At 70.9% G+C, this 56,879-nt stretch carries 50 protein-coding genes and 4 pseudogenes (1 of these 54 running past the window's edge); 28 read left to right on the forward strand and 26 right to left on the reverse strand.

The features are described from left to right. The first annotated feature begins 276 nt into the window (after window positions 1-276). The 4 genes from ACFWV8_RS26160 to ACFWV8_RS26175 all read left to right on the forward strand — a co-directional run bounded on the left by ACFWV8_RS26160 (window position 277) and on the right by ACFWV8_RS26175 (window position 4,545). Window positions 277-1,053 carry a (5-formylfuran-3-yl)methyl phosphate synthase gene (locus ACFWV8_RS26160; protein ID WP_384208295.1) on the forward strand — a complete coding sequence of 259 codons (777 nt, stop codon included), beginning with the start codon at window positions 277-279 and terminating at the stop codon, window positions 1,051-1,053. 8 nt (window positions 1,054-1,061) lie between these two features. Beyond that, window positions 1,062-2,465, forward strand: a complete 1,404-nt coding sequence (locus ACFWV8_RS26165; protein WP_384208306.1) for an aldehyde dehydrogenase family protein — start codon at window positions 1,062-1,064, stop codon at window positions 2,463-2,465. Then, window positions 2,462-3,556: an NAD(P)-dependent alcohol dehydrogenase gene (locus ACFWV8_RS26170; RefSeq protein ID WP_384208313.1), complete on the forward strand. Its 1,095-nt coding sequence runs from the start codon at window positions 2,462-2,464 to the stop codon at window positions 3,554-3,556. The genes ACFWV8_RS26165 and ACFWV8_RS26170 overlap by 4 nt, the downstream gene beginning before the upstream one ends. An 80-nt stretch (window positions 3,557-3,636) precedes the next feature. Continuing rightward, a complete protein-coding gene (locus ACFWV8_RS26175) occupies window positions 3,637-4,545 on the forward strand; it encodes a class I SAM-dependent methyltransferase (RefSeq protein ID WP_384208320.1) in 909 nt (302 codons plus the stop codon). A 40-nt stretch (window positions 4,546-4,585) separates the two neighbouring features. Here the strand turns inward: ACFWV8_RS26175 and ACFWV8_RS26180 are convergent, their stop codons facing one another. Genes ACFWV8_RS26180 through ACFWV8_RS26195 form a run of 4 tightly spaced genes read right to left on the reverse strand, consistent with a single transcriptional unit; the run spans window position 4,586 to window position 10,761 of the window. Beyond that, window positions 4,586-5,665, reverse strand: coding sequence for an enoyl-CoA hydratase/isomerase family protein (locus ACFWV8_RS26180; protein ID WP_384208325.1), 1,080 nt, complete (start codon window positions 5,663-5,665; stop codon window positions 4,586-4,588). Beyond that, on the reverse strand, window positions 5,662-6,678 hold the full coding sequence (gene meaB, locus ACFWV8_RS26185) for a methylmalonyl Co-A mutase-associated GTPase MeaB (protein WP_384208331.1): 1,017 nt from the start codon (window positions 6,676-6,678) through the stop codon (window positions 5,662-5,664). The genes ACFWV8_RS26180 and meaB overlap by 4 nt, the downstream gene beginning before the upstream one ends. A gap of 4 nt (window positions 6,679-6,682) precedes the next feature. Continuing rightward, window positions 6,683-8,884: a methylmalonyl-CoA mutase gene (gene scpA, locus ACFWV8_RS26190; protein ID WP_384208337.1), complete on the reverse strand. Its 2,202-nt coding sequence runs from the start codon at window positions 8,882-8,884 to the stop codon at window positions 6,683-6,685. Further along, window positions 8,881-10,761: a methylmalonyl-CoA mutase family protein gene (locus tag ACFWV8_RS26195; RefSeq protein ID WP_384208343.1), complete on the reverse strand. Its 1,881-nt coding sequence runs from the start codon at window positions 10,759-10,761 to the stop codon at window positions 8,881-8,883. The genes scpA and ACFWV8_RS26195 overlap by 4 nt, the downstream gene beginning before the upstream one ends. Before the next feature lie 382 nt (window positions 10,762-11,143). Between ACFWV8_RS26195 and ACFWV8_RS26200 the strand changes: the two genes are divergently transcribed. From ACFWV8_RS26200 to lnt, 4 genes are all read left to right on the forward strand, one after another. Next, window positions 11,144-12,016 (forward strand): undecaprenyl-diphosphate phosphatase, encoded by an 873-nt coding sequence (locus ACFWV8_RS26200; RefSeq protein ID WP_384208347.1) that lies wholly within the window; start codon window positions 11,144-11,146, stop codon window positions 12,014-12,016. Window positions 12,017-12,236: 220 nt separating this feature from the next. Continuing rightward, window positions 12,237-12,407, forward strand: coding sequence for a hypothetical protein (locus tag ACFWV8_RS26205; protein ID WP_384208349.1), 171 nt, complete (start codon window positions 12,237-12,239; stop codon window positions 12,405-12,407). Window positions 12,408-12,550: 143 nt separating this feature from the next. Then, window positions 12,551-13,012, forward strand: a complete 462-nt coding sequence (locus ACFWV8_RS26210) for a nuclear transport factor 2 family protein (RefSeq protein ID WP_384208351.1) — start codon at window positions 12,551-12,553, stop codon at window positions 13,010-13,012. 204 nt (window positions 13,013-13,216) lie between these two features. Beyond that, the gene (lnt, locus tag ACFWV8_RS26215) at window positions 13,217-14,818 is read left to right on the forward strand and encodes an apolipoprotein N-acyltransferase (RefSeq protein ID WP_384208354.1); all 1,602 of its coding nucleotides are present in this window, start codon (window positions 13,217-13,219) and stop codon (window positions 14,816-14,818) included. Here the strand turns inward: lnt and ACFWV8_RS26220 are convergent. Then, window positions 14,742-15,647 (reverse strand): Gfo/Idh/MocA family protein, encoded by a 906-nt coding sequence (locus tag ACFWV8_RS26220; RefSeq protein ID WP_384208356.1) that lies wholly within the window; start codon window positions 15,645-15,647, stop codon window positions 14,742-14,744. The genes lnt and ACFWV8_RS26220 overlap by 77 nt on opposite strands. Window positions 15,648-15,836: 189 nt before the next feature. On the opposite strand from ACFWV8_RS26220, the gene ACFWV8_RS26225 reads away from it, so the two are divergent. After that, on the forward strand, window positions 15,837-16,277 hold the full coding sequence (locus ACFWV8_RS26225; protein WP_384208359.1) for a hypothetical protein: 441 nt from the start codon (window positions 15,837-15,839) through the stop codon (window positions 16,275-16,277). Between the two features lie 26 nt (window positions 16,278-16,303). Here the strand turns inward: ACFWV8_RS26225 and ACFWV8_RS26230 are convergent, their stop codons facing one another. From ACFWV8_RS26230 to ACFWV8_RS26265, 8 genes are all read right to left on the reverse strand, one after another. Beyond that, window positions 16,304-16,762 carry a hypothetical protein gene (locus tag ACFWV8_RS26230; RefSeq protein WP_384208361.1) on the reverse strand — a complete coding sequence of 153 codons (459 nt, stop codon included), beginning with the start codon at window positions 16,760-16,762 and terminating at the stop codon, window positions 16,304-16,306. A 146-nt stretch (window positions 16,763-16,908) separates the two neighbouring features. Further along, window positions 16,909-17,592 carry a uracil-DNA glycosylase gene (locus ACFWV8_RS26235; protein WP_329390662.1) on the reverse strand — a complete coding sequence of 228 codons (684 nt, stop codon included), beginning with the start codon at window positions 17,590-17,592 and terminating at the stop codon, window positions 16,909-16,911. Window positions 17,593-17,661: 69 nt separating this feature from the next. Then, a complete protein-coding gene (locus tag ACFWV8_RS26240) occupies window positions 17,662-19,242 on the reverse strand; it encodes an ABC transporter substrate-binding protein (RefSeq protein ID WP_384208365.1) in 1,581 nt (526 codons plus the stop codon). A gap of 108 nt (window positions 19,243-19,350) precedes the next feature. Then, entirely contained in the window at window positions 19,351-20,127 is a 777-nt protein-coding gene (locus ACFWV8_RS26245) for an SDR family oxidoreductase (protein ID WP_329390658.1), read from the reverse strand. A 17-nt stretch (window positions 20,128-20,144) separates the two neighbouring features. Further along, window positions 20,145-20,906 carry a 3-oxoacyl-ACP reductase FabG gene (gene fabG, locus ACFWV8_RS26250; protein WP_384208369.1) on the reverse strand — a complete coding sequence of 254 codons (762 nt, stop codon included), beginning with the start codon at window positions 20,904-20,906 and terminating at the stop codon, window positions 20,145-20,147. Window positions 20,907-21,074: 168 nt separating this feature from the next. Beyond that, entirely contained in the window at window positions 21,075-21,458 is a 384-nt protein-coding gene (locus ACFWV8_RS26255) for a DUF3037 domain-containing protein (RefSeq protein ID WP_329390653.1), read from the reverse strand. After that, window positions 21,455-22,306, reverse strand: a complete 852-nt coding sequence (locus ACFWV8_RS26260) for a HipA family kinase (protein ID WP_384208373.1) — start codon at window positions 22,304-22,306, stop codon at window positions 21,455-21,457. The genes ACFWV8_RS26255 and ACFWV8_RS26260 overlap by 4 nt, the downstream gene beginning before the upstream one ends. A 300-nt stretch (window positions 22,307-22,606) precedes the next feature. Beyond that, a complete protein-coding gene (locus tag ACFWV8_RS26265; protein WP_384208376.1) occupies window positions 22,607-22,819 on the reverse strand; it encodes a hypothetical protein in 213 nt (70 codons plus the stop codon). Window positions 22,820-23,230: 411 nt separating this feature from the next. On the opposite strand from ACFWV8_RS26265, the gene ACFWV8_RS26270 reads away from it, so the two are divergent. From ACFWV8_RS26270 to ACFWV8_RS26290, 5 genes are all read left to right on the forward strand, one after another. Next, on the forward strand, window positions 23,231-24,451 hold the full coding sequence (locus tag ACFWV8_RS26270) for a metallophosphoesterase (RefSeq protein WP_384208383.1): 1,221 nt from the start codon (window positions 23,231-23,233) through the stop codon (window positions 24,449-24,451). 576 nt (window positions 24,452-25,027) lie between these two features. Further along, on the forward strand, window positions 25,028-26,035 hold the full coding sequence (locus ACFWV8_RS26275) for an ABC transporter substrate-binding protein (protein WP_384208388.1): 1,008 nt from the start codon (window positions 25,028-25,030) through the stop codon (window positions 26,033-26,035). Between the two features lie 63 nt (window positions 26,036-26,098). Further along, a complete protein-coding gene (locus ACFWV8_RS26280) occupies window positions 26,099-26,866 on the forward strand; it encodes a class I SAM-dependent methyltransferase (RefSeq protein WP_384208391.1) in 768 nt (255 codons plus the stop codon). Continuing rightward, entirely contained in the window at window positions 26,863-27,954 is a 1,092-nt protein-coding gene (locus ACFWV8_RS26285) for a FecCD family ABC transporter permease (protein ID WP_384208394.1), read from the forward strand. Before ACFWV8_RS26280 ends, ACFWV8_RS26285 begins: the two co-directional genes overlap by 4 nt. After that, window positions 27,951-28,751: an ABC transporter ATP-binding protein gene (locus tag ACFWV8_RS26290; protein ID WP_384208397.1), complete on the forward strand. Its 801-nt coding sequence runs from the start codon at window positions 27,951-27,953 to the stop codon at window positions 28,749-28,751. Before ACFWV8_RS26285 ends, ACFWV8_RS26290 begins: the two co-directional genes overlap by 4 nt. On the opposite strand, the gene ACFWV8_RS26295 is transcribed toward ACFWV8_RS26290, so the two are convergent. Continuing rightward, entirely contained in the window at window positions 28,744-29,370 is a 627-nt protein-coding gene (locus ACFWV8_RS26295; RefSeq protein ID WP_384208502.1) for a TetR/AcrR family transcriptional regulator, read from the reverse strand. The genes ACFWV8_RS26290 and ACFWV8_RS26295 overlap by 8 nt on opposite strands. Window positions 29,371-29,508: 138 nt before the next feature. Here ACFWV8_RS26295 and ACFWV8_RS26300 point away from each other — a divergent pair, with 138 nt between their 5' ends. Continuing rightward, window positions 29,509-30,270, forward strand: coding sequence for an SDR family NAD(P)-dependent oxidoreductase (locus tag ACFWV8_RS26300; RefSeq protein WP_384208402.1), 762 nt, complete (start codon window positions 29,509-29,511; stop codon window positions 30,268-30,270). A gap of 64 nt (window positions 30,271-30,334) precedes the next feature. On the opposite strand, the pseudogene ACFWV8_RS26305 reads toward ACFWV8_RS26300, so the two are convergent. The 3 genes and pseudogenes from ACFWV8_RS26305 to ACFWV8_RS26315 all read right to left on the reverse strand — a co-directional run. Then, window positions 30,335-30,955, reverse strand: a pseudogene (locus ACFWV8_RS26305) (transposase); the annotation flags it as partial. Window positions 30,956-31,159: 204 nt separating this feature from the next. Further along, the gene (locus ACFWV8_RS26310; RefSeq protein ID WP_384208405.1) at window positions 31,160-32,260 is read right to left on the reverse strand and encodes a hypothetical protein; all 1,101 of its coding nucleotides are present in this window, start codon (window positions 32,258-32,260) and stop codon (window positions 31,160-31,162) included. Further along, a complete protein-coding gene (locus ACFWV8_RS26315; protein WP_384208408.1) occupies window positions 32,261-32,704 on the reverse strand; it encodes a hypothetical protein in 444 nt (147 codons plus the stop codon). A 131-nt stretch (window positions 32,705-32,835) separates the two neighbouring features. Between ACFWV8_RS26315 and ACFWV8_RS26320 the strand changes: the two genes are divergently transcribed. Next, complete coding sequence (locus ACFWV8_RS26320; RefSeq protein ID WP_384208411.1) at window positions 32,836-33,495, forward strand: hypothetical protein; 660 nt, start codon at window positions 32,836-32,838, stop codon at window positions 33,493-33,495. 86 nt (window positions 33,496-33,581) lie between these two features. Here the strand turns inward: ACFWV8_RS26320 and ACFWV8_RS26325 are convergent, their stop codons facing one another. The 7 genes from ACFWV8_RS26325 to ACFWV8_RS26355 form a co-directional block, all read right to left on the reverse strand. Then, a complete protein-coding gene (locus tag ACFWV8_RS26325) occupies window positions 33,582-34,412 on the reverse strand; it encodes an MBL fold metallo-hydrolase (RefSeq protein ID WP_384208414.1) in 831 nt (276 codons plus the stop codon). Then, entirely contained in the window at window positions 34,409-35,623 is a 1,215-nt protein-coding gene (locus ACFWV8_RS26330) for an NAD(P)/FAD-dependent oxidoreductase (protein WP_384208417.1), read from the reverse strand. Before ACFWV8_RS26330 ends, ACFWV8_RS26325 begins: the two co-directional genes overlap by 4 nt. 4 nt (window positions 35,624-35,627) lie before the next feature. After that, a complete protein-coding gene (locus ACFWV8_RS26335; protein ID WP_384208420.1) occupies window positions 35,628-36,647 on the reverse strand; it encodes an ornithine cyclodeaminase family protein in 1,020 nt (339 codons plus the stop codon). Further along, complete coding sequence (locus tag ACFWV8_RS26340; protein WP_384208423.1) at window positions 36,644-37,324, reverse strand: GntR family transcriptional regulator; 681 nt, start codon at window positions 37,322-37,324, stop codon at window positions 36,644-36,646. Before ACFWV8_RS26340 ends, ACFWV8_RS26335 begins: the two co-directional genes overlap by 4 nt. A gap of 161 nt (window positions 37,325-37,485) precedes the next feature. Then, window positions 37,486-38,289, reverse strand: coding sequence for an SDR family NAD(P)-dependent oxidoreductase (locus ACFWV8_RS26345; RefSeq protein ID WP_384208426.1), 804 nt, complete (start codon window positions 38,287-38,289; stop codon window positions 37,486-37,488). Window positions 38,290-38,365: 76 nt separating this feature from the next. Further along, complete coding sequence (locus ACFWV8_RS26350) at window positions 38,366-39,190, reverse strand: M55 family metallopeptidase (RefSeq protein ID WP_384208428.1); 825 nt, start codon at window positions 39,188-39,190, stop codon at window positions 38,366-38,368. Beyond that, a complete protein-coding gene (locus ACFWV8_RS26355) occupies window positions 39,187-40,152 on the reverse strand; it encodes a N(4)-(beta-N-acetylglucosaminyl)-L-asparaginase (protein WP_384208431.1) in 966 nt (321 codons plus the stop codon). Before ACFWV8_RS26355 ends, ACFWV8_RS26350 begins: the two co-directional genes overlap by 4 nt. Window positions 40,153-40,236: 84 nt before the next feature. On the opposite strand from ACFWV8_RS26355, the gene ACFWV8_RS26360 reads away from it, so the two are divergent. The 7 genes from ACFWV8_RS26360 to ACFWV8_RS26390 all read left to right on the forward strand — a co-directional run bounded on the left by ACFWV8_RS26360 (window position 40,237) and on the right by ACFWV8_RS26390 (window position 49,815). Beyond that, window positions 40,237-41,214 carry a dipeptidase gene (locus tag ACFWV8_RS26360; protein WP_384208434.1) on the forward strand — a complete coding sequence of 326 codons (978 nt, stop codon included), beginning with the start codon at window positions 40,237-40,239 and terminating at the stop codon, window positions 41,212-41,214. Continuing rightward, window positions 41,211-42,566, forward strand: a complete 1,356-nt coding sequence (locus ACFWV8_RS26365) for a serine hydrolase domain-containing protein (RefSeq protein WP_384208437.1) — start codon at window positions 41,211-41,213, stop codon at window positions 42,564-42,566. Before ACFWV8_RS26360 ends, ACFWV8_RS26365 begins: the two co-directional genes overlap by 4 nt. 63 nt (window positions 42,567-42,629) lie before the next feature. After that, window positions 42,630-44,216, forward strand: coding sequence for an ABC transporter substrate-binding protein (locus ACFWV8_RS26370; protein ID WP_384208439.1), 1,587 nt, complete (start codon window positions 42,630-42,632; stop codon window positions 44,214-44,216). A gap of 95 nt (window positions 44,217-44,311) precedes the next feature. Then, the gene (locus ACFWV8_RS26375; RefSeq protein ID WP_384208442.1) at window positions 44,312-45,250 is read left to right on the forward strand and encodes an ABC transporter permease; all 939 of its coding nucleotides are present in this window, start codon (window positions 44,312-44,314) and stop codon (window positions 45,248-45,250) included. Beyond that, the gene (locus ACFWV8_RS26380; RefSeq protein WP_384208446.1) at window positions 45,247-46,137 is read left to right on the forward strand and encodes an ABC transporter permease; all 891 of its coding nucleotides are present in this window, start codon (window positions 45,247-45,249) and stop codon (window positions 46,135-46,137) included. The genes ACFWV8_RS26375 and ACFWV8_RS26380 overlap by 4 nt, the downstream gene beginning before the upstream one ends. 35 nt (window positions 46,138-46,172) lie before the next feature. After that, complete coding sequence (locus tag ACFWV8_RS26385; protein ID WP_384208450.1) at window positions 46,173-48,044, forward strand: dipeptide ABC transporter ATP-binding protein; 1,872 nt, start codon at window positions 46,173-46,175, stop codon at window positions 48,042-48,044. Continuing rightward, window positions 48,037-49,815 (forward strand): DUF885 domain-containing protein, encoded by a 1,779-nt coding sequence (locus tag ACFWV8_RS26390; protein WP_384208454.1) that lies wholly within the window; start codon window positions 48,037-48,039, stop codon window positions 49,813-49,815. Before ACFWV8_RS26385 ends, ACFWV8_RS26390 begins: the two co-directional genes overlap by 8 nt. A 51-nt stretch (window positions 49,816-49,866) precedes the next feature. Here the strand turns inward: ACFWV8_RS26390 and ACFWV8_RS26395 are convergent, their stop codons facing one another. Both ACFWV8_RS26395 and ACFWV8_RS26400 read right to left on the reverse strand, forming a co-directional pair. Continuing rightward, window positions 49,867-51,012: a Glu/Leu/Phe/Val dehydrogenase gene (locus tag ACFWV8_RS26395; protein ID WP_384208457.1), complete on the reverse strand. Its 1,146-nt coding sequence runs from the start codon at window positions 51,010-51,012 to the stop codon at window positions 49,867-49,869. Window positions 51,013-51,109: 97 nt separating this feature from the next. Continuing rightward, a complete protein-coding gene (locus tag ACFWV8_RS26400) occupies window positions 51,110-52,036 on the reverse strand; it encodes a LysR substrate-binding domain-containing protein (protein ID WP_384208460.1) in 927 nt (308 codons plus the stop codon). Window positions 52,037-52,199: 163 nt separating this feature from the next. Between ACFWV8_RS26400 and ACFWV8_RS26405 the strand changes: the two genes are divergently transcribed. The 5 genes and pseudogenes from ACFWV8_RS26405 to ACFWV8_RS26425 all read left to right on the forward strand — a co-directional run. After that, window positions 52,200-54,419: a thiamine pyrophosphate-dependent enzyme gene (locus tag ACFWV8_RS26405; protein ID WP_384208463.1), complete on the forward strand. Its 2,220-nt coding sequence runs from the start codon at window positions 52,200-52,202 to the stop codon at window positions 54,417-54,419. Next, window positions 54,416-55,603 (forward strand): acyl-CoA dehydrogenase family protein, encoded by a 1,188-nt coding sequence (locus ACFWV8_RS26410; protein WP_384208466.1) that lies wholly within the window; start codon window positions 54,416-54,418, stop codon window positions 55,601-55,603. Before ACFWV8_RS26405 ends, ACFWV8_RS26410 begins: the two co-directional genes overlap by 4 nt. 160 nt (window positions 55,604-55,763) lie before the next feature. Continuing rightward, window positions 55,764-56,015, forward strand: a pseudogene (locus ACFWV8_RS26415) (acyl-CoA dehydrogenase family protein); the annotation flags it as partial. Window positions 56,016-56,122: 107 nt separating this feature from the next. After that, window positions 56,123-56,740, forward strand: a pseudogene (locus ACFWV8_RS26420) (DNA cytosine methyltransferase); the annotation flags it as partial. Window positions 56,741-56,783: 43 nt separating this feature from the next. After that, window positions 56,784-56,879: pseudogene (locus ACFWV8_RS26425) on the forward strand (DnaB-like helicase N-terminal domain-containing protein); its annotated part runs 162 nt beyond the window's last position; the annotation flags it as partial.

Here is a 56,879-nt window from a genome sequence, read left to right on the forward strand (position 1 = left end):
TCACGAACCACCGCCACCCTGACACGGCGTCAGCAAACTAGACTCCGGAAAGGCCCTGTGACCAGGACAAATGGAGAAGTGCAACTGGAGTACTAGGTCCTGTCCGGCGGATCTTCGTGGCCCGCGGTCCTGCGCACGCTGGGGGCGTGAGCGGGTGAGGGCAGTGACCCGTTCGGTACTCCGCGCGCCCTGCCGGGAATCATGGGCACCCGGAAATGATGAGCGAACCGCACGTGATCCAGACGACTCCGCATACCTGCCCCTCGGCAGGTGGACATGCGGTGGAAGGAATCCACGTTGTTGCTTCTCATCTCTCCTGACGGTGTCGAAGAGGCCATCGACTGCGCGAAGGCGGCGCGGCACCTCGACATCGTCGACGTCAAGAGACCCGCCGAGGGCTCGCTCGGCGCGAACTTCCCCTGGGTCATCAGGGAGATCCGGGACGCCGTCCCGGCGGACAAGCCGCTGTCCGCCACCGTGGGGGACGTGCCGTACAAGCCCGGCACGGTCGCCCAGGCGGCGCTCGGCGCGGTCGTCTCCGGCGCCACGTACATCAAGGTCGGCCTCTACGGATGCACGACGCCCGAACAGGCCACCGATGTGATGCGCGGGGTCGTCCGGGCCGTGAAGGACTACCGGCCGGACGCGTTCGTCGTCGCGTCCGGCTACGCCGACGCCCACCGGATCGGCTGCGTCAACCCGCTCTCGCTGCCCGACATCGCCCGCCGGTCCGGCTCCGACGCGGCCATGCTCGACACCGCCGTCAAGGACGGGACACGGTTGTTCGACCACGTACCGCCCGACGTCTGCGCGGAGTTCGTCGGGCTGTCCCACGAGGCCGGTCTGCTCGCCGCCCTCGCGGGCAGCGTCAAGGCGGCCGACCTCGCCACGCTGACGCGCATCGGCACGGACATCGTGGGGGTGCGCGGTGCGGTCTGCGAGGGAGGTGACCGCACCACCGGAAGGATCCAGCCGCGTCTGGTGGCCGCCTTCCGGGCGGAGATGGACCGGCACGCCCAGGAACACGCGGCCACCGTCGCAGCCGCGAGCTGACCGCCGGTATGCCGACCAGCCGGCCCGGTCACGCGAAGGCGGCCGGGGTCACGCACTTCGCCGTCCTCGATCCGGCGACGGGCGAGATCTTCGACGAGGCTCCCGCCCAACGGCCGGAGGAGTTGGACGCCGTCGTCGAGCGGGCTCACGAGGCCTGGCGCGGCTGGCGGTCCGACCCCGTCGCCCGTTCCCGGGCGTTGCTCACGGCCGCCGATGCCGTGGAGGCGGCCGGGGCCGACCTCGCTCCGCTACTCACCCGGGAACAGGGCAAACCCCTGGCCGAGTCGTACGCGGAGATCGCCCGCACGGCGGCGCGCCTGCGCTTCTTCGCCGAGTTGGTCCCCGCGCCCCAGAAGATCACGGACGGCCGGCCGGTACGCAGCGAGATCCGCTGGCGACCGCTGGGGCCGACCGCCGCGATCGTTCCGTGGAACTTCCCCCTCCAGCTCGCGTCGGCGAAGTTCGCGCCCGCGCTCGCCGCGGGCAACACGATGGTGCTCAAGCCCTCCCCGTACACACCCCTCGCCACCCGGCTGCTGGGGTCCGTCGTCTCCCGCGCCCTGCCCGAGGACGTACTGACGGTCGTCACCGGTCATGAGCCTCTCGGCGCCCGCCTCGCGTCGCACCCGGGGATCCGGCATGTGACCTTCACCGGTTCGGTCGGCACCGGGCGGGCCGTCGCGGAGGGCGCGGCGGCCTCGCTCGCGCGGGTCACCCTGGAACTGGGCGGCAACGACGCCGCCGTCCTGCTCGACGACGTCGATGTGGAGGGGATCGCGGAGCGGCTGTTCTGGGCGGCGTTCCGCAACTGCGGGCAGGTCTGCATGGCGGTCAAGCGGGTCTACGCCCCGGCCCGGCTCTACTCGCGGGTGGTGGACGCCCTCGCGCAGCAGGCCGACGCGGTCGTCGTGGGAGCCGGGCTCGATCCGGGCTCGCGGCTGGGGCCGGTCAACAACGCGGCCCAACTGGCCAGGGTGGAAGGGTGCGTGGATCAGGCCGTGGCTGCGGGCGCCCGAGCCGTGGCCGGTGGCCACCGGCTGGACAGGCCCGGCTACTTCTTCGCCCCGACGATCCTGGCCGATGTCCCGCCCGACAGCCCTGTGGTGACGGAGGAGCAGTTCGGCCCGGTCCTGCCGGTGCTGCCGTACGGGGACATCGACGAAGCCGTCGAGGCGGCCAACGGCACCGGCTTCGGTCTTGGCGGCTCCGTCTGGGGGACCGACCTCGACCGCGCCGAGGCGGTGGCCGACCGGCTGGAGTGCGGGACCGCCTGGATCAACCACCACGCGGAACTCTCCCTCGCCCAGCCCTTCGCGGGCATCAAGGACAGCGGTGTCGGCGTCGCGGGCGGGCCGTGGGGGCTCTACGGAAATCTCAGCCCGTTCGTCGTGCACCGCCCGGGGGCGGCGTGAGGAGGAGATTCGGCGCGGCCGTCCTGCGCTCGTACGAAGACCCGTTCGCCCTTGAGGAGGTGATCCTGCGCTCGGGACCGGCCGACGGCGAGATCCTGGTCAGGATCGCGGGCTGCGGGATGTGCCGGACCGATCTCGCGGTCCGTCGCTCGGCCGGCCGCTCACCGCTGCCCGCCGTGCTCGGCCACGAGGGGGCAGGGGTGGTGGTGGAGACGGGCGGCCCGGCCACCGGTCTGAGCGTCGGCGACCATGTCGTGCTGAGCTTCGACTCCTGTGGGCACTGCCGGAGTTGTGCGGGCGCGGCCCCCGCCTACTGCGACTCCTTCGCCGCGCTCAACCTCTTCGGAGGGCGCACCGAGAACGCGGCACGGTTCACCGACGGGGCCGGGGGCGCACTGGCCCCCCGCTGGTTCGGCCAGTCCTCCTTCGCCGAGTACGCGATGGTCCCGGCCCGCAACGCGGTGCGGGTCGATCCGTCGCTGCCCGTCGAACTCCTCGGGCCGCTCGGCTGCGGCTTCCTCACCGGCGCCGGAGCGGTCATCAACTCCTTCGGCGCCGGCCCCGGCGACACGGTCGCGGTCTTCGGGGCGGGCGCGGTGGGGCTGGCGGCGGTGATGGCGGCCACCGCCGCCGGGGCGGTGACCGTGGCCGTCGACCGGCAGCCGGAACGGCTGGCCGTCGCCGAGCGGTTGGGCGCGGTCCCGCTGGACGCCGCGTCGGCCGGTCTGCCCGACCGTGTCCGGCGGCTGACCGACGGCGGCGCGCGGTACGCGCTGGACACGACCGGCTCCGCCCCGTTGATCAACGACGCGCTCAGGGCGTTGCGCCCGAGGGGCCAACTCGGCCTGGTGGCACGGCTTCGCACCGCGCTGCCGCTGGAGCCGGGGACGCTGGACCGGGGCCGGGGAATCTCCCACATCTGCGAGGGGGACGCGGTGCCAGGACTGCTGATCCCGCGGCTGACCGGGCTGTGGCTGGCCGGGCTGTTCCCCTTCGACCAGTTGATCCGTACGTACCCGCTCGCCGACATCAACGAGGCCGAACGCGACTGCGAAGCGGGCCGCGTGGTCAAACCCGTCCTCATTCCGTAGGACGCGTGGCGATGTCCCTCGCCACCGCTCGCTTCTCGTGGGTCCCAACTCTTATCCGTACCCGTTCCAACGGAGGACGCATGACCGGCACCGTGCATCAGAACACCAGCACCGAAGGCGTGGACGGGGGTGTCGGTCTGACCGCTCTGCTGGTCGCCGCCGCGCGGGCGATCGAGACCCACCGCCCCGACAGCCTGGCGCAGGACGTCTATGCCGAGCACTTCGTGCGCGCCGCACCCGCGTCCGCGGGCTGGCCCGTCCGCATCCGGCACGTGCCGGACGGGGACGCGAACCCGCTGTGGGGACGCTTCGCGCGCTACTTCGGCCTGCGGACGCGGGTCCTGGACGATTTCCTGCTCCGGTCGGCGCACGCGGGAGGCGCCCGCCAAGTCGTCCTGCTCGGGGCCGGGTTGGACACGCGGGCCTTCCGGCTCGACTGGCCTGCCGACTGCGTGGTCTACGAGATCGACAGGGAAGGCGTGCTGGCGTTCAAGCACCAGGTGCTCGGCGCGCTGTCGGCCACCCCGAGGGCGGCGCGCGTGCCGATCCCGATGGACCTGCGCGCCGACTGGGTCGGCGCGCTGACCGCCGCCGGCTTCGACCCGGCCGCACCGAGCGTCTGGCTGGCCGAGGGGCTGCTGTTCTATCTGCCCCTCACCGCCGAGACCTATCTCATCGACACGGTGGACCGGCTGAGCGCCGGGGGAAGCGCTCTGGCGTACGAGGTCAAGCTGGAGAAGGACTTGGGGGCGTACCGCGACAGCCCGCTCTACACCGCCACGAGAGACCAGATCGGTATCGACCTGCTCAGCCTCTTCGACGGGGAGCCGCGGCCCGATTCCGCGGCGGATCTGGTGGGCAAGGGCTGGTCCACGGCGGTCCACACCCCGTTCCACTTCACCCGTCGCCATGGCCGCGGCCCGCTGCCCGAGCCGAACGACGCGCTGGAGGGCAATCGTTGGGTGTTCGCGGACAAACCCCGGTCATGAGGCCGGGCCTCATCCCCTCACCGGGGCCGAAAGCCTGGGGCTAGAGTCGCGGCCCCGCCAGTCCCAGGTCCCCGCCCTCCGGCACCGCCGAGAAGGCGGCCACGTCCGCGTCGGTGACCAGTGCCAGCTCGCCGGGCACCCACCGCGGCGTCCGGTCCTTGTCGATCACCTGCGCCCTGATCCCCTCCACCAGGTCCGGCGTCCGCAGCGCGGCGCAGGAGGCCCGGTACTCCACGTCCAGCACCTCTTCCAGCGTCCCGAGTTCCCGCGCCGCCCGCAGGGCCGCCAGCGTCGCCTTCAGGGCGGTGGGGGACCTCGTCAGGATGGTCTCCGCCGCCTGCTTAGCAGCGTGGTGGCCGCTGCCGAAGAGCCGGTCCACGATCTCCTCCACCGAGTCCGCCGCGTAACACGCGTCGATCCACTCGCGGTCGGCGGCCAGTTCGCCCTCGGGCGGTGTCGCCGCATGGCGCCGTACGGCCACCGGCACGTCCGTGGAGGCGAGTTCGGCGGCCAGGGCGGGCAGCAGGCCGGAGGGGACGAAGTGGTCAGCGAGCCCGCACAGGACGGCGTCGGCCGCGCCCACCGCCTCGCCGGTGAGGGCGAGATGGGTGCCCAGTTCGCCGGGCGCGCGGGAGAGCAGATACGTACCCCCGACGTCCGGCACCAGGCCGATGCCTGTCTCGGGCATGGCGACCTGGGAGCGTTCGGTGACGACGCGGACGTTCCCGTGCGCCGAGACGCCGACGCCGCCGCCCATCACGAAGCCGTCCATGAACGCGACGTACGGCCCCACATGGCGCGCGATCCGGGCGTTGAGGCGGTATTCGTCGCGCCAGAAGGCGGGCGACTCCGTGCCGCCCGTACGCGCGTCCTCGTGGATCGCCCGGATGTCACCGCCCGCGCACAGCCCGCGTTCCCCTGCGCCGTCGATGAGCACCGCGTGTACGGACGGGTCGCCCTCCCACGCGGTGAGCGCGGCGTCGATGCGCGACACCATGGCGTGGGTGAGGGCGTTGAGCGCGCGCGGCCGGTTGAGGGTGAGCCGCCCGACGCGCCCTTCGCTCCGTACGAGAACGGTCTCGTCCTCCTTGGGAGGGCCTGCGGAAGGTCCGGCCGTCATCGTGCGACTCCCCCGGCGTCCGCCGGCAGCTCCAGCGCCGCCACGATTTGCTCGGCGGCCAGCGTGGCGGTCAACGTGCCCTCCCGTACGGCCTGTTCGAGCGCCGGAGTCAGGGATCGTACGCCCGGATGGCTCCGCAGCCGGTCCAGCAGATGGTCACGGACCATCGACCATGTCCAGTCGACCTGCTGGTCGCTCCGCTTGCCCTGGAGGCGTCCGCTGGTGTCGAGGACCTTCCTGTGCTGTTCCAGGCGCTCCCAGACGGTGTCGAGCCCCGTGCCCTCGCGGGCGCTGCAACTCAGCACCGGCGGCGTCCAGGCCGCGTCGACCGGGTGCATCAGGCGCAGCGCGCCCGCGAGTTCGCGCGCGGCGGACTTGGCGTCCCGCTCGTGCGGCCCGTCCGCCTTGTTGACGGCGATGAGGTCGGCGAGCTCCAGCACGCCCTTCTTGATGCCCTGGAGCTGGTCGCCGGTGCGGGCGAGGCTCAGCAACAGGAAGGAGTCCACCATGTTCGCGACGGCGGTCTCCGACTGGCCGACGCCGACGGTCTCGACGAGCACCACGTCGTAGCCCGCCGCCTCCATCACGATGATCGTCTCGCGGGTCGCCTTCGCGACACCCCCGAGGGTGCCCGCCGTGGGTGACGGCCGGACGAAGGCCGCCGGGTCGACGGCCAGGCGCTCCATACGGGTCTTGTCGCCGAGGATGGAGCCGCCCGTCCTGGTGGACGACGGGTCGACGGCGAGGACGGCGACCCGGTGCCCGAGGCCGGTGAGCAGGGTGCCGAGGGCGTCGATGAAGGTGGACTTGCCGACGCCGGGCACCCCGCTGATGCCGATCCTGCGCGCGGTGCCCGAGTACGGCAGCAGCGCGGTCAGGAGCCGCTGGGCGAGCTCCCGGTGGTCGGCCCTGGTGGACTCCACGAGGGTGATGGCGCGCGCGACGGCGGAACGGGAGCCGTCGAGCACGCCCTTGGCGTAGGCGTCGATGTCGATGGAGTTCCTAGGAGCCACCGGCTCACCGCTCGTGGCCGAGAGCGGCGGCCAGGGTCGTGAGCAGATCCTGCGCGGCGTCGGGGATGACCGTGCCGGGCGGGAAGACGGCCGCGGCGCCCGCGCGGTGCAGTTCGTCGATGTCGCCGGGCGGGATCACACCGCCCACGACGATCATGATGTCCTCGCGGCCCTCCTTGGCGAGTTCCTCGCGCAGGGCGGGCACCAGCGTGAGGTGTCCGGCGGCCAGCGACGACACCCCCACGATGTGCACGTCGGCCTCGACGGCCTGCCGCGCGACCTCGCCGGGCGTCTGGAACAGCGGGCCGACGTCGACGTCGAAGCCCAGGTCGGCGAAGGCGGTGGCGATGACCTTCTGGCCCCGGTCGTGGCCGTCCTGGCCCATCTTGGCGACCAGGATGCGCGGGCGGCGCCCCTCGGCCTCCTCGAACTCCTCGACGGCGACCCGGGTCCGCTCGACCGCCGGTGACGTGCCGGCCTCGTTCCTGTACACACCGGAGATGGTACGGATCTGCCCGGAGTGGCGCCCGTACGCCTTCTCCAGGGCGTCCGAGATCTCGCCGACGGTGGCCTTGGCGCGTGCCGCGTTCACGGCGAGTGCCAGCAGATTGCCGTCGAGACCCGGGGTCGACCCCGCCTCGGCCGCGCCGGTGAGGGCGCGCAGCGCGTCCTGGCAGACGGCCTCGTCGCGCTCGTCGCGGAGCCGGCGCAGCTTGGCGATCTGCTGCGTCCGTACGGAGGAGTTGTCGACCTTGAGGACATCGATCTGCTCGTCGGTCTCGACGAGGTACTTGTTGACGCCGATGACCGGCTGGCGGCCGGAGTCGATCCTGGCCTGGGTGCGGGCCGCGGCCTCCTCGACGCGCAGCTTGGGGATGCCGGCCGCGATGGCCTGTGCCATGCCGCCGGCCTCCTCGACCTCCTCGATGTGCTGCCAGGCGCGGCGCGCGAGGTCGTAGGTCAGCTTCTCGACGTACGCGCTGCCGCCCCACGGGTCGATGACACGGCAGGTGCCCGACTCCTGCTGGAGCAGCAGTTGGGTGTTGCGGGCGATGCGCGCCGAGAAGTCGGTGGGCAGGGCGAGCGCCTCGTCGAGCGCGTTGGTGTGGAGCGACTGGGTGTGGCCCTGGGTGGCCGCCATGGCCTCGACACAGGTGCGGGAGACGTTGTTGAAGACGTCCTGCGCGGTGAGCGACCAGCCGGAGGTCTGCGAATGGGTGCGCAGCGACAGGGACTTGGCGTTCTTCGGGTCGAACTTCTTGACGAGCCTGGCCCAGAGGAGCCGGGCCGCGCGCAGTTTGGCGATCTCCATGAAGAAGTTCATGCCGATGGCCCAGAAGAAGGAGAGCCGGGGCGCGAACGCGTCGACGTCGAGGCCCACGTCGAGTCCGGCGCGCAGATACTCGACGCCGTCGGCGAGGGTGTAGGCGAGCTCCAGGTCGGCCGTCGCGCCGGCTTCCTGGATGTGGTAACCGGAGATGGAGATGGAGTTGTAGCGCGGCATCTTCTGCGAGGTGTACGCGAAGATGTCGGAGATGATCCGCATCGAGGGCGCGGGCGGATAGATGTAGGTGTTGCGGACCATGAACTCTTTGAGGATGTCGTTCTGGATGGTCCCCGCCAGCTTCTCCGGCGGTACGCCCTGTTCCTCGGCCGCGACGATGTAGAGCGCGAGTACGGGCAGGACGGCGCCGTTCATCGTCATCGAGACGGTCATCCTGTCGAGCGGGATGCCGTCGAAGAGCTGGCGCATGTCGTAGATGGAGTCGATGGCGACGCCCGCCATGCCGACGTCCCCGGTCACGCGCGGGTGGTCGCTGTCGTAACCGCGGTGCGTGGGCAGGTCGAAGGCGACGGAGAGGCCTTTCTGCCCGGCGGCGAGGTTGCGCCGGTAGAAGGCGTTGGACTCCTCGGCGGTGGAGAATCCGGCGTACTGGCGGATCGTCCACGGCTGGTTGACGTACATCGTCGGGTAGGGGCCGCGGAGATACGGCGCGATACCGGGGTACGTCCCGAGGAAGTCGAGACTCGCGAGGTCCTGCGGGGTGTACAGCGGTTTGACGTCGATGCCCTCGGGGGTGTTCCAGACGAGGTCGGCGTCGCTCCTGCCGGTGCTCTCCTTGACGGCGGCGCGCCAGCGGTCCTCGTGTCCGCCGGTGGCCGCGGCGGGCCCCAGGTCGATGCCGGTGAAGTCGGGGACGGTCATCGCGCCACTCCAAGGTGGTCGAGGGCGGCGGAGAGTACGGCGACGGCGTCGTCGCCGGCGGCGACGAACTCGTCGACTCCGGCCCGGGTGAAGGTCTCTCGCTGTTCGCCGGGGCGGCCCGCGAGGTACACGCGGGTGGCGCCGGCCGATTTCAGTGCCGCGGCGGTCTCTTCGGCCTGCTCGGCGTAGAGCGGGTCGCTGGAGCAGAGGCAGGCGATGGTCGCGCCTGCGGCGGTGAGGGCGTCGGCCGCGGTGGTGGCTTCGACGGTGACCGGGTCGTGGACGGGCTCGATGCCGCCGGACTGGAAGAGATTCGACGCGAAGGTCACGCGCGCCGTGTGCGCGGCGGCGGGGCCGAGCGCGGCCAGCAGGACGCGCGGACGGGCACCGGTCGCCGCGAGGTGCGCGTCGGAGCGGGCGCGCAGCGCCTCGAAGGCGTCGTCGCGGTGGACGGTGGGGAGCCCGCCGGCCGGGGCGGGGGGCGGTGCGTCGCGTACGACGGGAACCTCGGCGAGCTGCGGGAACTCGCTGACGCCGGTGACCGGTTCGCGGCGGCGGGCCAGCTTCTCGGAGCGGGCCGCCCATGTCGTGGCGAGGCGTTCGGCGACCAGTCCTTCGCGCAGCGCGGCGCGCTGGCCGCCGGCCCTCTCGATCTCCTGGAACCAGGCCCAGGCGGCGTGCGCGAGGTCGTCGGTGAGCCGCTCGACGTACCAGGAGCCGCCCGCCGGGTCGATGACGCGGCCGAGGTGGGACTCCTCGATGAGGATGGTCGAGGTGTTGCGGGCGATCCGCCGGGCGAAGCTGTCCGGCAGTCCGAGTGCGTGGTCGAAGGGCAGCACGGTCACGGCGTCGGCGCCGCCGACCCCGGCGGCCAGCGAGGCGACCGTGGTGCGGAGCATGTTCACCCACGGGTCGCGGCGGGTCATCATCACCGAGGAGGTGACGGCGTGCTGGCGCTGTGCGGCGCCGGCCGGGCCCGCTCCGCCGACCTCGGCGACCCGGGCCCACAGCCTGCGCGCGGCGCGCAGCTTGGCGATGGTGAGGAACTGGTCGGCGGTGGCCGCGTACCTGAACTCCAGCTGGCCGCAGGCCGCTTCGAAGGAGAGTCCGGCGGCGTCGAGGTCGCGCAGCGCGGCGACGCCGGCGGCGAGCGAGCAGCCGAGTTCCTGGGCGGCCGAGCCGCCGGCCTCGTGGTAGGGCAGGGCGTCGACGACGAGGGCGCGCAGTCCCGGGTACTCCCGGTGGCACAGCTGGGCGAGTTCCGCGGCGGCGTCCTGGAGGCCGGGGGTCTCGTCGCCGGTGCGGGCGAGGCGGCCGAGCGGGTCGGCGCCGAGGGTGCCGCGCGCCTCGTCCCGGGGGACGTCGCGTTCGTCGTAGAGACGCAGCAACTCGGCGGCGGCGCCGGGGAATTCGTCCCCCGCGTCGAGCGCGACGGGGGCGAGGTCGAGATAGACGCCGTCGAGGGCGTCGCCGAGCGCGGAGACGGGGACGCCCGTCTCTCCCACGGCCAGCCACAGCGAGGTGGTGCCGTTGGCGAGGTCTTCCAGCACGGCTTCGTTGGTGCGCGCCGCGTCGGTCCGCGCGTGGCGCTGGCGTACGTCCCAGCCGCTCGGCACCGCTCCGCCGGGGGTGCCGCCCCGGGTGAAGGGCGCGAAGCCCGGCAGGCCGCCGTCACCGGGGTCGTCCGCGGCGGTGTAGAGGGGCCGGGTGGTCAGCCCGTCCTCGATGGTTGTCGAGAGTGCGTCCTCGGCGTCGGTCCCCGAGACGTTCCGACCGGTTTTCCGGAGTACCCCCTCCACCAGACCCTGCCATTGCTCATGGGTCGGCTCGGGGAACTCAGCTGCCAGCGATAGCCCGCTGTCGGGCAGGAGCGTCATGGCCGAGATGTTAGGGCAGGGCGTATCCAAGCCATCAGGTTGGACCCGTGTGACCTTGCCCTCTCTGCTTTACGCCCCCTGACTGCCCCCCTATGCGCCCCCTAGCGACCCCCTCAAAGCCCTCTCCTCGGCTCTCGTTTTCACGCCAGGTGTCGCCCTCGGTGCATCACTCGTCGCCGTGCGTCCCGCGCCTGGGCAGGGGGTTGCCGCCGTCTCATAATCATCAACGGCTACGCTGCCCCAGACCGGCGCGTGAGTGGCACCTGACATACACCCGCGCAGACGAGCGATTCCGCGCGCCCACTGTTCAGTCCGCAACCCGCCACTGCCCCGTGTTCACACCGGCCGGTGCACGAACTTTTCTTGGATGGCGTAGCACCCAATGTCATGGTTCGAATCACTCATCCTCGGGCTCGTCCAGGGGCTGACCGAGTTCCTGCCCATCTCCTCCAGCGCTCATCTGCGGCTGACCGCCGCGTTCGCGGGCTGGCACGATCCTGGTGCCGCGTTCACCGCGATCACGCAGATCGGTACGGAGGCGGCGGTCCTCATCTACTTCCGCAAGGACATCGCCCGGATCGTTTCGGCCTGGTTCCGCTCGCTGACGAACAAGGCGATGCGCTCCGACCACGACGCGCAGATGGGGTGGCTGGTGATCGTGGGATCGATCCCCATCGGTGTACTCGGGGTGACGTTCAAGGACCAGATCGAGGGCCCGTTCCGTGATCTGCGGCTGATCGCGACGACGTTGATCGTGATGGGTGTCGTCCTCGGTATCGCGGACCGGCTGGCGGCGCGCGACGAGACAGGCGGCAAGCACCGCGCCGCCAAGGAGCGCAAGACCCTGAAGGAACTGAACGTCCGGGACGGTCTGATCTTCGGGTTCTGCCAGGCCCTGGCGCTGATTCCGGGCGTCTCACGGTCGGGCGCGACGATCAGTGGTGGTCTGCTGATGGGCTACACCCGCGAGGCGGCGGCGCGTTACTCGTTCCTGCTCGCCATCCCGGCCGTACTGGCCTCGGGCGCATTCGAGTTGAAGGACGCCGGCGAGGGGCACGTGTCGTGGGGGCCGACGATCTTCGCGACGATCATCGCTTTCGTCGTTGGATATGCCGTTATCGCATGGTTCATGAAGTTCATCACCACCAAGAGCTTCATGCCGTTCGTGATCTACCGGATCGCGCTCGGCCTGGTGCTGTTCGTTCTCGTCGGCACGGACACCCTGAGCCCCCACGCGGGCGAATCCGCCGGCTGACCGGACGACGCCTGCTCCCCCTGCCGGCCCCACGTCGGCACCCGGTGTGCTCAAGGACACGTCCCGCTGTCGCCCGGCCACCGCTCCCCGGGCGACGGCCGGAAACCCTTGGCGCGTCAGGGTTCGAAGCTGACGCACCGTGGGGTTGCCCTGTCTGCGTGTGAGCTATCCCGCTCCCGGAACGGCGCGGGAACCGGGCGGCAGCCCGTACGGTTGCCGTATGTCCACATCTTCCTCCACCGCTTCCGCGGCGTCCGGCGCCGTCGCGGCCAATGAGCGCATCCGCGCCCTGGTCGACGCGGCAGACGGCACGTGGCCGGCCGAGGAGTACGAAGTCCTGCTGCTGGAATGGGCGGCGGCCCTGCACGACGCGGTCGACGAGGCCGCGTAGGGCGCACGCCCAGGGGCGCGTTTCGACAGTCGGGCGTCGGGCCCGGCCTCGCTGTGACACCGCGGGGCCGGGCCTTTCCCCTGTCTCCCGGTCGGATCCGCTCACCTCTTGGCCTGCGGCCGTAACTGCCGGAGACTGATCCGATGACGCAGCGTGTGGATCTCGCGACCGTGATGGACCGGCTGGCCGTCGACGAGGTGATCAGCGGCTACGCGACGGCCCTGGACGACGCCGACTGGCCGGGCTTTCTCGCGCTCTTCACCCCCGGCGGACGCGCCGACCACCGCGGCGCCGGCGGGATCGAGGGGTCGGCCGCCGAGGTGGCCGACTGGCTCGCCGGCGTCCTGGGCGGATTCCCCGTACGCCAGCATCTGATCGGCAATCGCCGGACGGCCTTCGAGAACGTCGACGGCTATCCGGGCGGCGACCGCGCGGAGGTACGGGCCGACTGTCTGAGCACGATGTTCCCGGAGTCCGGCGAGGCGGCCCTCGCCATCAGCCGTTACACCTTCGGACTCACCCGCACGGAGGACGGCTGGCGGCTGCACACCGTCACGGCCGTGGAGAAGGCACGGCGCGGCGCCGGTGGCACCGCCGAGGGCTGACGCCAATGGCGCCCGCGGCCGGCCCGGCGAGAGCGGACACACCCGGGGGCCCTCTGTCGTCCCGCGCCTTCTCTCCCCCACACTGATCCGGAAGACACTGCCCACCGGCACGTTCAGTGACGTCGATCAGCCGCACCGCTGATCGGCGCCGTTGACCCGTACCGCTGATCTGCACCGCTCACGAGCGGGACGAGGGGGCGCGGTATGCGGGTTGAGGCCGCCCGGCGTGAGACCTGGGTCCGTCGTTCCGCCTCGCCTGTCTGGCGGGGGTTCGGGGCCCTGGTGGCCGGTGCGCTGCCCGCGTTCGCCTTCCCGGAGTCGGACGTCGCGTGGTTCGCGTACATCGCTCTCGTCCCGTGGATGATGCTGCTGCGTACGGCTCCGACGGGCCGGCGTGCCTTCCTGGAAGGCTGGATCGGCGGGCTGGGCTTCATGCTCGCCGTGCATCAGTGGCTGATCCCCAGCCTGCATGTGTTCATCCTGGTGCTGGGCGGGTTTCTGGGCCTGCTGTGGGGGCCGTGGGGCTGGCTGGTCCGTGTGATGCTCCGCGGGCGTCCGTCGGTCCTGCGTACGGTCGCCGCGATGGGGGTGCTGCCGGCGGGCTGGCTGATCATCGAGACCGTGCGGTCGTTCGACGGCCTGGGCGGTCCCTGGGGGCTGCTGGGGGCCAGTCAGTGGGACGTGCCTCCCGCGCTGCGGCTCGCCTCGGTGGGCGGTGTGTGGCTGGTGAGCCTTCTGGTGGTCGCCGTCAACACGGGCCTGACCGTGCTGCTGACGGTCTCCACGGCCCGTACGGCCGCCGTCTCGGGCCTCGCGGCGTGCGCCGTCGCCGTGTCCGCCGCATGGATCTGGGCACCGAGCCTGGAGAACGCCGGGCACGCGCGTGTCGCCGTCGTCCAGCCCGGGGTCATCGGCGGCGTCGAGCGGCGCTTCGACCGCAGCGAGGAGCTGACGCGCTCACTGGCCGGACAGGATCTCGATCTCGTGGTCTGGGGCGAGAGCAGCGTCGGCCGCGATCTCACCAACCGGCGCGATCTGGCGAATCGTATCGCCGCGCTGTCACGCCAGGTCGGCGTCCCGCTCCTGGTCAACATGGACGCTCCCGGCTCGGACCAGGCGGGGCGCACCGGGATCTTCAAGAGCGCCGTACTGGTGGGGCCCGAGGGACTGACGGGCGACCGCTACGACAAGATGCGGCTGGTGCCGTTCGGCGAGTACATCCCGATGCGCGACGCGCTCGGCTGGGCGACGTCCGTGGGCAAAGCGGCGTCCCAGGACCGCAGACGCGGCACGCGCCAGGCGGTCATGGTGCTGCCCGGACCCTTTCTGGACAGACTGCGGATCGGGCCGCTGATCTGCTTCGAGTCGGCGTTCCCCGACATGAGCCGGCAGCTCGTGAGGGACGGCGCGCAGCTGCTCGTCACGCAGTCGTCGACCTCGACCTTCCAGCAGAGCTGGGCGCCCGAGCAGCACGCGTCGCTGGCCGCGCTGCGAGCGGCCGAGACGGGCCGCCCGACGGTGCACGCCACCCTCACCGGCGTCAGCGCGGTGTACGGCCCGGAGGGTGAACGGATCGGCACCCCGCTCGGCACGGAGCGCAGCGCGAGCGCCGTCTACGAGGTTCCGCTGGCGCGCGGCACCACCGCGTTCGTCGACCTCGGCGCCTGGCCGCTGTACGGCGCGCTCGGCGTTCTCGCGGCGCTCGGCGCCTTCGAGGGGGTCCGGTACCTCAGACGGCCTGGGCGCGAGCGGCGAGCACCACGCGCTCGCACAGTTCGTGCGTCGCAAGAGCGTCCCGGGCGCTGAGCGTCTTCCCCGCGCGTACGGCGTCGAGGAACGCCAGCACGCACTGCTCGATACCGCGCTGCCTCGGCACCGGCACCCAGTCGCCGCGCCTGCGGACGCTGGGCTGCCCCTTGTGGTCGACGATCTCGGCGATGTGGTGGACGGCCCGCTTGGTGTCCTGGCCGGAGACTTCGAGGATCTCCTCGGTGGAGCCGTTCATCCGGTTCATCATGCCGATCGCGGTGAAGCCGTCGCCGGAGAGCTGGAGCACGACGTGGTGCGTCAGGCCCTCGCGGATCCGGGCGCGGACGTCGACGTGCTCGACGGGGCCCGGGAGCAGGAAGCGCAGGGTGTCCACGACATGGATGAAGTCGTCCAGGACGAGGGTGCGGGCGTCCTCGGGCAGACCGATGCGGTTCTTCTGCATGAGGATCAGATCGCGTGGAAGCTCCAGGCACTGGGTGTAGGCGGGCGCGAAGCGCCGGTTGAAGCCGACGGCCAGGCTCGTTCCGCGCTCCTCGGCGAGGGCCACCAGGCGCTCGGATTCGCTGAGTTCGTACGCGAGGGGCTTGTCGACGAAGGTCGGTACACCGGCCTCCAGCAGGCGGGTGACGATCTCGGCGTGCGCGGAGGTCGGCGCGTGGACGAACGCGGCGTCCAGGCCCTGGGCGACAAGCGATTCGAGGTCGGTGTGGCGCCGCTCGCCGGGGATGTGGTGGGCCTCGCCGACCCGCGTGAGCGTGGCCGGGGTGCGGGTGTGCAGATGAAGCTCGATCCCGGGCAGCGTGGTGAGCACCGGCAGATACGCCTTCTGGGCGATGTCGCCGAGCCCTATGCAGCCGACCTTCACGTGGGTCTCCCTGTCGCCGTGCCGGGGTCCTGTCTCACGCGCCGGTGCGCGGGGGTCCGCCGTGCGGACCCTGATCCGCAGCATACGGGCGGCCCGGGGGCGGCAACACGCGGGCGGGCCGGTCACCCGTGCGGGTAACACCGCGCCGTTATGTCCCCGACACGGGCCGCGACCAGCAGAGTTGGCCGGGTGAAGCGGCGAAAGAGAACGACAGCGGTACTTCTGCTCGGTGTGGCGGTCGGCGGGATCTCGGCCTGCGTGGCCGTGGAGCCCGAGGCGGGGACGGGGAGCGGGGCGGGCGGCGGAGCCGTACGGGATGCCTCGCCTCAGGGCACGGCGGAGCCGCGAATCGCGCGACCGTCGGCGCGCGAGGCGCTGGAGGCCGCGACCCCGCTCGCGCGCACGCCGTCTCCGAAGCGGGGGGCCGCGTCGGAATCCGTACAGCAGCCGCCCGAGCCGCCCCACCGCAGGGCGCCCGACCAGCGTCCGGCAGCGCCCTCCGCGGCGCCGGCGCCCCCGACGGCGCTGCCGGACGCGGCCGCGCAACTGTGCGCGCTCGGCGAGCGGTACGGGGGGTGGGCGCCGGACAGCCCGGAGAGCCGTATCTGCGACAGGACGTACGGCGAGTGAGGACGGCCAGTGACGACGGTAAGGCCTTAGGGACGGTCCAGCAGTTGCCGCTCCAGGCGGCCGATCGCGGTCCTGACCCCGTTCCCGTACCCGTCGTCCCCGAGCGCGTTCACGGCGGCGCGGGCCCGGGAGAGGTGCAGTCGCGCCGCGTCGGGGCGCTGGAGTTTCACATAGTCGGCGGCCAGGTTGAGATGGAGCGAGGGATAGAAGGCCCGCATCGCCGGTGAGGCGCGGAACAGGGCCGGGCCCTCCGCCGCGGTCAGGGCGCGCAGGTCCCAGGCCAGTTCGTCGCCGGGATCGTCCTGCGTGTCGGCCATGTAGTGGGCGAGCGTGCAGCGGTGGAGCGGGTCTCCGGACTCGCCGATCTCGGTCCACAGCTCACCGAACCGGTTGCGCGCCTCCTCGCGGTCACCGCCGTGGAGCAGTATGACCGCCTGCCCGATCCTGGTCAGGACGGGGTCCTCCGACACCTCGCGCCGCTCCATCGCCTGCCGCCTCCCGCGCCCGTCCGGTCGATCCCGTCCGGCCCGACGCTAACCGCAGCGACCGGCATTCCCGCACAGGCTCACCCGCCCGGCGCGGACCGCCGGGCGGGGCCCGTGACGAAGGCGCCGGGCGGGGCGGGAGCCGGTCAGCCCAGGTCGGGGATGCGCCAGTCGATGGCCTTGTGCCCCTGCGCGGCGATCGCCTCGTTGATCTGGGTGAACGGGCGCGAGCCGAAGAACTTCTTCGCCGACAGCGGCGAGGGATGCGCGCCCTTCACCACCACGTGCCGTGACTCGTCGATCAGCGGCAGCTTCTTCTGCGCGTACGCGCCCCAGAGCACGAAGACAGCGGGGTCGGGCCGGGCGTCCACCGCGCGGATCACCGCGTCGGTCACCTTCTCCCAGCCCTTGCCCTTGTGCGAGTTGGCCTCGCCGGCCCGCACCGTCAGCACGGCGTTGAGCAGCAGCACGCCCTGCTCGGCCCACGGCATCAGATAGCCGTTGTCCGGCACCGGGTGGCCCAGCTCCTCCTTCATCTCCTTGTAGATGTTCCGCAAGGAGGGAGGCGTGCGCACCCCGGGCCGCACCGAGAAGCAGAGACCGTGGCCCTGGCCCTCGCCGTGGTACGGATCCTGGCCGAGGACCAGGACCTTCACCTGGTCGTACGGTGTGGCGTCGAGCGCGGCGAACACCTCTTCGCGCGGGGGGTAGACCGGCCCCTTCGCCCGCTCTTCCTCGACGAACTCGGTGAGCTCCTTGAAGTAGGGCTTCTGCAGTTCCTCGCCGAGGACGCCACGCCAGGACTCGGGCAGCATGTCGGTGTCGGTCACGTCAACAACCTCCGGTAAACGATCAGTTGGGCCACTCCTGAACCTACCGGTGGGCACTGACAATCGCCGCTACCAGCTGGCCTTCCGGCTGAACTCCCAGAGCTGCATGACCGTCTGCGGGTCGAGCGCGCGCTCGCCGCCGCTGATCTCCTGCGACGCGGCGACGTAGAGCTTGCCCTGCCAGAGCGGCAGCAGCCGCACATCGTCGACGAAGATCTCCTGGGCACGCTCGAACTGCTTGATCACCGCGCCCCGGTCGCTCTCGCGCCGCGACTGCGGCAGCAGTTCCGTGGTGATCTCGGGGCTCTCGTAGGGGGTGCTGAGCGCGTTGTTCTTGCCGACGAAGGGGGCCACGAAGTTGTCGGGGTCCGGGAAGTCGGGGAACCAGCCGCGACCGAAGACCGGGTACTCGCCCTTCTGGAAGCCCGCCTGGAAGTCCTTCCAGGGTTTGCTCTTCAGCGTGATCTCGAAGAGGCCGGACGCCTCCAGCTGGCGCTTGAGCTCCGCGAACTCGGCCACCGTGCCGGAGCCGTAACGGTCGGTCGTGAACCAGAAGGTCAGCGGCACCGGCGTCTCGACGCCCGCGTCCTCAAGGATGCCGCGCGCCTTGTCGATGTCGGGGTCACCGTATTTGTCGAAGAAGCTCGTGGCGTGCCCGGAGATGCCCTTGGGGACCATCGAGTACAGCGGCTCGGCCGTGCCCTGGTAGACCTTGGCCACCAGCGCGTCGCGGTCGACCACCTGGGCCACCGCCTGGCGTACGGGCAGCTTCGCGGCCGACTCGTCCTTGGGGTTGAACACCAGATAGCGGATGTCGGCGCCGACGGTCTCGATCAGCTGAAGGTGATTGTTCTCTTCCTTCTTCTGTTCGAGCTCGACGACTTCCTCCGAGGTGAGGCCCCGGTAGATGACGTCGATCTCCTTCTTCTTCAGGGCGCCGAACATTTTGTCGGAGTCCTGGAAGTACTGGATCTTGACGGCTGAATTCTTGCGGTCGGCGAAACCCTTGTAGCTGCTGTTTTCGGCCAACTCGGCGTCACTGCCCGCGGTGTACGACTCAAGGGTGTACGGACCGGAACCGGTCAGCTTGCCGTCCTCCCTCAGCTTGTCGGCCGGGTACTCCTCCGGGTCGACGATGGACATCGCGGGGGCGGCGAGGACGAAGGGGAACGTGGCGTCGGGCTTGTTCAGATTGAACGTGACGGTCAGGTCGCCGTCCGTGGTGACGCCGTCGAGGGACGCGAGGAGTCCGTTGGGACCGCCGTTCACGTCGATCTTCACAATGCGGTCGAACGAGTGCTTGACGGCGGCGGCGTCGAGCTTGTGACCGTTGGAAAAGGTCAGCCCCTCGCGGAGTTCGCAGCGGTAGACCTTGTTCGTGGAGTCCGTGAATTTGCAGTTGTCCGCCGCGTCGGGCTGAGGGGTCGTACTGCCGGTGGGGAACGCCACCAGGGTCTGGAAGACGTTCCGGTACAACTCCCAGGAGTTGTCCCACGCGGCGGCCGGGTCGAGCGTGCTCGGCTCACTGGTGGTACCGATGATGATCTTCTTGTCCTCGGCCGCGTCGTCCGCCGAGAACAGGCCACATCCGGCCAGCAGGGATATGGACGCGAGGGCTGCAGCCGCCTGCAGACTGGTCCGGTTGAACACGTGCACGCTCCTTGTTCAGCCACGAGTCGGGCGACCATACCGCAGTGCCCCATCGGTTCAATATGCAGGTCCGATGGGGCACTTGGGAGCATTCACCGACAAAATATGTCAGTGCACACCAGCGTTCAGAAAAATTCCCCCGTCGACGACCAGCGTCTGCCCGGTAATCCAGTCCGACTGGTCCGATGTGAGGAACGCGGCGGCGCCGCCGACGTCCTCCGGCACCCCCAGGCGCCCCAGCGGATAGGCGGCCACGGCCTCCGCCTCCCGGCCCTCGTAGATCGCCTGCGCGAACCGCGTCTTGATCACGGCCGGCGCGATGGCGTTGACCCGCACGCCGGGCGCGAACTCATGAGCCAGCTGGAGGGTCAGATTGACCATCGCCGCCTTGCTCATCCCGTACGCGCCGATGAACGGCGACGCGGACACCCCCGCGACCGAGGCGATGTTCACGATCGCACCGCCGTTGTCCTTCTGCCAGGCGCGCCAGGTCAGCTGGGCGAAGCCCAGGGCCGAGACGACGTTGGTCTCGAACACCTTGCGTGCCACGTTGAGATCGAGATCGGCCATCGGACCGAACACCGGGTTGGTGCCCGCGTTGTTCACCAGAAAGTCGACACGGCCGAACGCCTCCATGACGCGGTCGACCGCGGCCACTTGGTGTGCCTCGTCGTGGGCCTTGCCGGGGAAGCCGATGACCCGGTCGGGTCCCAGACGCTCGACGGCCTCCTTGAGCGCTTCCTCGTTCCGTCCGGTGATGCACACCCGGTCGCCGCGGGCGACGAGCGCCTCGGCGATGCCGTAACCGATACCGCGGCTGGCGCCCGTGATCAGTGCGACCCGGCCGCTGTCGGGCCGGTCCGCTTCCTTCGGCTGTTCCGTCATGTCCGCCGCCTTCCGTTTCAGTTGAGGGGTCCGCCGGCGACGTACAGGACCTGGCCCGAGACGAATCCGGCGTTCTCCCCCGTGAAGAAGGCGATCGCGTTGGCGATGTCGTCGGGGACGCCGACCCGCTGGACCGGGATCTGGGTGGCCGCCGCCGCCTGGAACTCCTCGAAGCCCATACCCACGCGGGCGGCGGTCTGGGCGGTCATCTCGGTGACGATGAACCCGGGGGCCACGGCGTTGGCCGTGACGCCGAACTTGCCGAGCTCCTTGGCCAGGGTCTTGGTGAACCCCTGGAGACCGGCCTTGACCGCGGCGTAGTTCGCCTGGCCGCGGTTGCCGAGCGCCGAGCTGGAGGACAGATTGACGATACGGCCGAACTTGGCTTCCACCATGTGCTGCTGGCAGGCGCGGGCCATCAGGAAGGCGCCCTTGAGGTGCACGTTCATGACGGTGTCCCAGTCGGACTCGCTCATCTTGAACAGGAGGTTGTCCCGGAGCACGCCCGCGTTGTTGACGAGGACGGTGGGCGCGCCCAGTTCGGCGGCGACGCGCGCGACGGCGGCGTCGACCTGGGCGGAGTCGGAGACGTCGGCGCCGACGGCGAGTGCCTTGCCGCCCGCGGCGGTGATGGCGCCGACGGTCTCCTCGCAGGCCTTCTCGTCCAGGTCGAGTACGGCGACGGCCCGGCCCTCGGCCGCGAGACGCACCGCGGTCGCGGCGCCGATCCCCCGCGCCGCGCCGGTCACGACGGCGACACGCTGCTCGGTGGTGGACATGCTGCTCTCCTCGTCCGTTGGATCGCGGCGTCGGCACGAGTGCACTGAGCGACCGCTTAGTATTCCGCTGCCGTGACGCTAGAAGCCCTGGCACCCGGTGTCAACGGCACACGGGGGCGGCGAACGTATGTCACACCGGGTACGCGGGTGGGCCTGCCCCCCGGGGTCCTACCGGACCAGCAGGTCCAGCAGTCGCTCGGCCTCCGCCGCCGGGTCGAGCGTCAGCCCCGTGTGTACGGGACCGGGCTGGACGACCGTCGAACGGGGCGCGATCAGCCAGCGGAACCGCCGCCCCGCGTCGTCGCGCGCGGCCTGCCCTGCGGGGTCACCGCCCGCGCAGACGTCCTCGACGGCGCGCAGCGCGGCGCGTACTCCCGCCACATCGGTGTCCGGCGCGAGCGCCTTGAGCCGGGACTCGTCCAGGTGCGTGCGGGCGGCCACGAACGATCTGGCCCGGCAGTAGACCAGGACACCCGCGTTGATGAACTCCCCGCGCTCGACCCTCGGTACGACGCGCAGCGGCGCGTACTCGAACACATCGCGTCCGTTCATCGGCCCTCGCCTCCGGCCTTCTTGGTGGGATGGGGCCAGGGCGCGAGGTGATCGGTCAGCCAGCCGGGGGCCCGCGAGGGGCGCGTCTTGGGGGGTGTGTCGAGCGTGAGACGTTCATGGATGGTCGCCGCGCGCGGCAGCAACGCCGCGACGTAGGCACGCCGTACCGCGTCGGTGGTCTCGAACCCGGGCTCGTCCACGAGCCATTCGTCCGGCACGTCGGCGGTGACCTCGGTGAGCAGCTCCTCGGTGACGAGCGGCGCGAGTTCGGCCGCGGCGGAGGCGATGTCGGGCCCGAACCGGGCGAGGACATGGTCGGACGCGTCGTACGGCTTCGCGGCGGACGCCTGGGCACCGGGCCAGTTGTGGTGCCAGATCATGGTGGCGCCGTGGTCGATGAGCCACAGATCGCCGTGCCAGACAAGCATGTTGGGGTTGCGCCAGGACCGGTCGACGTTGTTGATGAGCGCGTCGAACCACACGATCCGGCCCGCCTCGGCCGGCCCCACCTCGTACGCGAGCGGATCGAATCCCAGCGAACCGGGCAGGAAGTCCATCCCGAGGTTCAGCCCACCGCTCGCCTTCAACAGGTCCTGCACCTCTTCGTCGGGCTCCCCGAGACCGATCACGGGGTCGAGCTGGATGGTCACCAACTCCGGCACACGCAGCCCGAGCCGCCGCCCCAACTCCCCACAGATGATCTCGGCGACCAGCGTCTTGCGCCCCTGCCCCGCGCCGGTGAACTTCATGACATAGGTCCCGAGATCGTCGGCCTCGACGATCCCGGGCAGCGAACCGCCTTCACGCAAGGGCGTGACGTAACGGGTCGCGACGACCTCATTCAACATTTCCCAGGCCACCCAACGCTTCCACTTGCTGCCGGCCCCCGGCACGAAGTGAGCATAGTAACCGAGGGTGATCGCGGGCGGGGCTATCCAAGGACGTCTCCAGTTGAAGTCCGCTTACGCTCCGGCTCGTGCGCGGGCCTGTCCTCAGGCCCCTCCCCCACTGGGATTGAGGTCCCGCGTACCGCGTCAGCCGCATGAGGCTCGAGCACGGGCTGCTGAAGTCGCCGGCCCGCCGGCGCGAGCCGGCTGGTGACGCGGCTCCACGCATCGCCTACGAAGACGTCGTTTCATTTGGATCGGTCACGCCGTCGGCGTCGAGGGTCTGACGAGCTGGATGTATCTCTGGAAACGGTTCATCGCGCTGATCAGAGTGCCGACTGTCCGGGTCTGTGCGATGAGTTCGGTATACGCCTGGCTGCGCGATTCACGCCGTTCACGGGTGTGCTCGAAGCGACGCTGATGATCTGCCTGGATGTGCTGCGCGATGATCTGCTGTCGCACGTTGCGGGCCACGTGTCCAACCCACAGCACGCCTCCCCCGGCTGGCCCGGCGCTGGCCCTGGCCTGGAGTGAGCGCCGCTATTCCGGAAGGCTCAGCTCGGAGGAGGCGTGATGGCGACCTCCCCAACTCGGCTTACAGCACTGCCCTGTTGTGGGGTGCACTGACCGGCTTCTTCGAGGCCGGTACTCGACATCACCGGCTTGGGCCGTCGTCCCGTCGACCGCGCGCTCGACTGGCGGCAGTAACAAGCCGACGCAGTAGCACCCTGATCGCGGCTCATGCCGACGGAAATGTCTGCGGCGGCGTCTTGCCACCTCGCGGAGGGCCCTTCGCCCTAAGGGGCCGAGCCTATGAACGCCTCCGGTCGGCCCAAGGCGACCGGATACAGTGCGCGAGACGGCAGCCTGGTCAGGAGGCGAAGCGTGACCGACACCAGCGAGACCCGGCCCGCCAAGGGCGAGGCGCAAGCGCTGCGGCGGAGCCGACTGCGCCGCCTGATGCGCTACATCCCTCTGATCGCCCCCATCCTGCTCTGGGCCGTGCCCTGCTGGGTGCTCCTGTACACCGGCCAGCACTGGCCGCTGCCGGTCACGCTCGTCGGCACCGCTCTATTCGCCCTCGGTCTCGTCGGTATGCCGCTCGCGATGGCGCGCGGCCACGGCCGGCGCCAGCAGGATCGGGCGGCGATCGTAGGTGACACCCTGCTGGGCACCAGCTGGGTTCTGTTCACCTGGTCCGTTCTGATCGGCGGCCTCTTGCGGCTCGTCCTGACCGTGGCCGGCGTCGGCGAGGGTCAGGACCTGGCCCGGACCGTCACCTGGGCCGTCCTCGCCGTCAGCGCCGTACTGCTCGGCTGGGGGTACGCCGAGGCCCGTCGCGTGCCGCGCGTGCGCCGGCTCGACGTGCGACTCCCACGGCTGGGTGCCGGGTTGGACGGCCTCCGGGTCGTCCTCATCACTGACACCCACTACGGCCCGCTCGATCGCGCTCGCTGGTCGGCGCAGGTGTGCGAGACGGTGAACACTTTGGAAGCCGACCTGGTCTGCCACACCGGCGACATCGCGGACGGCACCGCCGAGCGCCGCCGCGCCCAGGCCGTGCCACTCGGTACCGTGCGGGCAACCCGGGCCCGTGTGTACGTCACCGGGAACCACGAGTACTACAGCGAGGCCCAGGGCTGGGTCGACCTGATGGAGGAGCTGGGCTGGGAGCCGCTGCGCAACCGCCATCTCCTGCTCGAACGTGGCGGCGACACCCTCGTGGTGGCCGGCGTGGACGACGTCACCGCCGAGTCCTCCGGCCTGGCCGGACACCGAGCCCACCTCGCCGGAGCCCTGGAGGGCGCCGACCCCGATCTGCCCGTCCTGCTCCTGGCCCATCAGCCCGCGTTCGTCGACCGGGCCGCGGCGGGCGGTGTCGACCTCCAGCTCTCCGGACACACCCACGGCGGCCAGATCTGGCCCTTCCACCACCTGGTCCGCCTCGACCAGCCCGCCCTCGCCGGACTCAGCCGCCACGGCGCCCGCACGCTCCTCTACACCAGCCGCGGCACCGGCTTCTGGGGCCCGCCGTTCCGCGTCTTCGCCCCCAGCGAGATCACCCTGCTTGTACTCCGCTCCCCGCACCCCACCGCCTCGCCCTAGGGGACACCGCCGCACCCTGTCTGACCTGCTGCTTGGCGGGACAGACAGGGTGCTCACCTTCATGTGATCCGCCGGGAAGGTCCTGCACGGACAGCCCTCCTTTGCCGGGGGCGGCCGTCCGGCCTTGCACCGCCCAACCGGCCGGGCCGAAGCAGCCGGCCTGCCGGGCGGTTGTCACGAGGCGGCTGACTCTCGGTCGGCGGCGCTGGTGATGGTCACGTTCATGGCCACGTCGTACTCGTCGTTCATGATCCGGTTGAAGCTGCGGTCGCTCCCGTTGTTCTCCTGCGTCTCACGCTGGAGACGGGTCAGCCGCCCAGAGGGAAACCCACTGGTTGTAGTAGGGGATCTCCGATGTCCGAAGCCGTCTCGGCCCGGTCGGCCCCGGAACGGCACCGGGGCAGGATCGAGGCCAACGGCGCTTCCGCGTACCGCACTTCGTACACGTCGCCATAGCCTCACCCTTTCTTATCGCGTCGGCCCCGGACCACGCGCTCCACGCGCCTGCCTGCCGGCGGCCGGCTCGGGACACCCGGACGTTCAGGTGGTACGGCGGCATGCGTAAACTCCGTGAATATGAAAATCACTTTCACAAGAGGACTGGCGGGTGCCTGCCTTCTGCTGCCCGGACTTGTCGCCTGCGGCTCGGACGGCGCCGCCTCCTCGGCGCACGCACCCGCGGCCCGGTCGGCCGGGGCTGTCATCACCAGTTGTGGCACGGAGGTGCGGGTGCCCCGCCCCCCGGAACGGGCCATCTCCCTGGAGCAGAACGCCACGGAGATCATGCTCAGCCTGGGACTGGCGGACCGGATGGCCGGCACCTCCTACCAGACCGACCCGGTGCTTCCCGCGCTGGCCGCCGAGTACAAGAAGGTTCCGACGCTCGCGGATCTGTACGCCAACCACGAGGCGACGCTCGCCGAGGAGCCCGACTTCCTCTACTCCACACGCGCCTCCGCGTTCGCGGACGACGCGGCCGGTTCCCGGGCCGGCTGGAAGGAACTCGGCGTGCCGGCCTACCTCTCCGTCCATGACTGCGAGGACCCGGAACTGACGGCCGAGCCGGTGCGCTTCGACGCCGTCTTCCACGAGGTCGAGGACATCGCTGCGGTCTTCGACGTCCGCCAACGTGGCGAGAAGGTCGTCAAGGGACTCCGCACCCGGCTCGACCAGGCGGTGCGCGAGGCCCCGAAGGGCATCGACGCGGACCTGATGTGGTACTACTCCGGCACCTCCACCCCGCACATCGCCGGGCACGGCGGGCTGCCCTCTACCGTCAGCGAACTGGTGGGACTGGACAACGCGTTCGACGACATCCCGCAGCAGTGGCCGGAAGGCAACTGGGAAGAGATAGCCGAGCGCGACCCGGAGGTCATCGTCCTGGCGGACCTGACCCGCGGTGGGGACGGGGACAGCGCCGAGGCGAAGATGAAGTTCCTCCGCGGCAATCCCGTCACCTCACAGCTCGGCGCCGTACGCGAGAACCGCTTCGTCGTGGTGCCCGGATCGGCCATGGACCCCTCCGTCCGCAGCGTCAGCCTGGTGGAGGAACTGAGCAAGGGCCTCGCCGAACTTTACGGCTGACGCCACCCACCGCCACGCCTCGACGGCCTCCCGCCGACCTTCCGAAAGAACCGGGACAACTGTATGAACTACACCGCAATCGCCCTGTCCCCGCGCGCCCTCCTGGAACGCTGGGACGCCCAGCAGACGGCCTATGTCGCCCACCGGGAGCTGCGCTTCCGGTCGATGCTCGACGTACTGCGCCTGCACCTGACCGAGCCGTTCCATGTCCTCGACCTCGCCTGCGGCCCCGGCTCCCTGGCCGACCGCGTCCTGACCGCGTTCCCCCGAGCGCGGGTCACCGCCGTCGACTACGACCCCGTGCTGCTGCGCCTGGCCGACGCGGTGCTCGCCGAGCACGGCGGCCGGGCCACCGTCGTGGACTCCGACCTCGTACGGGCCGACTGGATCGAGCCGCTGGCGGGCGAGAGGATCGACGCCGTCGTCTCCTCGACCGCCCTGCACTGGCTCTCCCCCTCCCAACTACTCCGTGTCTACACCGCACTTGGTGACCTGCTGCCTCCGGGCGCGATCTTCCTCAACGCCGACCATCTGCGGTACGAGCCCGGCAACGAGACCCTCGGCGCCCTGTCCGAACAGCATGACGCCGAGGTCCAGCGCGAGTCGTTCGCCGCCGGAGCGGACACCTGGGACGCCTGGTACGAACTCGCGACCGCCCAGCCCGGAACCGCCCCGTTCGCCGCCGAACGCGAGCGTCGCTTCGCGGACCGGCCCCCGCAGCCGAAGTCGCCACTGCACTTCCACCTGTCGGCCCTGAGCACCGCCGGCTTCACCGAGGTGGGAACGGTCTGGCAGTACCTCGACGACTACGTCGTCTTCGCACGGCGATGACGACGGACACCACGGCGCCGGACACCACACCGGCGGAGAACCGTCCGCCGGACACCGCGACGGCGGGCGGACGTCGGAGCACGCGCTTCCGGGGCCTGCTCGTCCTCGTCTGCTGCGGCGTTCTCCTGCCACTGTCCGCGCTCGTCGCCGTCGGCACGGGCAGCGCCGACATACCGCCGCTGGACGTGGCCCGCACCATAGGCGTCCATCTCGGCGCGCCCTGGGAGCCGTTGCCGCCGCTGCGCGACAGCATCGTGTGGAACCTGAGACTGCCCCGCGTCCTGCTCGCCGCACTGGTGGGGGCGGGTCTCGCGGTGTGCGGCACCGTTCTCCAGGCCGTGACCCGCAATCCGCTGGCCGACCCCTATCTCCTCGGGGTGTCCTCGGGCGCGTCCACCGGTGCGGTCCTGGTCCTGGTGCTCGGCGTCGGCTCCCTCGGCGTGCCGGTCGGCGCCTTCGCCGGCGCTCTCGCGGCATTCGGCTGCGTTCTGCTCCTGCTCGGCCGCTCGCCCGGTTCCTCGACGCGAGTGGTGCTCTCCGGTGTCGTGGCGTCCCAGTTGTTCAGCGCGCTCACCAGTCTGGTCATCGTCCGCTCCGGCGACGCCGAGCGCACGAGAGCCATGACGTTCTGGCTGCTCGGCTCGCTCGCCTCGGCGAACTGGGTCTCGGTGGGCGTGTGCGCCCTGGCCACCGGGGTCGGCCTGCTCGTCTGCCTGTCGCACGCCCGCGCCCTCGACGCCCTCGCCTTCGGCCGTGAGACCGCCGCCACCCTCGGCTTCTCGCCGCGGCGCGGTGAGGTGGTGCTGTACGCGGTGACGGCCGTCGTCACCGGTGCCCTCGTCGCGGCGAGCGGCGCCATCGGTTTCGTGGGCCTCCTGGTGCCGCACGCGGTGCGGATCCTCACCCGAGGCACCCACCGGATGCTGCTGCCCTCCGCCGCCCTCCTCGGCGCGGTCTTCCTGGTGTGGGCGGACACGGCCGCGCGGACCGCTTTCAGTCCCCGGGAGATGCCGGTCGGCGTGCTGACCGCGCTCATCGGTGTCCCGGCTTTCGCAGTGCTGCTGCGCCGACGGGTGGGGACGCCATGACGGGTACGGGGCACGCGGCGCGCTCCCTTGGGTGGACGGTGAGCGGGCGCGCGGTCGTGGACGGCGTCACCTTCACCGTGCCGCCGGGCTCCTTCACCGGGCTGATCGGACCCAACGGTTCGGGCAAGTCCACGCTGTTGCGCCTCCTCGCCGGCGTACACCGGCCCTCGGCGGGGCAGGCCCTGCTGGACGGGACCGACGTCACGACGCTGAAGAGGCGCGCCATCGCCCGCCGGCTGGCTTTCGTCGCCCAAGAGACCAGCCCCGACGTCGAGATGACCGTGTCGCAGGTCGTCATGCTCGGCCGGGCTCCGTACCGCGCGCGACCGGCCGGCGGAGGAGAGGACGCCCGAGCGATCGAACGAGCCATGGCAACGATGGGCGTGACGGCACTCGCCGACCGGGCCTGGACGACGTTGTCCGGAGGAGAACGCCAACGGGTCAACATCGCCCGTGCACTGGCTCAGGAGACCCCGGCCCTGCTGCTCGACGAACCCACCAACCACCTGGACGTCGGCCACCGGCTCCACCTCATGGACATGCTCTCGCGCACCGGCACCACGGTCGTCGCGGCGCTGCACGAACTCGACCTCGCCGCGCGCTACTGCGACCATCTGGTGCTCCTCGACGCCGGCCGCGTCATCGCCTCCGGTACGCCCGCCTCGGTCCTCACCCCGCCCCTCCTGGAGCAGGTGTACGGGGTCCGAGCCACCGTGCGCGAGGGACCGGACGGCCGGATGGACGTACACCTGGCCCCGCTGCCCCGCGCGATCCGGAGGCCACCGGAAGTCAGGTGAGCCCGGCCGCCGTCACGGCCAGAGCGGTGCGCAGGCTCGCCGCGAGATCGGCTCGTTCGGCCTCGGGGCCGGCGCCCGGCTCGGGCGTTCGGTAGGCGTGGTGTTCGACCGCCGCGCGGAGGGCGGCATTGAGCATGGCCGCCCAGATCGCCGGCCGTACGTCGTCGGAGGGCAGACCGGCTCGTTCGGCGAGGGCGCGCGCGAAGGCGGGTTCCGCCTCGTCATGGGTCCGCAGCCAGACGGCACGCAGGCCCGGTTCGGTCCGGGTCAGTCGCAGCAGGGCGCCGACGTCCGGTCCGGGCACGACCACGTCGGGAGTCCATACGTGGTCGAAGGCCTCCTCGAGGGGCCTGCCGGGACGCCACTGCCGCAGCGCGGCGGCGATCGCGTCGATACCGGACGAGAACAGGGGTCGTACGCAGCTCTCCTTGGTGGGGAAGTAGCGCCAGACGGTGCGCGCCGAGACGCCGACCGCCTGTCCGATCTGCTCGCCCGTGGTCGCGGCGACTCCCTGCGCGATGAAGAGGCCGACCGCGGCTCGGGCGATCTCCAGCCGGATGGCGGCCTTGCGTTCCTCCGTCAGCGGAGGTCGCCCGGTCCGTCCTTGAGCTGCGGTCATCCGCTCCTCCGGCGCCTCGGTCAAAGCCATGAGCAGTATCCACCCATACTTTATGTCACTCAGAGACAAAAATAAGTAGGATGCCTGCGCCGGGGACACAAGTCACCGCGCGTGAGCACCTCTTGGACGGAGCACTTCATGACCGGCGAACCGAACGGGCGCAGCGTGATCGTCACCGGAGCGGGGTCGGGCATAGGACACGCGACCGCGCTCGCCTTCGCCGCGCAAGGTGACCGAGTCGTGGTGGCGGACCTCAACGCGGAGGGGGCGGACGCGGTCGTCAGGGAGATCGAGCGGGCGGGCGGCACCGCGGTGCCCCTCACGGGCGACCTGAGCGAACAGGCCGTCGTGGACCGGGTCACGGCGACGGCGGTGGAGCGGTTCGGCGGCGTGGACGTCCTGGTGAACAACGCCGGCATCATGGACAGCATGTCGGCCCTGGCCGACGTGAGCGACGCCGAATGGAATCGGGTCGTCCGGGTCAATCTCACCGCGCCGTTCCTGCTCACCCGTGCCGTGCTGCCGCACATGCTGGCCGCGGGCCACGGCGTCATCGTGAACACCGCCTCCGAGGCCTCGCTGCGCGGCAGCGCGGCGGGCGCCGCCTACACGGCCTCCAAGCACGGCGTGGTGGGACTGACGAAGTCACTGGCGGTGATGTACCGCAAGAACGGCATCCGCACCAACGCCGTCTGCCCGGGCGGCACCGCGACCGCCATCGCGGTGGAAGCCGACCGGACCGCGCACGGCCCGGTGGCTCTCGGCCCGCACTTCGTCAACCTCGGCCGGGTGTCCCAGCCGGCGGAACAGGCGGCGGCGATCCTGTTCCTCGCCTCGGAGGCCGCGAGCAACATCAACGGCGCGATCCTGCCCGTGGACGACGGATGGTCCGCCGTCTGACACGCGGGTACGACGATGCTCATCCTGGAATGGCTCGGCGAGCAGGGTGTAGGTGCCATGATCCGGGTCGACGCATCACGCGGTCCGTGCGCATCCGCCCCAGGACCTCCACCGGCAGTCCTTCCAACAGATAGGCCAGGCGCGGAGCGTCGTAGCCGGCGTCGAAGACGACCAGGCTGTCGCAGTCACCCGGCTTCCAGCGGCCCATCTCGATGAGGTCGGTGACCACCCGGCGGACCTGGGCGGCGGTGACCTCTGCGACGTCGTCGGCCGGCCCCAACCGCAGCGCGTCCAGGATCTGGCACCACGAGGCCCGGCCCGACTCCAGCGCGGCGACGAACAAGTAGGGCCAGCCGGGCACGAACTGGTCCGACGAGCGTCCGCTGCGGCCGTAGACGTGACAGAACAAGCGGTCCGCACTGGTCGGCGCGTCCGGCCGCAGCCAGTGGGTGACATCCACGGCCAGGACCAGGCGCCCGTCGGCGGCCTCGGGCTGCGGCAGCCCGGCCAGCACCTGCCGCAGCCGTGGTACATCGACGTTCCCGCCGTTCAAGGCTTCGTACATCGCGCCGTGCCCGCGCCGGTGTTCGGCGGTCAGCGTGAGGTCCACCGGCGTCTTCACCGGCCCGTCCGCACACAACAGGGCGTCGGTCAGCTCGAACAGCGTGTCCCCGCGCACGGTCAGGGAGTCAACCCCGGAATCCTCGTACGAGCGATGACGTTCGGGACATCATTCGAAGCCGGACCAAAAGAGCAAAGTAAGCGATTCGCCTGGGTGAAGGCGCTGTCCGTACGATCACAGCCATGAGCACCCCGCGCCGCCGGCCCTCGGCCCTCGGCCCTCGAACGAGCGCGATGTGTTCATCGGGCAGCCCGATCAGGGCGAGGCTCACCCCACGTTCTTGTCGCCCTCTGTTGTGGACGCGTTGCGGAGGATGCTGTCCAACTCACCTACGAGGTACGGAGGGACCAGGTAGCGGCCCCGCATCGTCCGAAGCTCCTTTCGCATGTGAAAAAGGCGCTTGGCTTCGGCCTCGTAGCGGTCCTGCCGAGACTGAGCAACCGATGGCAGCTGCGACTGGCCTCCGGTTCTCAGCCGGATGAATTCGGCGGCTACACGACGGTATCGCGAGCTCAATTCGTCCAGCCCATCCAGCGGCCGACCTCCCGTCCGCAGCCTGAACTCAGCGGCTGCACGACGGTACTGCCGGATCAGTTCGTCGAGTCCCGATTGAGTGGTGGATCCGTCAGTCACCGCTGTCATCAGGTGTGCATATTGCTCCTCTGTGTACGCCTCGGCCCTGCGCATATCGACGAGTTCGACGGGAGTGAAGAGCCGTTCCGCAAGGGCCACCGACCAGGGTGCGCGTGTCCCTGCGGGGGCATCGGCATAGCGATTCGTGACAAGAACAACGCTTAGAGCGTGCAGAGCCAGTAGCTGCATCCGCATGTTTTCTTGCCACTCGGCCAGATTCTTGCTGTGCCGGACACACTCCGTCACTGAGTCCACGGCGCGGTTATGCATGCGGCGGTAGAGCGCCCGGACTGTCTCCTCTTGGCCCTGATGCAGCAACCCGTCGAGAAACACGAACGCAGGCTCCCGACCAGGCCTCAGCGGGATGTGCTGCGAGATGGGCAGCTTGTTCAGCGGGGTGTACTGCGGCAGAGGCAGCTTGCTCAGCGGGATCTGCTGCGGTATGCGCGTGGGCGCCGGGCTCGGCCATCTGACGACAATCTCCGCGAACGTCTCATCCAGGAACTGGGTGGCGTATTGGCGGGAGCTTTGCCCGTGGTCGGTCTCTTCCCCCAGGTCAAGAATGAGCCATACCAGCGCGACCAGTTTCGGATGGTTCGACAGGGCAAGTAGAAACGGTCGGAGCAGGTGTTGCTCTCCAGCCACAGCAGCCGCCCAGTCCTCCGGCTGGTGAGAATTCTTGAGGCGGCTGGAGAACTCCAGTGCCCAGATCCGCAACTCGCGCTGCGTGATCATTCAGGAGTTCCGCCCGTCGGCGTCCCGAATCCGGCCAACCATCTCGGCTGCCACGGCAGCGGCTACGTGAGAAGGAAAGCCCCGAGATTCCAGTTCCACTGCCACCCAGCGCTCCTCCTCGAGCCGCTGGGCGGCAGTCGAGTCCCGGAGGAGCGGCAGGTAGGCCTCCAGTAGCTGAAGGGCCTCGACGGCTTGCGCCGGGTCGTCGTCTCCTTGCCCCGCGCCCCGGTGTAAGAGTCCCTTTACCCGGTCTACGAGGCCGTCTGATGTCCGCTCGGCAAGTCTCTGCGCGAAACCGGTCACGAACGCACCGAGAGCCCCTGCTGTCAGGGCCGTTATCACGGCCTCGGTCAGCGCGGCACGCTGAGAGCTATCAGCCTGGGTGTACTCCGCGCGGTCCGCGACTGCGTCATACAGGTCGAGATACAGGGATTCAGTGTCCATGTGGACATGTTCACACCAGGTTCCCGAACCCGTCAGCGTGATGCTCAAACCCGGCGCCTCTACTTCGTAGTGCGCTACGGCGTGGGGAGGACCGTCAAGCGGCCTGAGACGATCGCCAACACATCCTCGATGTGCTGCACCGCGAGCGTCTCGCCCTGCGCATCCACGACGGCGCGTTCTCCGCGATGGACCTCACCGCCCGCCACCCGCGCACTGGCGAACCGCAGTCCACCGTGAAGTTCATGGTGCAGACCCTCGCCTCCGCCGGCGAACTCCAGCGCGACCTCCAGCGCAAGCTGACCTACGACGGACTGCGGGCCGCCGAGGCCAAGGGCAAGAAGGGCGGGTGCCGCCCGGTCGTCACAGCGGCGAAGGCCGTCGCCGTTCGCGCCGCGTACCTGGGTGGCCAGTCCATCGCCGCTCTGGCCCGCGACTGCCACGTCAGCCGCGGCGCCATCCGTACCGCCGTCGCCGACCTCATGCCCGAGCACACCACAGCCAGCGCGGACGCCCCGGCTCCGGAGCTGCCGGTCGCCGTCGACATGCCGGGCAAGGTCGCCGGCTTCCTCCGCGCCGCCGAACTGGAGCCCGCCGCGCGGGCCGCGCTCGACCAGGGTGTGACCGTACGGCGCGGCCAGGGCTACACCCTGCGGGTCAGCAGCACGCCGGAGGTTCACCGCCAACTCCTCGACCGCTGCAAGCCGCTCGACAACAACTCGGCGATCCCGGCGCAACGCAAGGCCCGCCGCGAGTACGCAAGCCGTGTCAACGCGCTCGGGGCCAACACCTGAAATCACACGCTGTCAAAACTTCTGACAGCAACACCGGTTCTCTGGTCCGTTCCTACCGGACCCTCGAGCAGCCGCGCCTACGACCTTCAGGCGCCGAAGACCGCCCGGCGGCGGATGTAGTCCGAGGCGATCTCCCGCATCCGGGCGCCGTCGAACGGGGCGCCGTGACCCGCGCGGACCTCCACGATGTCCAGGTCGAGGAGGCGGCGCATCGTCGTGACGTACGCCGGGATGTCGGCGCCGTGCATCTCGTCCAGCAGGCCGCCCTCGTAGATCACGTCGCCCGAGTACAGAACGCGGGCGGTCTCGTCCAGCAGGACCATGCTCCCGGGCGAGTGGCCGGGAGTGTGCAGGGCGCGCAGAGTGCGGTCGCCGAGGTCGATGAGGTCGCCGTCGCTCAGCCGGCGGGGTGGTGTGAGCACCGGACGGACGCCGTACGCGGCGGGCTCGAAGTCGTCCGAGGGGGCGGCGTCGAGCAGCAGCTCGGGGAACGTGAAGCCCGAGACGTCGATGCCGAGAAGGTCCAGCTGTGTCGTGGTGTGCAGGCTCGCCTCGGCCGGGTGGCGGAGGGCGTCCGCCTCGGAGGCATGGACCCCGACCTCCCCGAACTCGTGGGCGCCGCCGACGTGATCGAGGTGCGTGTGCGTGATCAGCGCGAGGGGGTCGTGCGCGAACAGGGCAGGGAGATGGCGGCGCAGGGACGCGACACCCAGACCGGTGTCGATGACCACGTCCCGTGCGGCTCCCCGTATCCACCACAGGTTCGCCGCGACCAGGGCGTGGAGATGGGGTTCGGTGATCCGGGTGACCTGCGCGTTCACCCGCTCCGCGGCGAACCACGGTGTCGCGGTGGGGAGTTGGGGCAGTCCCGGGTCCCCTTCATGGCATGAACCGGTGTCGCCGCCGGCCGGGTTCACCGGCGCGGGTCCAGGGGCCGCAGGGCGTCCGAGGCGACGCCCGTGGCGAGGTGGTCGGCGAGCAGGGCGCCGGTGGCCGCGCCCTGGGTGACGCCCCACATCCCGTGCCCGCCCGCGACCCAGACGCCCGGTGTGCGGGTGGGGCCCACGAGGGGGAGGCCGTCCGGGGTGAGCGGACGGTCCCCGGCCCATTCGTCCGTACGGCTGGACCAGTCGGCGCCGGACAGCATGGACGCGGCGTCCCGGGCGATCTGATCGAAACGGCGGTGATCCGCCCGTGCCCCGGGCCGCGCGAACTCCATCACGCCCGCGATGCGCAGCCCGCCCGGGACCGGGGTGCACGCAAGACGCTGTTCCGGCAGGTAGACCGGGCCGGGGGCGGGCCGGCCGAGCCGTACGGTGAACGAGTAGCCGCGCCCGGCGGCGACCGGGACGCGTACCCCGTGCTCCTTCGCCAGGGTGCTCAGCGCGCCTCCCGTGGCGATGACGACGGCATCCCCGTCGACCGTGCCGTCATCGGTGTCGACACCTGCCCCGGGACGTACCCGTGTCACCGTCCGACCGGTGTGGATCGTCCCGCCGCGGTCGGCCACCGCCTTCGCCAGGCCCCTTACCAGCAGGTCGGGTTCCACATAGCGGGCGTCGCGGATGTGGACCGCCGCGCGGACGCGTGGGCCGAGCTGGGGGACCAGGGAGTGGGCCTCGCCGAGGGTCAGCGCGGCGAGATCGTCGCCGGGGGACAGATGGCCGATGTGGTCGGGGGAGGAAAAGGCGGCCACGATCGGCGCGTCGATCACGGGCACGTCGAGCCCTCCGGCGATCAGCCGGTCGTACGCGGCCATGCTCGCGGCGTTGAGTCCGAGGAGCCCCCGCCGGGCGCGGTTCCAGCGTCCGGGCGTGCAGTGGCGGGCGAAGCGTGCCAGGAACAGCAGGGTGGCGGGACCGCAGCGGGGGGAGACACCGAGTGGACCGTGGGGGCCCACCAGGCTCTTGAGTCCTTCGGTGAGGGCGGACGGCTCGGTGAGCGGTACGGCCCGTCCCGGGATGATCCATCCCGCGTTGCCGTGGGAGGCACCGGCGCCGACATGGTCGCGTTCCACCACGGTCACCCCGATTCCCCGTTCCTGGAGGAACCACGCGGTGGACAGGCCGATGACGCCCGCGCCGATGACGACGACATGGCGGATTTCCTCCGGTGCCTTCGCGTTCATCGCCCTACACGTCCCCGGGACGGCCGGACGCCGTGTCCGTACCCGCGCCCGTGTCCGCACCGTGTGTCGTTCCGGTGGCGAGCAGTTCGGCGACGGCCAGGTCGGCCAGGGCGGTGCCGACGGACTTGAACACGGTCTGTCCCCGGCGCACGGGCCGCTCCGTGAGCAGAGTGGCCAGGTCACGCAGCCGACCGGGCTGGATCAGGCCCCGTTCGACGGCCTCCACGATCTCGCCCGACTCGACCGCGCACGCGGAGGCGTCGTCCACCGCCACGTACGAGGCGCTGCCGAGGAGTTCGGCGGGGAACTCCCGCATCGCCGCCCGGTACGACCCCACCGCGTTGAGGTGGGCTTCCGGCCCCAGTGAGGACGCGGAGAACAGCGGTTCGGTGGCGCCCGTCGCGCAGCAGACGACATGGGCGCCCCGTACGGCGTTGTCCGGGTCGTCCGCGACGCTCACGCGGGCCCGCGGCATCGTCGCGGTCAGGCGCTCGGCGAGCAGGTCGGCCCGGCGGCGGGTCCGGTTCCAGATGGTGACCTCGTCCACCGGGCGGACCAGGGCCACCGCCGCGACCTGCGCGGCGGCCTGTTCCCCCGCGCCGAGCACCGTCAGCCGGTGCGCGTGCCTCACGGCGAGGGCATCGGTGGCGAGACCGACCATCGCCGCGGTCCGCAGCACGGTCAGGACGTCGGCGTCGGCGGCCCAGACCGGTTCGCCGCTGCCGCCGACCCACAGCAGCGTCCCGTCGATCATCGGTGTGCGTCCGCCGGACGCCGCGTCGGTGGCGACCTTCACGACCTTGACGATCGCGTTCCCGTCGGAGTGCCGCCGGGCCGCCATGACCAGCATCCGGCCGTCGCCCAGGGACAGCCTCAGCGGCTGTTCGTGCCCGGCCGGCGCGTCGTTCAGGAACGCCGCGCGGACGGCCTCGGTCGCGGCGCGCAGCGTGACATGGTCCTCGACCTCCCGCGCGGACCAGTACCGCATCGCCCGCCCGGTTTCCGTGCCGCTCGCCGCACTCACCGTTCGGCCTCCTCGGCCCGCCCGTACCACAGTCCGCGGGTGTGGTGCAGATGGCGCCGCATGAGGTCCGCGGCCTCCTGGGACCGGCCCGCCTCGATCAGGTCGAGCAGTTCGCCGTGCTCGGCGGCGGAGCGGAAGAACTCCGGGGATCCGGCGACCTTCTGGAGGCCGGACAGGCGGGTCTGGTCGCGGAGCAGTCCGACGTGCTGGACGAGACGGCGGTTTCCGTACCGCTCCAGGATCCCGAGGTGGAGGTCCCGGTCACGGGCGACGAAGTTGACCATGTCGCCGTCGGCGGCGTACTGGGAGATCTCGTCCGCGATGTGGCGCAGTCCGGACAGGTCCGGGGTGGGGCGCGCGGCCGCTATGCGTTCGACGGCCGGCACCTCCAGCATCAGCCGCAGATCCATCAATTCGTCCAGGTCCTCGTCGCTGAGGGCGACCACCCGGAAGCCGCGGTTGCGCAGCATCTCGATCAGTTCGTCGCGCGCCAGGTCGAGCAGGGCCTCCCGGACCGGTGTGATCGACACCTTGAGCTTCTCGGCGAGCGAGCCGATGGAGTGGATCTCCCCGGGTTGCAGTCCGCCCGAGACGATGAGGGCCCGGATCGCCTGGCCGCACTGGTCGCGCAACGACATGTGCGACACCGTGAGTTCCGGTGGTGGAGAGCTGGTCATGCGGCTCCTTCATGGGGGGAGGGACCCACGAGCGGGGGTCTGCCCGGGGTGGGTCTCTGGGTCTGTGTACGGAACGGTCACGCCCCTCGGTAAGGTATTAAACCGTACCTATGGGTCGGGTGAGGCCGTCGCGGGGGCGTCCCGACGGCGTACTTCCCGGGTCAATTGCTCGCCTCTCCGTAGTTGAACGTGGTGACGCATCCGCCGTCGACGGTGACCACGGACCCGGTCATGAACGACGCCGCGTCCGACGCCAGGAACAGGGCCACCTCGCCCACCTCGGCCGGGTCGCCCTGGCGCCCCAGCGGCTGCCGCCGGGCCGCCCTCTCCCGTACGGCGGTCGCCCGCGCGAACTCCTTCGGGGACAGCCGCCGCCCCCGCGCCCCGAGCGCGGTGTCGATGTATCCGGGGCACAGGGCGTTGACGCGGATGCCGTCCCCGCCGTAGTCCACGGCCATCTGACGGGTCAGATTGATGATGCCGCCCTTCGTCGCGCAGTAGGCGGGTGCCTGGGGCGCGCCGACGAGGCCGTAGGTGGAGGCGATGTTGACGATCCGGCCGTCTCCCTGTTCCAGGAAGTGGCCGAGGGCGTACTTCGAACACAGGAAGGTGCCCCGCAGATTGACGTCGAATACGCGGTCGAAGTCCGTCGGCTCGACCTCGTGCAGCCGCCCCTTCGGGCCGCCCACCCCCGCGTTGTTGACGAGGATGTCCAGGCGCCCCCAGGCCCCTGCCGTGGCCGCCACCAGGTGCTCGGCCTGCGCGGCGTCCGACACGTCGGCGCGGACGGCGATGGCGCTTCCGCCCGCATCGCCGATCTCCCGCGCCACCTTCTCGGCATCGGGCTCCGACAGGTCGGACACCGCGACCCCGGCGCCGGCGGCGGCCAGCCGGTGGGCGATCGCGCGCCCTATCCCGTTGCCCGCCCCGGTGACGATCGCCACCTTGTGGTCAAGTCGGTTCATGGCTGTGCGGTCACCTTCCGTGCGGGGACGTGCGGGCGTGGTGTGAGCGGGGACAGGGGCTTCGTGGTCGTTCCGCTCATCCCGGCAGGCTCCGGCACAGGAAGACCACGGTGACGAACCGGCGGTACAGCTCCAGCGTGTCCGGTGCGGTGATCCGCGCGGACAGGCCGGTCGCGGGACGGACGCCCTCGATACGACAGGCCAGTTCGAGGTAGTCGCTGGAGCGGAACGTGAGGGTGAGATCCGTGGCACCGCCGAACCCCGGTGCCGGGGTACGGTCCAGCCGCTCGATCGCGGTTCTCGCCCGGTCGCGGATCAGTTCGGTGGCGTCCGACGGGTGCAGCGACTCGGCGGCGTACCGGCTGACCGAACGCTTCACCACGGCGGTCTGTACCCCCGGACAGAAGCGCAGCGTCTCCTCCGCCGTCACCTGGTCACCGGTGACCAGCGAGACAGGCACGCCGTACGCGCCGGCCACCAGCGCGTTGACCCCCGACTCACCGGCCACGACGTCATTGATCCGGACCTCGGCGAGGGAGGGGGAGTAGTAGGTGTGCGACAGCGTGGACGCGTGGCTGCTCGCCGAACCGTGGTACGAGACGAGGAAGACGGCGTCGAAACTGTCGTCCAGCCCCTCCATCATGTACATCGGCTTGTACCGGCCCGAGAGGTACCGGGCCCGGCCGGCGAGGGCGTCCGGCCGGAGGTTGGTCATCGCCGAGTGCGAGTCGTTGACCAGGAATTCCGTGGCTCCCGCGTCGGCCGCGCCCTTGATGGCCGCGTTGATCTCGGCGGTCAGCAACCCAACGGCGTGGGCGTACTGCGACCCGTCGCGCGAGCACTGGTCCCAGTCCACCAGCCCGGCCGTGCCTTCCATGTCGGAGGAGATGAAGACCTTCACAGCACGCTCCGGGGGTGCGTCTCCGGCTCGGTGGACGACGTCGTCATCACCGCGTAGACGGACCCCTCCATACCGGCGGCGGCGCCGTGCCGGCCGTCGGGTGTCAGTGCCAGGCACCGCAGTTCGGCGCGGTACGTGTCGGGGAGCGTCGCGGCGTCCTTGAGCATCGCGAGGCAGGCTTCGGCGGGGCCGAGCCCGGCGCGCAGGGACTCGACTATGCTCCGGGCGCCGACGGCCCGCATGCTCAGCTCGCCCCGGCCGGTGCAGGCCGCACCGCCGTGGCGGGTGTCCGCGTAGTTCCCGGCCCCGGGCAGCGCCGAATCGCCGACCCGGCCCGGGTACTTCCACGGGTATCCGCTCGTGGAGACACCGACGACCAACTCGCCCGTGGCGTCGAGCGCGAGGATGTTGATCGTCCCCCAGGGGCCCGGATGCGGGGCGAAGCGCTCGACCAGTTCCCTGGCGGTCTCCCGGTAGTGCCGGTCGCCCGCCCTGGCGCGGGTGTTCTCGCCCTCCACGGACTCCCGCGACGGCTCCAGCGCACCGCGCCACAGCGCCTTCGACTCCTCCGTGAGCAGATCGCTCCGGGTGAAGCCGTTCTCCTCCGCGAACAGTTCGGCGCCCTCGCCCACCAACAGGCTGTGTTGCGGCAGACGTTCCAGCACCGCGCGGGCGATCGAGATCGGATGGGCGAAGTCCTTGACCGCCCCCACCCCTCCGAAACGCCGGGTGGACCCCACCATCACCGAGGCGTCAAGTTCGACCACTCCCCGGGCGTTGGGCAGACCGCCCGTACCGACGTAGTGGTCGGACAGATTGTCCTCGCAGCGGCGCAGGCCCTCCTCGACGGCGTCGAGGGCCGAGCCCCCGCCCGCCAGGATCGCCATCGCGGCGGGCAGGCCCACTTCGCTGCGCTCGCTGCCGATCACCACCGGGGAAGTGGAAGCGGAACGAAGTGACATGCCATCTCCTTCACCTGGTCCTCTCTCAAAACTCCTGAGAGATCTGCTTGACACCCTCCGGGTAAGGTATTACACCTTAGCCGCATGAGTAATCAAGGGACGTCCGGCTGGAGAGACGCGCTGATCATCGACGCGACCTGCCCGCCCGATCTGTGGGTCCCGGGCTACGCGGACTGGATCGACGGCGGATTCTCCACGTGCGCGCTGAGCGTCGGTGGCGGCGATCCGGGCGGCGCGGTCGCCGCGCTCGGTGCCGTCTACCGGATGATCCGGAACGACCCCCGGCTGACCCAGGTCCGGTCCGCCCAGGACATCCGCGCGGCCCACCGCGACGGCCGGCTCGGCGTGCTGCCGCACTTCCAGTCCACCCGCGCCCTGGACTACGACCCCGACCTCGTCGAGGTGTACCAGCGGCTCGGGATCCGCATGATGGGACTCGCGTACAACCGGCGCAATCCCCTGTGCGACGGCTGCGAGGAGCCTTCGGACGCGGGTCTGAGCATCCTCGGCCGCCGGATGATCGCCGAGATGAACCGGACGGGGATCCTGGTCGACTTCGCGCACACCGGCTGGCGTACCTGTGCCGAGGCCCTGGAGGTGTCCACCGCGCCCTGCGTCGCCTCGCACTCCAACGCCCACGCGGTGAAGGCCCACCGGCGCAATCTGCCCGACGAGATCATCCGGGGCATCGCCGCGTCCGGCGGTGTCCTCGGCATGAACGGATTCCCCGCCTTCGTCTCCCCGGACCCAGCGCCGACCCTGGACCAGTTCATCGACCACATCGTGCACATCGACTCACTGGTCGGCAGTGGACACGTCGGCCTGGGCCTCGACTACTGCGCGATCACCACCGGCGAGTACCAGGAGATGATCGACTCCGGCGCCTGGTCCCCGGAGAACTACCCGCCCCCGCCGTGGAACTACCCGGCCGGCATCACCACCCCCCGGACCATCGGCGCCCTCGCCGACCGCATGGACGAACGCGGCTTCTCCGAGACCGAGATCCGCGGTGTCCTCGGCGAGAACTGGATGGGCCTCTTCGAGCGGATGTGGCCCCGATGACCGGACCGATCAAGCCGGACGGCACCCTCGACCCCGCCCTGCTGGCCCACGCACGCCAGGAGATGCGGACCGACGACGTCCCCGGACTGGCCCTCGGCGTCCTCCACGCCGGGCGCACGGCGACCACCGGCATCGGCGTGACCAGCGTTCCGCACCCCCGGCCGGTCGACGGCGAGACTCTGTTCCAGATCGGGTCCATCTCCAAGACCTTCACCGTGACCGCGCTCCTGCAACTCGCCGAGCGGGGCGCCCTGGACCTGGACGACCCCGTCCGCGCCCAGCTGCCCGGCTTCGCGGTCGCCGACGAGGACGCCTCGGCACAGGCCACCGTCCGCGAGTGCATGACCCACAGCTGCGGCTGGGAGGGCGACTTCTTCGACCTCTCCGGCCGGGGCGACGACGCCCTGGCCGCGACCGTCCGGCACATGGCCGGCCTGCGCCAGGTCACCCCGCGCGGACGCATGTGGTCGTACAACAACGCGGCCTTCTACCCCCTCGGCCGCATCATCGAGACCCTGCACGGCACCACGTACGAGAACGCCGTCGCACGGGAACTGTTCGGACCTCTCGGCATGACGGGCGCGTGCTTCTTCGCCGAGGACGTCCTGCACCGCGGCTTCGCCGTCGGCCACACCCGGCACGAGGGCCGCACCGTCCTCGCCCGCCCCTGGGCCATGCCCCGCGGCGCCAACCCCGTGGGCGGGGTGGTGGCCAGTGCGGAGGACCTGATGCGATACGCCCAGTTCCAGTTGTACGGCGGCCAGATCCTCGGCGACACCCTGCGCCTGGCGGCTCAGCGCCCGGCGGGACCGGCCGAGGACACCCCCGAGATCGGCCTCGGCTGGTGGATCGACGGCGACGGACCCGACCGGATCGTCCACCACGGCGGCGGGGCGAACGGTCAGCCCGCCCTCTTCGCGATGATGCCCTCCCACGAACTGGCCGTCGCGGTCCTCACCAACGGATCCGGCGGCGCGGCCACCGCCCGCAGCATTCTCGACTGGATCGCCCGCACCTGTGCGGGGGTGCGGGAGAAGCCCCCCGAGGCCGAGGCCGTACCGGACATCGGCACGGACGCCTGGACCGGGACGTACGAGACCCGTCTCGACCGGTATGTGCTCAGGCGGGAGGGCGACGGGCTCGTCATGGACAGCTCCGTCCTCGGGGAGTGGCTGGAGAACCCGGACCCCCCGACCGTCCAGGGGGTGCGCACCACTCCCCTACGGCCCCTCACCGACCGCACCCTGCTCATCTCCCCGGGGCAGCGACGGCAGACGACCGCGACCCTGCTGACGGACGACCACGGAGACATCCGGTGGCTGCGGTTCGCCCATCGCGCCGCCCTCCGGTGACCACACAAGTCCCGGAACCCACACCCCATGTCGTGCACATCTGGAGAACATGAGGACAACTCCATGGCCAACAGAACCACGGTCGCAGCCATCCTGACGGGTCTCATCACCGTCATGGCCGTCGGATGCTCGCCCAACACGGGCAGCCGTGTCACCGCGGGCGTCATATCGGAGCTGCGGGTCGCCTCCACGCCCGTCTCCACCCTGGACTACAACAAGAACAACTCCGGATACGGCAGCGGGGTCGGCGGACTCGTCATGGAACCGCTGCTGACCAGGACCAGGACCGGGAAGCTACGGCCGTGGCTCGCCGAGTCCTGGACCACCCCCAACCCCACCACCTACGTCTACACCCTGCGCGACGGCGTCACCTTCACAGACGGCAGCGAACTGACCGCCGAGGACGTCGCCTTCTCCCTGAACCACTACCGAACCGAAGGCTCCACCAACGCCTACAACTTCCCCAGCACCCTCAAAAGCATCACCGCCACCGACCGTCACACCCTGACGGTCACCCTCACCGAGCCCAACGCCGCCTGGGAAGGCGTCCTGGCCCGCAGTTCACTGGGAATCTTCAGCAAGACCTTCTTCCAGAAGAACAAGGACACCTTCGGACAGCCGGGCACCGGAGTCGTCGGGACCGGACCGTGGAAACTCACCGGCTTCAACCCGACGACCGGCGCCGAACTGGAGGCCAACTCCCGCTACTGGGGCGAGAAGGTCCGGTTCAAGAAGATCACCTTCACCTTCTTCGACAGTGAGACCAGCCAGGCGTTCGCCTTCCGGGCCAAGGCCGTCGACCTCGCCTTCCCGTCCGACAGCCGTTCCTTCGCCTCGACCGCCGGGGTGAAGCTCAGCACCGCCCCCGGCTCCGGCGACCAGGGACAGTTCGGCATGAACGTCCTCGTGGCCCCCTGGAACGACGTCCACCTTCGCCGGGCCGTCGCCCACGCCCTCGACAAGAAGGCCCTCATCAACGCGTACGGCGGCTACGCCGAACCCGCCGGCACCCTCCTCAGCCCCGGCCTCCTCCAACCCCTCGGAACAACACGCCAGGTGGAGGACGCCATCGACTCCGTGCCCACGTACGACTACGACCTCGACAAGGCCAGGGCCGAGATGGCGAAGTCCGCGTATCCGCGGGGTGTGGACGTGACCATCGCCGTGGCGAACTACGGACAGTACGCCAGCACCGTGGGCCAGGCGGTCGTCGCCCAGTTGGAGAAGATCGGCATCCGCGCGAAGCTCAAGGTCAACTCGCCCGAGATGGACATCGCGGAAGCCACCAACAGCGACCGCAAGAAGATCCATTCGGCCTTCTCCATCCTCGGCGCGGTCTCCTCCGACCCGGGTGAAGCCTTCAACTACGCCCTGGGCAGCGCCAACGCCACCGCGGGCAACTTCAACTCCACGAACTACGGCAGCAAATCCTCCGACCGGCTCATCGCCGACGCCTTCGCCACCTCCGACCCCGTGAAACGGATGACCTACTACACGGAGTTGCTGAAGGAGTACGCCGAACAGGTGCCCTTCGTACCGCTGTTCTTCCTGGAGAGCACCTACGCGCTGTCCACCGACCTCACCTGGCCCGCGTACACCGCCTCCTGGCGCAACAACGGCCCCTGGGCACTGGATCTGAGGGCCGCCTGATGACACTCCCCGCGCTGGACGAAACGACCACTGTCCCAACGAAGACGGGGCCCGGCACCGTAGGGCGCGGACGGCCCCGGCCGACCCTCCTCGGCATGATCCTGCGCAGGCTCGCCGTCATCGCGGTCCTGCTGATGGTGGTGTCCTTCGCCGTCTTCTCCCTGCTTCACCTCGCCCCCGGCAATCCCGTCGACCTCCTGCTGGGCACCACACCCCGCAGCCCCGAGACCGTCGCGGCGCTGAACCGGCAGTACCACCTCGACGAGCCGTTCCTCCAGCAGTACTGGGCCTGGTCGAGCGATGCCGCACGGCTCCGCTTCGGCACCTCCATCCAGTCCTCGCTGCCCGTCTCGACGGAACTCTCCTCCCGGCTGCCCACCTCCCTGTTCCTCGGGCTGTACGCCTTCGTCCTGACCATGATCCTGGGCATCGGGCTCGGCGTGCTCTCCGCGGTCCGGCACCGAAGCGCGCTCGACCACTCCACCGTCGCGGCCACCGTCGTGGCCCTGTCCACCCCCACCTTCGTGCTCGGCACGGCCCTGCTCTACGCCTTCGCCGTCCGCATGAACTGGTTCCCCGCCTTCGGTGCCGGCGAGGGCTTCCTCGACCGGGTGTGGCACCTCACCCTCCCCGCGCTGACCCTCGCCCTCACCAGTTGCGCCTACGTCGTCAAACACACCCGGGCGGCCATGATCGGCGTGCTCGACCAGGACTTCATCGTCTTCGCCCGAGCCCGCGGACTGTCCCTGCGGCAGGTCCTGTTCGGCCACGCGCTGCGCAACGCGGTGATCCCGGTGATCACCATGAGCGGCTTCATCCTGTCGAGCCTGGTCATCGGCGCGGTCCTCGTCGAAGTGACCTTCTCCGTCCAGGGCATCGGTCAGTTGCTCGTCAAGTCGGCCACGGCACAGGACCTGCCGGTGATCCAGGCCGTCTCCCTGATGACGGCCGCGGCCATCATGCTCACCGCTCTGCTGACGGACATCGTCTACACGCTGGCGGACCCGCGGGTCCGCCCGGGAGGCCGGTCATGACCACCTCGTACGAACGGGACACCCGAGCCGCCCGGCCACGGGACAACGAGAGCGCCGGGAAACGCCGACGGCGCCTGCCGCGCTGGTCGGTCATGGGGCTGTCGCTCGCGGTCATCGCCGTCGTCGCGTTCCTGACCCTCGCCGGAACGGCCGTCGCCCCCCACGACCCGGCCGCCCAGAACCTCTCCCGTATCGCGGACGGACCCTCCGCCCAGCACTGGCTGGGCACCGACGTCCTGGGCCGCGACACCCTCTCCCGGATCGTCGCCGGAGCCCGGTCCGCCTTCATCGGCCCCCTGGTGATCGCCGCCGGATCATTCCTCCTCGGCAACCTCCTGGGCCTGTGGGCCGGGTACCGAGGCGGACGGATCGACGGACTCGTCATGCGCTGGGTCGACGTCATGTGGTCCATCCCGACCCTGCTGGTGCTGATCGTCCTCGCCGGCTCCCTCGGCGCCGGATACTGGACCACGGTCGCCATCCTCGTCGTCCTCACCACACCCTTCGACACCCGCGTGGTCCGGGGGGCGACCCTGGAACAGGTGCCCCGCCCGTACGTCGAGTCCGCCAAGGTGCTCGGCGTGCCGGACCGGCGGATCGTCCTGCGGCACATCTGGCCCAACGTCCTGCCGGTGTCGATCGCCAACGCCTTCCTGGTGTTCGCCAGTTCGGTCGGAGTCCTCGCCGCCATGTCGTTCCTCGGACTCGGCGTCCCGCCGGGCACACCGGACTGGGGCCTCATGCTCGCCGAGAACCAGGCACTTCTTTTCACCCAGCCGCTCGCCGCGCTCGCACCCGGCCTGATGATCGTCGTCATCGCCACCGCGATGAACCTGGCCGGAGACCGCATCCACGAACGGCTCTCCGCCCGGGGAGGCACGGCATGACGCGGCACGACGAGAGACACAGCGAGGGGACCGCCATGAGCACCACGGCCCAGGACACACGTCAGCCACTCCTGTCGGTCGGCGGCCTCCGGGTCGAGCGGCAGGGCCCCGACGGCCCCCGGACCGTCGTCTCCGGCGTCGGCCTGGAGATCGGCGCAGGAGAAACCGTCGGCGTCGTCGGCGAGTCCGGCAGCGGCAAGTCGATCACGATGCGGGCCGTACTGGGCCTCCTGCCCCGGGGCCTGACGGCCACCGGCGAGGTGCGCTACGGCGACCGCGACCTGCTGGGACTGTCCGAGCGCGCCTGGCGCAGGACCGTACGCGGCACCGAGATCAGCATGATCATGCAGGACCCGTTCACCATGCTCAACCCGATCGCGACCTGCGGCGACATCATCGGCGCCTCGCTGCGCCGCCACGGCGGGGTGTCCGGCCGCCGGGCCCTCCGTGAGGAGTCCGTCCGCCGGCTTCGTGAGGTCGGGATCGACGACGCCACCGTCGTCGACCGCTACCCCTTCCAACTGTCCGGCGGCATGCGGCAGCGCGTGGGCATCGCCGCCGCGCTCGCCAGCGACCCGCGCGTCCTGATCGCCGACGAACCCACCACGGCACTGGACGTCACCACCCAGCGCGAGATCCTGTCCCTGCTCAAACGCGTCCAGGCCGACCGCGGAATGGCCCTGATCCTCATCACGCACGACCTCCGCGTCGCCTTCGCCATGTGCGACCGGCTGCATGTCCTCTACGCGGGCTCGGTCGTGGAGAGTGCCCGTGCCGCGGACATCGACGCCGAACCACTGCACCCGTACACGAACGCCCTCCTGCTCGCCGAACCGCCGGTGGACCGGCGCGTCCGCGAGATGGTGTCCATCCCGGGCTCGGTCCCCGCACCGGACGAGGTCGCCGGGAGCTGTGTCTTCGTCTCCCGGTGCCCGTGGGCGACCGACGTCTGCCGGGACGGCACCCCGCCCCTGCTGGAGATCACCCCGGGCCGCTGGTCGGCCTGCGCCCGCCTCACGACGGCCCGGACCGAGATGACACGTCTACGGGAACGGGCCGGCCAGGACCTCCCCCTCGCCGACGACACCCCGAAGAAGGAGCCGGTGCTGTCCGGCGCCGGGTTGTCCAAGGTGTTCACCGGCGCCGGGGGAGGCCCGGTCCACGCGCTGGACGACGTCTCGGTCACGGTGGCGCAGCACGAGAGCGTGGGCATCGTCGGCGAGTCCGGATCCGGCAAGTCCACGCTCGCCCGGGTCCTGGTCGGCCTGGAGAAGCCCGGCACGGGCACGATCACCATCGACGGCATCCCGGTCACCGACTGGGGCCGGCTGAGCCGGTCCGACCTCCGGCAGATCCGCCGGACCGTCCAGATCGTCTTCCAGGACCCGTACTCCAGCCTCAACCCCATGCGATCCGTCGGCTGGACCCTCGCCGAGGCCATCACCACCCACCGGCCGGACGCCAAGAACGTCGGCGCGGAAGTCGAACGGCTGCTGGACGATGTGGGACTGGACCCCTTGTACGCCCAGAAGCGGCCCGCGGCCCTGTCCGGCGGCATGCGGCAGCGGGTCGCGATCGCCCGCGCCCTCGCGACTCGTCCCAAGATCCTCATCTGCGACGAGTCCGTGTCCGCCCTCGACGTGTCCGTGCAGGCCCAGATCCTGGGCCTCCTGGCCCGGCTGCGCGACGAGCACGACCTCGGTTACCTCTTCATCACCCACGACCTGGCCGTGGTCCGGCAGGTGACGGAACGTCTGTACGTCATGCACCGGGGCCGGGTGGTCGAATCGGGCCCCACCGCGCGGATCATCGACGCCCCGCAGGCCCCGTACACGATCCAACTCCTCGCCTCGGCCCCCCGGGCCGAATCGGAGTGGCTCGAAGGAACCGGGCGGCGCGATGGCTGAACCCGCCGAGCGCGTCCCCACCGCCATCGACGCTCTCGCCGAGGAGTGGCTCGGCACCCTGCTCCGTCTGGAACCGGAACTCCGGGTCACCCTCGGCCGCCCGGATCCGGACCCCGGGTTCAACGACCGCTCCCCGGCCGGCGCCGACGAGACCGCCGACGCGGCGCGCTCCCTCCTGGTCCGGCTCCGCGCGGCGGCACCGGCCGACGCGGTGGACACCGTCACCCGCGCGGATCTCATCGACACCCTGGAGGTCACCGCCGAGCAGCACGAGGCCGGTTTCTGGCAGCGGGACCTCAAGGTCGTCGCCTCGCCCGTCCAGCGGATGCGCAAGGTCTTCGACCTCATGCCGACCGGCACCGACGAGGACTGGCACCGCGTCGCACGACGCCTGCACCGCCTCCCGGAGGCGATGGCCGGCTACCGCCGGTCCCTCCAGGCCGGCATCGCGGCACGCAACACCCCCGCCCTGCGCCAGGTCCGTGACGTCGCCGCCCAGACCACCCAACTCGGCGCGGCGGGCGGCTACTTCACCCGGCTCACCTCCCCCGCCCGCGGCAGCGTCCCGCCGGCCCTGTGGTCCGACCTCGCCTCCGGCGCCCGGTCCGCGGCCGGGGCGTACGCGGACCTCGCGGCCTTCCTCGTCCGCGACCTCGCACCCCACGCCCCCCGGCACGACGGCGTCGGCAGGGAGCACTACAAGATCGCCGCCCGCGGGTTCTTCGGCGCGGGCACCGACCTGGACGACGCCTACGCGTGGGGGTGCGAGGAACTGGCCCGCACGGTGGCGGAACAGGAGAGGACCGCCCGGGAGATCAAGCCGGGCGCCTCGGTCGAGGAGGTCGCCGCCCTCCTCGACGCCGACCCGGCCCGCCGTCTCATCGGCACCGACGCGCTGCGCGCCTGGATGCAGGAGGTGAGCGACCGGACGGTCGAGGAACTGGCCGGTACCCATTTCGACATCCCCTGGCCCATGCGCCGCCTGGAGTGCCGGATCGCCCCGACCAGCGGCGGCGGTATCTACTACACCCCGCCCAGCCTCGACTTCACCCGGCCGGGACGTATGTGGTGGAGCGTCCCCGAGGGCGACACCGTGTTCTTCCCGTGGCGCGAGCTGACCACGGTCCACCACGAGGGCGTGCCGGGCCATCATCTGCAGTGCGCCGCCGCGATCCACCACCGCGACCGGCTCAAGGCCTGGCGGCGGGTGAGCTGGAACGTGGGCCACGGGGAGGGCTGGGCCCTGTACGCGGAACGCCTGATGGCCGAGCTGGGGTACCTGGACGACCCGGCGGACTGGCTCGGCATGCTGGACGCACAGCGCCTGCGCGCGGCACGGGTGGTCATCGACCTCGGCGTCCACCTGGGAAAACCGAAGCCGGACGGCACCGGTACCTGGACCGGCGCGGACGCCTTCGCCTTCCTGGCCGAGCACGTCACCATGAGCGACGCCTTCGTCCGGCTGGAGGCCACCCGTTACCTCGGCTGGCCGGCCCAGGCCGCCTCGTACAAGATCGGGCAGCGCCTGTGGGAGAGCCTGCGGGACGACTACACGGCCGCGGGGAGGGGCGATCCGCGTACCTTCCACCGGGAGGCCCTGGCGCTAGGTCCTGTCCGGTGGATCTTCGCGGGCCCGGAACGTCTGGCACGGCACCTCGCCGCGTTGCCGAAGTGCCCACAGGAAACCACCCTGCGGGCACTTCGGCGCCTTGCGATGCACCGCACCAGACGCCCCGGGCTGATCCACGAAGATCCTCCGGACAGGCCCTAGGGAACGTCGGCATGGACACCCTTCGCGCCGGGCTGCTCCCGTGACGGGCCGTCAGTGGTCCGGGTACTGACCGCGCGCCCGCATCGCCGCGCGGACCCGCTCCTCGGCCAGGGCCCTGGCCGTGTCGTGCGGCGCCAGGGCGCGGGTCAGGCTCTCCCGGACGACCTGGGTGGTGTTGGCCCGCATCCGCTCCGAGACCATCTCGCGGACCGTGGCCGGGTCGACGGTGAACGGTGACCGGCGGGCCTCCATGGAGTGCGCCGCGGCCACGATCCCCCCGGCGTTGGCGATGAAGTCCGGTACGACCATGACGCCACGCTCGAAGAGGACCCGTTTCGCCGCCGGGGTGGTCGGCAGGTTCGCGGCCTCCACCACGAGCCGGGCCGTCGTCCGCGCCGCCACCTCCGCGCCGATGAGGTCCTCCCGGGCCGCCGGCACCATGATCTCGCAGTCGGCGGTCAGGGCGGCGTCCGTGTCCGTGCCGCCGCCGCAGTGCAGGACGCAGTCCTCGCCGTACTCCGTCCGGGCGGCCACGAGACGCGCGACGTCCACGCCGTCGGGGTCGGTCACGGAACCCCGGGCTGTGGACACCGCGACGACCAAGGCCCCCAGTGCCACCAGGCGTTCGGCCACCGCCTGGCCGACGGCCCCGAACCCCTGGACCGCAACGCGCGCTCCGCGCAGCGGCAGATCCAGCTCCCCGGCCGCCGCGTCCGTGGCCTCCGCGACCCCGAACCCGGTCAGCCCGAGCCGGTCGTACGGCAGCCCGCCCAGGCTCGCGGGCAGACCCACCGCCACACCGCGGTCGCGGAGTTCGTCCACGAAGACCGCCGCGTCCTCCTCGCTCAGCCCCATGTCCAGGCCGAAGACGTACTCACCGGGCACCTCGTTCGCCAGGGCGCGGGCGAAGGCGCGCAGGACGCCCTCCTTGCCGGGCGCCGCCGGATCACCGAGGATCCCCGCCTTCGCACCGCCGTGGAACAGGTCGCACGCGGCCCACTTCCAGGTCATCGTCCGGGCCAGCCGCGCTACCTCCTCGACGTCGAGGGCCGCGCTCATACGGGTGCCGCCCTTGCCCATGCCGCGGGCGGTGTTGTCGATGACCAGGACGCCGCGCATCCCCGACCGGCGGTCGGACACACAGACCACCTTCTCCGGTCCCCACTCGTCCATCAGCTCCAGGGTGTCTCGGGCCACGGGTCCGCCGTCCTTCCGTCGGGTCGATGGCACCCACCCTGCGTGAGCCGCACGGCGGACGGCAGACCCCGGAGGACGACAGTCGGTCCGCCGAGACTCAGCAGATCTTTCCCTCGTCCGGGCCGGGCTCCGGCGTCCGCCGCCGGGCCACCTCCACGATCGTGCTGAGCGCCAGCTCCACCGCGGGACTCGGACCGACGCGCCGCCGGACCGCGATCACCTGGCGTCGCGCCGTGCAGTCGCGCAGCCTGACCGCCCTGGTCCCCGGACCGGGCTGGGCACCGAGCCGGGGCACCAGGGCCACCCCGAGCCCGGCCCCGACGAGGCTGCGGACGACGTCGTAGTCGTTGGTACGGAAGTCGACCTTGGGCACGAACCCCTCGGCGCCGCACAGCCGGTGCAGGCAGGCCGACCCGCCCGTGCCCACGGTCGTCGAGATCCAGGACTCCTCCCGCAGATCGTCCAGTGCGGCCGATCCGGACAGCCGGTGATCGTCCGGCACCATCAGCACCAGGTCCTCGCTGAACACGGTGGTCCGCCGCACCCCCTGGGGCCAGGCCCGGGGCACGGTGTCGTACGCGTACACCAGCGCGAGGTCGAGCACCCGGTCGGACACCAGGGGGAGCAGCCGCTCGGGCTCACCCTCCTCCAGTTCGATGGACACCCCGGGGAGCCGGCGGGCGATCTCGGCGACGGCGGTCGGCAGCAGATACTCGCTCGCGGTCGGAAAGCTCCCGATCCGCAGCTGCCCCAGCCGCCCCTCGGCCATCGACCGGACGTCGGCCTCCAGACCGTCGAGCAGGGCCAGGGCCTCCGCCGCGCGCCGCACCAGGAGTTCGGCCGCCGGGGTCGGCCGGACGGACCGCGCGTGCCGGTCGAACAGCCGCATCCGCACATCCCGTTCCAGCGCCGACATCTGCTGGGACACCGCCGACGAGGTGTATCCCAGCTCCTTCGCCGCGGTGGCGAACGAACCGGTCCGTACGACGGCCCCCAGGGTCCGCAGATGCACCGGGTTGATCACGATCAGGGTCCTCTCCTCCGGCGCCGGCGACCCACCGATCATGGCCTCGCCGAGCAGACGAGGGCAAGCATCGCTGGTGCTTGACCCACGAGCCCGTGGCTTCGCACGGTCGCCACACCCGGGTGCCGCGCCACAGACTGGGCGGGCAGCCAAGGAGGGTGACATGGAGACCATCGACGAGTACTTCCTACGCCGGATGCGCGAGGACGACGCCGGAGCCGAGCGGCCTCCCGACGTCCTGTCACCCCGGGAGCGCCAGGAACTGCTGGCCTGTTTCGAGGCCCAACTCCTCAGCCGCCAGACGGACTTCGCCTGCCGCGAACTCCAGGCCCGCGGCGAGGCCTTCTACACCATCGGCTCGTCGGGCCACGAGTCGAACGCGGCCGTCGCCCTCGCCCTGCGCCCCACCGACCCCGCGCTCCTGCACTATCGGTCCGGCGGCTTCTACGCCGCACGCGCGGGCCAGGTCCCCGGCACCTCGCCCGCCCAGGACATCCTCAGCGGCGCCATGGCCTCGACCAGCGACCCCATCTCGGGCGGACGGCACAAGGTCTTCGGCAGCGTCCCCCTCCACGTCGTCCCGGGGACCTCCACCATCGCGTCCCACCTGCCCCGGGCCTTCGGCCTCGCCTACGCCCTCGACAGCGGCGCCCGGCCCCGGGCCGACTCCCCGTGGCCCGCCGACGCCGTCGTGATCAGCAGCTTCGGTGACGCCTCCGCGAACCATTCCACCGCCCTCGGCGCCCTCAACGCCGCCGCGTACTGCGCCCATCGCCGGATCCCCCTGCCGATCCTGTTCCTCTGCGAGGACAACGGACTCGGCATCAGCACCAGGAGCCCGGCCGGCTGGGTGGAGAACCTGCTCCGCGGCATCCCGGGTGTCGACTACTTCCACGGCTCGGGCACCGAGCCCCGGCGTCTGCTGCGCACGGCCCACGAGGCGGCGGCCGTCGTCCGGACCGAACGCCGTCCCGCGGTGCTCCATCTGGAGACGGTCCGGCTCATGGGCCACGCAGGTTCGGACGCCGAGATCGCCTACCGGTCCCGCCGTGAGATCCAGGCCGAGTACGCCAAGGATCCCCTCCTGGCGACCGCGCGCACCCTCACCCGCCTGGGCGTGCTGAGCCCGGCGGAGGTCCTCGACCGGTACGAGGCGGTACGCGCCCTGGTCGCGGACACCGCCGCCCGCATCCCCCGCGACCACCTCGACTCAGCCTCGGCGGTGACCGCCCCCCTCACCCGGACCGCCCCGGACGAGGTCCGTCGCGTCTCACTCCGGGCCGCGTCCGACCGGGCGGACGTCTTCCGCGCCCGGCTCCCCGAGCGGGAGCCCCCGCGGACACTCGCGCAGATCATCAACGCGACCCTCAAGGACGCGATGGCCGCCTTCCCGGAAACCCTGCTCTTCGGCGAGGACGTCGGGCGCAAGGGCGGGGTCTACGGCGTCACCCGCGGTCTCCGGAAGGCATTCGGCCCTGACCGCGTCTTCGACACCCTCCTCGACGAACAGACCGTCCTGGGCATGGCCCTCGGCTCCGCGCTCGCCGGATTCCTCCCCGTCCCGGAGATCCAGTACCTCGCGTATCTGCACAACGCCGAGGACCAGCTCCGCGGCGAGGCGGCAAGCCTGCGGTTCTTCTCCGACGGGCAGTACGAGAACGGCATGGTCGTCCGGATCGCGGGCCTCGCGTACCAGAGGGGCTTCGGCGGCCACTTCCACAACGACAACTCGCTCGCCGTCCTCCGCGACATCCCCGGGCTGGTCCTCGCCGTACCCAGCCACCCCGCCTCCGCCGGCGGACTGCTCAGGCACTGCCTGGCACTCGCCCGCACCGAGGGCCGGGTCTGTGTCTTCCTCGAACCGATCGCGCTGTACCACCAGCGCGACCTGTTCGACGGCGACGCGGCCTGGCTGGCGCCGTACCCCGCCCCCACGGCCTGGAAAACCGACGACGCGTGCGCCCTGGGACGCGTACGACGGGTCCGCGACGGCCGGGACCTGCTGCTGGTGACCTTCGGGAACGGCGTACGGATGAGCCTGCGGGCCGCGGCCACACTCGCGGGACAGGGCGTCGACTGCGCCGTCCTGGACCTTCAGTGGCTCTCGCCGCTTCCCGAGGAAGAACTGCTCACCGCCGCCGGAGAACACACCAGGGTCCTTGTGGTCGACGAGACCCGTCGCAGCGGCGGCGTCGCGGAACAGGCCGTCGCCACGCTCATCGACCGCGGCTATCGCGGCCGAATCGCCCGGGTCTCCGGCACCGACAGCTACATCCCGCTCGGCCCCGCCGCCGACCACGTCCTGCTGTCCGAGGACGACATCGTCACCGCGGCCACCGCCCTGGCCCGGCACCCCGCCCCTGACCTCCGAGGAGACCTGTGAAGGCCGCCCGCCCACCGCAGCCCGCCCCTCTCGACCTGGCCGGGATCGACGATCTGCTGACTCCGCAGGAGAAGGAGGTGCGTGACTCCGTACGGACCTTGTGCGAACGCCGCGTCGAACCGCACATCGCCCAGTGGTACGAGGACGGCGCGATTCCCGACATCCGCGGACTCGCCCGGGAACTGGGCGCCCTCGGGCTCCTCGGCATGCACCTGGACGGCTATGGCTGCCCCGGCATGAGCGCGACCGACTACGGACTCGCCTGCCTGGAACTCGAAGCCGTGGACTCCGGCGTCCGCTCCCTGGTGTCCGTCCAGGGATCCCTGGCCATGTACGCGATCCACCGCTTTGCCACGGAGGAGACGCGGAAGACCTGGCTCCCGGGAATGGCCTCCGGCGACCTGATCGGCTGCTTCGGCCTCACCGAGCCCGACTGCGGCTCAGACCCGGCGGCCATGCGGACCCGGGCCGTACGCGACGGCCGTGACTGGGTCATCGACGGCCGCAAGATGTGGATCACCAACGGGTCGGTCGCCGACGTGGCCGTGGTGTGGGCCCAAACTGCCGACGGAATCCGGGGATTCGCGGTGCCCACCGGCACCCGGGGGTTCTCCGCCCACACGATCCGCCACAAGATGTCCCTGCGCGCGTCCGTCACGAGCGAACTCGTCCTGGAGGGCGTCCGCGTCCCGGACGACTGCGCCTTCCCCGAGGTCCGCGGCCTGGCGGGCCCGCTGAGCTGCCTGAACGAGGCACGTTACGGCATCGTCTGGGGCGCCCTCGGCGCTGCCCGCTCCTCCCTCGTGTGCGCGCTCGACTACGCGGGCACGCGCGAGCAGTTCGGCCGCCCGCTCGCCGCGTTCCAGCTGACCCAGCAGAAGCTCGCCGACATGAACGTCGAATACGTGAAGGGCCTGCTCCTGGCGCTCCACCTCGGCCGCCGCAAGGACGCGGGCACCCTGCACCCCGCCCAGATCAGCCTCGCCAAGCTGAACAACGTCCGCGAGGCCCTGACGATCTGCCGCACCGCGCGGACGATCCTCGGCGCCAACGGGATCTCGCTGGAGTATCCGGTCATCCGCCATATGAACAACCTGGAGTCGGTCCTGACGTACGAGGGCACGACCGAGATGCACACCCTGGTGGTCGGCCAGGCGATGACCGGGATCCCGGCGTTCCGCTAGGCCGTGCTGAACCTCGCGGCGCGAATCGCGGCGCGGTGCGGAGAGGGTGTCCTTGACGCGGCTCGTGCGGCATGCAACGGTGAGGGTGTTATTTAGCGATGTTAAGTGAATCTCTGGGGGGTCCTGCCCCCGTCCTCGGCGAACGCCTCGAAAGAGCGGCATGAAACTGAGGTTGTCACCTGAGGACGCGGCCTTCCGCGCCGAGCTGCGGGAGTTCTTCACCACCCAGGTGCCGCGGCACATCCGGGACACGGTGGCGGCCCGCGAGGACCTCACCAAGGAGCAGATCGTCGAGTCCATGCGAACGCTCGACGCCGCCGGGATCGCCGTGCCCAACTGGCCGGTCGAATGGGGCGGCAAGGACTGGACTCCGCTCCGGCGGCACATCTGGCACGAGGAGATGCAGGCGGCCTGCGTCCCGCCGGCATGGTGGAAGGCGGTCACGGTGTGGCGGCCGATGAACCCGGCCGCCCCGGTGACCAGGACGTGGCTGCCGGGGGCCATCGGGCGCTTGCCTGAGGGGCGAGACGGTGGATCCGGGTGGTGGTGGAGTGGCCCTGGCCCGTTACCCACCGTGTATGCAGCGGCGGGCCGGGAGGCGGTCCCGAGCCCTTCCCGTCCGGCTCACGCAAGACACTGGCCGACGCCCGCGACCGGGGAACCTGGCTCCACCACATCGCCCCTGACACCGTCGTGCTCCGGCCACAGACGCGGGGAGCCGGCTGGACCGCGCGCCACTGCGCCCTCGACGACGCACCCGCCGACTCCCCGGCGCCGACCTTCACCAGCAAGGCAACCCACTGGAAGTGGTCACTGCGCAGCAACAACCAGGCCAACTCCACCGTGCGCCGGGCCGACGAACCGGCCGGCACGCTGTTCTTCGGCCATCGGGCCAATGAGTGCACCTGGGTCGCCGAGTCCGCTACCGGATCCGCGGACAGCGAGCAAGAGACCGGCCCCGAGCCGATAAGGATCACTGCCCAGGAAGCGGGCATGCTGCAGAGCTTCCCCGCCGACTACCCCTGGCAGGGCAACAAGGGCCAAGTCTTCTCCCAGATCGGCAACGCCGTCCCGCCGCGCCTCGCCCCACACCTCAACAAGCCCTTCAACCCTGCCGACTTCACCCTCACCGCCTGATGCCCCACCCCCCGAACCCGAGCAAAACGACGACCTCGACCGCATACCGGCACCGAAACCCGTCCACTACGCCGAACAGGCCCTACTCGGCGCCCTCCTCCTCGAACCCCAGCGCCTAGCCGACACGGGCACCCTGGCC

Source organism: Streptomyces sp. NPDC058665 (genome assembly GCF_042714995.1).
Taxonomy (GTDB): Bacteria; Actinomycetota; Actinomycetes; order Streptomycetales; family Streptomycetaceae; genus Streptomyces.

Coding starts and splice junctions, on each gene's coding strand:
- ACFWV8_RS26405 (WP_384208463.1), top strand. CDS start 52,200: ATGGAGACCATCGACGAGTACTTCCTACGCCGGATGCGCGAGGACGAC.
- ACFWV8_RS26365 (WP_384208437.1), top strand. CDS start 41,211: ATGACCGGACCGATCAAGCCGGACGGCACCCTCGACCCCGCCCTGCTG.
- ACFWV8_RS26330 (WP_384208417.1), bottom strand. CDS start 35,623: ATGAACGCGAAGGCACCGGAGGAAATCCGCCATGTCGTCGTCATCGGC.
- ACFWV8_RS26385 (WP_384208450.1), top strand. CDS start 46,173: ATGAGCACCACGGCCCAGGACACACGTCAGCCACTCCTGTCGGTCGGC.
- ACFWV8_RS26290 (WP_384208397.1), top strand. CDS start 27,951: ATGACGGGTACGGGGCACGCGGCGCGCTCCCTTGGGTGGACGGTGAGC.
- ACFWV8_RS26275 (WP_384208388.1), top strand. CDS start 25,028: ATGAAAATCACTTTCACAAGAGGACTGGCGGGTGCCTGCCTTCTGCTG.
- ACFWV8_RS26195 (WP_384208343.1), bottom strand. CDS start 10,761: ATGACGCTCCTGCCCGACAGCGGGCTATCGCTGGCAGCTGAGTTCCCC.
- ACFWV8_RS26390 (WP_384208454.1), top strand. CDS start 48,037: ATGGCTGAACCCGCCGAGCGCGTCCCCACCGCCATCGACGCTCTCGCC.
- ACFWV8_RS26160 (WP_384208295.1), top strand. CDS start 277: ATGCGGTGGAAGGAATCCACGTTGTTGCTTCTCATCTCTCCTGACGGT.
- ACFWV8_RS26300 (WP_384208402.1), top strand. CDS start 29,509: ATGACCGGCGAACCGAACGGGCGCAGCGTGATCGTCACCGGAGCGGGG.
- ACFWV8_RS26180 (WP_384208325.1), bottom strand. CDS start 5,665: ATGACGGCCGGACCTTCCGCAGGCCCTCCCAAGGAGGACGAGACCGTT.
- ACFWV8_RS26255 (WP_329390653.1), bottom strand. CDS start 21,458: ATGAACGGACGCGATGTGTTCGAGTACGCGCCGCTGCGCGTCGTACCG.
- ACFWV8_RS26285 (WP_384208394.1), top strand. CDS start 26,863: ATGACGACGGACACCACGGCGCCGGACACCACACCGGCGGAGAACCGT.
- ACFWV8_RS26205 (WP_384208349.1), top strand. CDS start 12,237: ATGTCCACATCTTCCTCCACCGCTTCCGCGGCGTCCGGCGCCGTCGCG.
- ACFWV8_RS26380 (WP_384208446.1), top strand. CDS start 45,247: ATGACCACCTCGTACGAACGGGACACCCGAGCCGCCCGGCCACGGGAC.
- ACFWV8_RS26245 (WP_329390658.1), bottom strand. CDS start 20,127: ATGACGGAACAGCCGAAGGAAGCGGACCGGCCCGACAGCGGCCGGGTC.
- ACFWV8_RS26200 (WP_384208347.1), top strand. CDS start 11,144: ATGTCATGGTTCGAATCACTCATCCTCGGGCTCGTCCAGGGGCTGACC.
- ACFWV8_RS26175 (WP_384208320.1), top strand. CDS start 3,637: ATGACCGGCACCGTGCATCAGAACACCAGCACCGAAGGCGTGGACGGG.
- ACFWV8_RS26310 (WP_384208405.1), bottom strand. CDS start 32,260: ATGATCACGCAGCGCGAGTTGCGGATCTGGGCACTGGAGTTCTCCAGC.
- fabG (WP_384208369.1), bottom strand. CDS start 20,906: ATGTCCACCACCGAGCAGCGTGTCGCCGTCGTGACCGGCGCGGCGCGG.
- ACFWV8_RS26295 (WP_384208502.1), bottom strand. CDS start 29,370: ATGACCGCAGCTCAAGGACGGACCGGGCGACCTCCGCTGACGGAGGAA.
- ACFWV8_RS26210 (WP_384208351.1), top strand. CDS start 12,551: ATGACGCAGCGTGTGGATCTCGCGACCGTGATGGACCGGCTGGCCGTC.
- ACFWV8_RS26360 (WP_384208434.1), top strand. CDS start 40,237: ATGAGTAATCAAGGGACGTCCGGCTGGAGAGACGCGCTGATCATCGAC.
- ACFWV8_RS26370 (WP_384208439.1), top strand. CDS start 42,630: ATGGCCAACAGAACCACGGTCGCAGCCATCCTGACGGGTCTCATCACC.
- ACFWV8_RS26260 (WP_384208373.1), bottom strand. CDS start 22,306: ATGTTGAATGAGGTCGTCGCGACCCGTTACGTCACGCCCTTGCGTGAA.
- ACFWV8_RS26375 (WP_384208442.1), top strand. CDS start 44,312: ATGATCCTGCGCAGGCTCGCCGTCATCGCGGTCCTGCTGATGGTGGTG.
- ACFWV8_RS26340 (WP_384208423.1), bottom strand. CDS start 37,324: ATGACCAGCTCTCCACCACCGGAACTCACGGTGTCGCACATGTCGTTG.
- ACFWV8_RS26165 (WP_384208306.1), top strand. CDS start 1,062: ATGCCGACCAGCCGGCCCGGTCACGCGAAGGCGGCCGGGGTCACGCAC.
- scpA (WP_384208337.1), bottom strand. CDS start 8,884: ATGACCGTCCCCGACTTCACCGGCATCGACCTGGGGCCCGCCGCGGCC.
- ACFWV8_RS26315 (WP_384208408.1), bottom strand. CDS start 32,704: ATGGACACTGAATCCCTGTATCTCGACCTGTATGACGCAGTCGCGGAC.
- ACFWV8_RS26230 (WP_384208361.1), bottom strand. CDS start 16,762: ATGGAGCGGCGCGAGGTGTCGGAGGACCCCGTCCTGACCAGGATCGGG.
- lnt (WP_384208354.1), top strand. CDS start 13,217: ATGCGGGTTGAGGCCGCCCGGCGTGAGACCTGGGTCCGTCGTTCCGCC.
- ACFWV8_RS26280 (WP_384208391.1), top strand. CDS start 26,099: ATGAACTACACCGCAATCGCCCTGTCCCCGCGCGCCCTCCTGGAACGC.
- ACFWV8_RS26355 (WP_384208431.1), bottom strand. CDS start 40,152: ATGTCACTTCGTTCCGCTTCCACTTCCCCGGTGGTGATCGGCAGCGAG.
- ACFWV8_RS26345 (WP_384208426.1), bottom strand. CDS start 38,289: ATGAACCGACTTGACCACAAGGTGGCGATCGTCACCGGGGCGGGCAAC.